The organism is Rhodococcus sp. H-CA8f (assembly GCF_002501585.1).
In the GTDB taxonomy this organism is placed as follows: Bacteria; Actinomycetota; Actinomycetes; order Mycobacteriales; family Mycobacteriaceae; genus Rhodococcus_F; species Rhodococcus_F erythropolis.
On record NZ_CP023720.1, the window covers coordinates 1,653,416 to 1,709,215 of the forward strand.

At 63.3% G+C, this 55,800-nt stretch carries 54 protein-coding genes (2 of these 54 only partly in view); 24 read left to right on the forward strand and 30 right to left on the reverse strand.

Annotated elements, in window-relative coordinates; translation table 11 throughout:
- From CPI83_RS07965 to CPI83_RS07990, 6 genes are all read right to left on the reverse strand, one after another.
- A protein-coding gene (locus tag CPI83_RS07965; RefSeq protein WP_029255945.1) for a DUF427 domain-containing protein crosses the window boundary here: on the reverse strand, positions 1-240 show its beginning. The gene continues 540 nt to the left of window position 1, outside the view; the window shows 240 of its 780 coding nt (coding positions 1-240); its start codon is at positions 238-240; its stop codon lies off the left edge, out of view.
- A gap of 57 nt (positions 241-297) precedes the next feature.
- Positions 298-774, reverse strand: coding sequence for a nitroreductase/quinone reductase family protein (locus CPI83_RS07970; protein ID WP_019744776.1), 477 nt, complete (start codon positions 772-774; stop codon positions 298-300).
- Between the two features lie 255 nt (positions 775-1,029).
- Complete coding sequence (locus CPI83_RS07975; protein ID WP_097387052.1) at positions 1,030-2,808, reverse strand: DEAD/DEAH box helicase family protein; 1,779 nt, start codon at positions 2,806-2,808, stop codon at positions 1,030-1,032.
- The gene (locus CPI83_RS07980) at positions 2,808-3,668 is read right to left on the reverse strand and encodes an SDR family oxidoreductase (protein WP_097387053.1); all 861 of its coding nucleotides are present in this window, start codon (positions 3,666-3,668) and stop codon (positions 2,808-2,810) included. Before CPI83_RS07980 ends, CPI83_RS07975 begins: the two co-directional genes overlap by 1 nt.
- Before the next feature lie 59 nt (positions 3,669-3,727).
- A complete protein-coding gene (locus tag CPI83_RS07985) occupies positions 3,728-4,630 on the reverse strand; it encodes a dihydrodipicolinate synthase family protein (RefSeq protein ID WP_097387054.1) in 903 nt (300 codons plus the stop codon).
- Between the two features lie 33 nt (positions 4,631-4,663).
- The gene (locus CPI83_RS07990; RefSeq protein WP_097387055.1) at positions 4,664-5,449 is read right to left on the reverse strand and encodes an aldolase; all 786 of its coding nucleotides are present in this window, start codon (positions 5,447-5,449) and stop codon (positions 4,664-4,666) included.
- A 165-nt stretch (positions 5,450-5,614) separates the two neighbouring features.
- Between CPI83_RS07990 and CPI83_RS07995 the strand changes: the two genes are divergently transcribed.
- Together CPI83_RS07995 and CPI83_RS08000 are read left to right on the forward strand one after the other, a co-directional pair.
- Complete coding sequence (locus CPI83_RS07995; RefSeq protein ID WP_020908662.1) at positions 5,615-6,205, forward strand: XRE family transcriptional regulator; 591 nt, start codon at positions 5,615-5,617, stop codon at positions 6,203-6,205.
- Positions 6,202-6,627 (forward strand): hypothetical protein, encoded by a 426-nt coding sequence (locus CPI83_RS08000; protein WP_003946354.1) that lies wholly within the window; start codon positions 6,202-6,204, stop codon positions 6,625-6,627. Before CPI83_RS07995 ends, CPI83_RS08000 begins: the two co-directional genes overlap by 4 nt.
- Positions 6,628-6,634: 7 nt before the next feature.
- Here CPI83_RS08000 and CPI83_RS08005 read toward each other — a convergent pair whose 3' ends face one another.
- Genes CPI83_RS08005 through CPI83_RS08015 form a run of 3 tightly spaced genes read right to left on the reverse strand, consistent with a single transcriptional unit; the run spans position 6,635 to position 11,072 of the window.
- Positions 6,635-8,107, reverse strand: coding sequence for a carboxylesterase/lipase family protein (locus tag CPI83_RS08005; protein ID WP_097387056.1), 1,473 nt, complete (start codon positions 8,105-8,107; stop codon positions 6,635-6,637).
- Positions 8,104-9,633: a carboxylesterase/lipase family protein gene (locus CPI83_RS08010; protein ID WP_097387057.1), complete on the reverse strand. Its 1,530-nt coding sequence runs from the start codon at positions 9,631-9,633 to the stop codon at positions 8,104-8,106. Before CPI83_RS08010 ends, CPI83_RS08005 begins: the two co-directional genes overlap by 4 nt.
- 29 nt (positions 9,634-9,662) lie before the next feature.
- Positions 9,663-11,072 carry an NAD(P)/FAD-dependent oxidoreductase gene (locus CPI83_RS08015; RefSeq protein ID WP_097388140.1) on the reverse strand — a complete coding sequence of 470 codons (1,410 nt, stop codon included), beginning with the start codon at positions 11,070-11,072 and terminating at the stop codon, positions 9,663-9,665.
- A gap of 82 nt (positions 11,073-11,154) precedes the next feature.
- Here CPI83_RS08015 and CPI83_RS08020 point away from each other — a divergent pair, with 82 nt between their 5' ends.
- Together CPI83_RS08020 and CPI83_RS08025 are read left to right on the forward strand one after the other, a co-directional pair.
- On the forward strand, positions 11,155-11,907 hold the full coding sequence (locus CPI83_RS08020; protein ID WP_097387058.1) for an SDR family oxidoreductase: 753 nt from the start codon (positions 11,155-11,157) through the stop codon (positions 11,905-11,907).
- The gene (locus CPI83_RS08025; RefSeq protein WP_097387059.1) at positions 11,907-13,229 is read left to right on the forward strand and encodes an NAD(P)/FAD-dependent oxidoreductase; all 1,323 of its coding nucleotides are present in this window, start codon (positions 11,907-11,909) and stop codon (positions 13,227-13,229) included. Before CPI83_RS08020 ends, CPI83_RS08025 begins: the two co-directional genes overlap by 1 nt.
- Positions 13,230-13,232: 3 nt before the next feature.
- Here the strand turns inward: CPI83_RS08025 and CPI83_RS08030 are convergent, their stop codons facing one another.
- The gene (locus CPI83_RS08030) at positions 13,233-13,736 is read right to left on the reverse strand and encodes a hypothetical protein (protein ID WP_019744765.1); all 504 of its coding nucleotides are present in this window, start codon (positions 13,734-13,736) and stop codon (positions 13,233-13,235) included.
- A gap of 124 nt (positions 13,737-13,860) precedes the next feature.
- Between CPI83_RS08030 and CPI83_RS31310 the strand changes: the two genes are divergently transcribed.
- The 3 genes from CPI83_RS31310 to CPI83_RS08045 are packed head-to-tail and all read left to right on the forward strand — an operon-like array spanning position 13,861 to position 15,968.
- Positions 13,861-14,337 (forward strand): MarR family transcriptional regulator, encoded by a 477-nt coding sequence (locus CPI83_RS31310; protein ID WP_020908655.1) that lies wholly within the window; start codon positions 13,861-13,863, stop codon positions 14,335-14,337.
- Position 14,338: 1 nt separating this feature from the next.
- A complete protein-coding gene (locus CPI83_RS08040; protein WP_020908654.1) occupies positions 14,339-15,190 on the forward strand; it encodes an ATP-binding cassette domain-containing protein in 852 nt (283 codons plus the stop codon).
- Positions 15,150-15,968 carry an ABC transporter permease gene (locus CPI83_RS08045; RefSeq protein ID WP_019744762.1) on the forward strand — a complete coding sequence of 273 codons (819 nt, stop codon included), beginning with the start codon at positions 15,150-15,152 and terminating at the stop codon, positions 15,966-15,968. The genes CPI83_RS08040 and CPI83_RS08045 overlap by 41 nt, the downstream gene beginning before the upstream one ends.
- A gap of 13 nt (positions 15,969-15,981) precedes the next feature.
- Here the strand turns inward: CPI83_RS08045 and CPI83_RS08050 are convergent, their stop codons facing one another.
- Positions 15,982-16,425, reverse strand: coding sequence for a helix-turn-helix transcriptional regulator (locus CPI83_RS08050; protein WP_019744761.1), 444 nt, complete (start codon positions 16,423-16,425; stop codon positions 15,982-15,984).
- Positions 16,426-17,327: 902 nt separating this feature from the next.
- On the opposite strand from CPI83_RS08050, the gene CPI83_RS08055 reads away from it, so the two are divergent.
- The gene (locus CPI83_RS08055; protein WP_020970361.1) at positions 17,328-18,140 is read left to right on the forward strand and encodes an FAD:protein FMN transferase; all 813 of its coding nucleotides are present in this window, start codon (positions 17,328-17,330) and stop codon (positions 18,138-18,140) included.
- Position 18,141: 1 nt separating this feature from the next.
- Here the strand turns inward: CPI83_RS08055 and pgi are convergent, their stop codons facing one another.
- Positions 18,142-19,797 carry a glucose-6-phosphate isomerase gene (gene pgi / locus CPI83_RS08060; RefSeq protein WP_021345178.1) on the reverse strand — a complete coding sequence of 552 codons (1,656 nt, stop codon included), beginning with the start codon at positions 19,795-19,797 and terminating at the stop codon, positions 18,142-18,144.
- A 92-nt stretch (positions 19,798-19,889) separates the two neighbouring features.
- Between pgi and CPI83_RS08065 the strand changes: the two genes are divergently transcribed.
- The gene (locus CPI83_RS08065) at positions 19,890-21,344 is read left to right on the forward strand and encodes an NAD-dependent succinate-semialdehyde dehydrogenase (RefSeq protein WP_181447538.1); all 1,455 of its coding nucleotides are present in this window, start codon (positions 19,890-19,892) and stop codon (positions 21,342-21,344) included.
- Positions 21,345-21,418: 74 nt separating this feature from the next.
- Here the strand turns inward: CPI83_RS08065 and CPI83_RS08070 are convergent, their stop codons facing one another.
- Positions 21,419-21,745: a chorismate mutase gene (locus CPI83_RS08070; RefSeq protein ID WP_019744757.1), complete on the reverse strand. Its 327-nt coding sequence runs from the start codon at positions 21,743-21,745 to the stop codon at positions 21,419-21,421.
- A gap of 316 nt (positions 21,746-22,061) precedes the next feature.
- Between CPI83_RS08070 and pcrA the strand changes: the two genes are divergently transcribed.
- Entirely contained in the window at positions 22,062-24,554 is a 2,493-nt protein-coding gene (gene pcrA / locus CPI83_RS08075) for a DNA helicase PcrA (protein ID WP_020970358.1), read from the forward strand.
- Positions 24,555-24,632: 78 nt separating this feature from the next.
- On the opposite strand, the gene CPI83_RS08080 is transcribed toward pcrA, so the two are convergent.
- Positions 24,633-25,655, reverse strand: a complete 1,023-nt coding sequence (locus CPI83_RS08080; RefSeq protein ID WP_020970357.1) for a M23 family metallopeptidase — start codon at positions 25,653-25,655, stop codon at positions 24,633-24,635.
- Positions 25,656-25,887: 232 nt separating this feature from the next.
- Here CPI83_RS08080 and CPI83_RS08085 point away from each other — a divergent pair, with 232 nt between their 5' ends.
- From CPI83_RS08085 to sucD, 3 genes are all read left to right on the forward strand, one after another.
- Complete coding sequence (locus CPI83_RS08085; RefSeq protein ID WP_232816883.1) at positions 25,888-27,729, forward strand: hypothetical protein; 1,842 nt, start codon at positions 25,888-25,890, stop codon at positions 27,727-27,729.
- Between the two features lie 179 nt (positions 27,730-27,908).
- Positions 27,909-29,078 carry an ADP-forming succinate--CoA ligase subunit beta gene (gene sucC / locus CPI83_RS08090; RefSeq protein ID WP_019744753.1) on the forward strand — a complete coding sequence of 390 codons (1,170 nt, stop codon included), beginning with the start codon at positions 27,909-27,911 and terminating at the stop codon, positions 29,076-29,078.
- A gap of 15 nt (positions 29,079-29,093) precedes the next feature.
- Entirely contained in the window at positions 29,094-29,996 is a 903-nt protein-coding gene (gene sucD, locus CPI83_RS08095) for a succinate--CoA ligase subunit alpha (RefSeq protein WP_003946432.1), read from the forward strand.
- Positions 29,997-30,038: 42 nt separating this feature from the next.
- On the opposite strand, the gene CPI83_RS08100 is transcribed toward sucD, so the two are convergent.
- The gene (locus CPI83_RS08100; RefSeq protein WP_020970355.1) at positions 30,039-30,674 is read right to left on the reverse strand and encodes a YigZ family protein; all 636 of its coding nucleotides are present in this window, start codon (positions 30,672-30,674) and stop codon (positions 30,039-30,041) included.
- Positions 30,675-30,760: 86 nt separating this feature from the next.
- Here CPI83_RS08100 and CPI83_RS08105 point away from each other — a divergent pair, with 86 nt between their 5' ends.
- The 4 genes from CPI83_RS08105 (at position 30,761) to purH (ending at position 35,757) form a co-directional block, all read left to right on the forward strand.
- Complete coding sequence (locus CPI83_RS08105) at positions 30,761-31,813, forward strand: DUF5336 domain-containing protein (RefSeq protein WP_021332301.1); 1,053 nt, start codon at positions 30,761-30,763, stop codon at positions 31,811-31,813.
- Positions 31,814-31,934: 121 nt separating this feature from the next.
- Positions 31,935-33,479, forward strand: a complete 1,545-nt coding sequence (locus CPI83_RS08110) for a DUF6350 family protein (protein ID WP_097387061.1) — start codon at positions 31,935-31,937, stop codon at positions 33,477-33,479.
- Between the two features lie 90 nt (positions 33,480-33,569).
- Complete coding sequence (gene purN / locus CPI83_RS08115) at positions 33,570-34,205, forward strand: phosphoribosylglycinamide formyltransferase (protein ID WP_044479389.1); 636 nt, start codon at positions 33,570-33,572, stop codon at positions 34,203-34,205.
- Positions 34,198-35,757, forward strand: coding sequence for a bifunctional phosphoribosylaminoimidazolecarboxamide formyltransferase/IMP cyclohydrolase (purH, locus tag CPI83_RS08120; RefSeq protein ID WP_003946407.1), 1,560 nt, complete (start codon positions 34,198-34,200; stop codon positions 35,755-35,757). Before purN ends, purH begins: the two co-directional genes overlap by 8 nt.
- A 78-nt stretch (positions 35,758-35,835) precedes the next feature.
- Here the strand turns inward: purH and CPI83_RS08125 are convergent, their stop codons facing one another.
- The 3 genes from CPI83_RS08125 to CPI83_RS08135 form a co-directional block, all read right to left on the reverse strand.
- Positions 35,836-36,057, reverse strand: a complete 222-nt coding sequence (locus tag CPI83_RS08125) for a hypothetical protein (protein WP_003946391.1) — start codon at positions 36,055-36,057, stop codon at positions 35,836-35,838.
- A gap of 451 nt (positions 36,058-36,508) precedes the next feature.
- Complete coding sequence (locus CPI83_RS08130) at positions 36,509-37,477, reverse strand: alpha/beta fold hydrolase (protein ID WP_097387062.1); 969 nt, start codon at positions 37,475-37,477, stop codon at positions 36,509-36,511.
- A 27-nt stretch (positions 37,478-37,504) separates the two neighbouring features.
- Complete coding sequence (locus tag CPI83_RS08135; protein ID WP_097387063.1) at positions 37,505-38,077, reverse strand: DUF4126 domain-containing protein; 573 nt, start codon at positions 38,075-38,077, stop codon at positions 37,505-37,507.
- Positions 38,078-38,162: 85 nt separating this feature from the next.
- Between CPI83_RS08135 and CPI83_RS08140 the strand changes: the two genes are divergently transcribed.
- From CPI83_RS08140 to CPI83_RS08150, 3 genes are read left to right on the forward strand one after another with little or no spacing between them, the layout of a single operon-like run.
- On the forward strand, positions 38,163-38,579 hold the full coding sequence (locus tag CPI83_RS08140; RefSeq protein ID WP_019744746.1) for a VOC family protein: 417 nt from the start codon (positions 38,163-38,165) through the stop codon (positions 38,577-38,579).
- 54 nt (positions 38,580-38,633) lie between these two features.
- Positions 38,634-40,010, forward strand: coding sequence for an ATP-binding protein (locus CPI83_RS08145; protein ID WP_097387064.1), 1,377 nt, complete (start codon positions 38,634-38,636; stop codon positions 40,008-40,010).
- A gap of 9 nt (positions 40,011-40,019) precedes the next feature.
- On the forward strand, positions 40,020-41,957 hold the full coding sequence (locus CPI83_RS08150) for a VWA domain-containing protein (protein ID WP_097387065.1): 1,938 nt from the start codon (positions 40,020-40,022) through the stop codon (positions 41,955-41,957).
- Between the two features lie 11 nt (positions 41,958-41,968).
- On the opposite strand, the gene CPI83_RS08155 is transcribed toward CPI83_RS08150, so the two are convergent.
- Both CPI83_RS08155 and CPI83_RS08160 read right to left on the reverse strand, forming a co-directional pair.
- Positions 41,969-42,994 carry an agmatine deiminase family protein gene (locus tag CPI83_RS08155; protein ID WP_097387066.1) on the reverse strand — a complete coding sequence of 342 codons (1,026 nt, stop codon included), beginning with the start codon at positions 42,992-42,994 and terminating at the stop codon, positions 41,969-41,971.
- Positions 42,991-43,938, reverse strand: a complete 948-nt coding sequence (locus tag CPI83_RS08160) for a nitrilase-related carbon-nitrogen hydrolase (RefSeq protein ID WP_097387067.1) — start codon at positions 43,936-43,938, stop codon at positions 42,991-42,993. The genes CPI83_RS08155 and CPI83_RS08160 overlap by 4 nt, the downstream gene beginning before the upstream one ends.
- A 149-nt stretch (positions 43,939-44,087) precedes the next feature.
- Here CPI83_RS08160 and CPI83_RS08165 point away from each other — a divergent pair, with 149 nt between their 5' ends.
- A complete protein-coding gene (locus tag CPI83_RS08165; protein ID WP_019744741.1) occupies positions 44,088-44,705 on the forward strand; it encodes a TetR/AcrR family transcriptional regulator C-terminal domain-containing protein in 618 nt (205 codons plus the stop codon).
- Here CPI83_RS08165 and CPI83_RS08170 read toward each other — a convergent pair.
- The 3 genes from CPI83_RS08170 to CPI83_RS08180 all read right to left on the reverse strand — a co-directional run bounded on the left by CPI83_RS08170 (position 44,702) and on the right by CPI83_RS08180 (position 48,645).
- The gene (locus CPI83_RS08170; protein WP_020970347.1) at positions 44,702-46,228 is read right to left on the reverse strand and encodes an APC family permease; all 1,527 of its coding nucleotides are present in this window, start codon (positions 46,226-46,228) and stop codon (positions 44,702-44,704) included. The genes CPI83_RS08165 and CPI83_RS08170 overlap by 4 nt on opposite strands.
- The gene (locus CPI83_RS08175) at positions 46,225-47,124 is read right to left on the reverse strand and encodes a universal stress protein (protein ID WP_020970346.1); all 900 of its coding nucleotides are present in this window, start codon (positions 47,122-47,124) and stop codon (positions 46,225-46,227) included. Before CPI83_RS08175 ends, CPI83_RS08170 begins: the two co-directional genes overlap by 4 nt.
- A 90-nt stretch (positions 47,125-47,214) precedes the next feature.
- Positions 47,215-48,645, reverse strand: coding sequence for a gamma-aminobutyraldehyde dehydrogenase (locus CPI83_RS08180; RefSeq protein ID WP_042952576.1), 1,431 nt, complete (start codon positions 48,643-48,645; stop codon positions 47,215-47,217).
- A 169-nt stretch (positions 48,646-48,814) separates the two neighbouring features.
- On the opposite strand from CPI83_RS08180, the gene CPI83_RS08185 reads away from it, so the two are divergent.
- The gene (locus CPI83_RS08185) at positions 48,815-50,332 is read left to right on the forward strand and encodes a PucR family transcriptional regulator (RefSeq protein WP_097387068.1); all 1,518 of its coding nucleotides are present in this window, start codon (positions 48,815-48,817) and stop codon (positions 50,330-50,332) included.
- A gap of 36 nt (positions 50,333-50,368) precedes the next feature.
- Here CPI83_RS08185 and CPI83_RS08190 read toward each other — a convergent pair whose 3' ends face one another.
- The 7 genes from CPI83_RS08190 to rpmB all read right to left on the reverse strand — a co-directional run bounded on the left by CPI83_RS08190 (position 50,369) and on the right by rpmB (position 54,412).
- Positions 50,369-51,730, reverse strand: a complete 1,362-nt coding sequence (locus tag CPI83_RS08190) for an NAD(P)/FAD-dependent oxidoreductase (RefSeq protein ID WP_007727552.1) — start codon at positions 51,728-51,730, stop codon at positions 50,369-50,371.
- A gap of 152 nt (positions 51,731-51,882) precedes the next feature.
- A complete protein-coding gene (locus tag CPI83_RS08195) occupies positions 51,883-52,347 on the reverse strand; it encodes a hypothetical protein (RefSeq protein WP_097387069.1) in 465 nt (154 codons plus the stop codon).
- A gap of 19 nt (positions 52,348-52,366) precedes the next feature.
- Positions 52,367-53,302 (reverse strand): AEC family transporter, encoded by a 936-nt coding sequence (locus CPI83_RS08200; protein ID WP_097387070.1) that lies wholly within the window; start codon positions 53,300-53,302, stop codon positions 52,367-52,369.
- Between the two features lie 129 nt (positions 53,303-53,431).
- A complete protein-coding gene (rpsR, locus tag CPI83_RS08205; RefSeq protein WP_003946414.1) occupies positions 53,432-53,689 on the reverse strand; it encodes a 30S ribosomal protein S18 in 258 nt (85 codons plus the stop codon).
- Between the two features lie 9 nt (positions 53,690-53,698).
- A complete protein-coding gene (gene rpsN, locus CPI83_RS08210) occupies positions 53,699-54,004 on the reverse strand; it encodes a 30S ribosomal protein S14 (protein ID WP_019744735.1) in 306 nt (101 codons plus the stop codon).
- 2 nt (positions 54,005-54,006) lie between these two features.
- Positions 54,007-54,171: a 50S ribosomal protein L33 gene (gene rpmG, locus CPI83_RS08215; protein WP_019744734.1), complete on the reverse strand. Its 165-nt coding sequence runs from the start codon at positions 54,169-54,171 to the stop codon at positions 54,007-54,009.
- Between the two features lie 4 nt (positions 54,172-54,175).
- Complete coding sequence (rpmB, locus tag CPI83_RS08220; protein WP_020908631.1) at positions 54,176-54,412, reverse strand: 50S ribosomal protein L28; 237 nt, start codon at positions 54,410-54,412, stop codon at positions 54,176-54,178.
- 104 nt (positions 54,413-54,516) lie between these two features.
- Between rpmB and CPI83_RS08225 the strand changes: the two genes are divergently transcribed.
- Both CPI83_RS08225 and CPI83_RS08230 read left to right on the forward strand, forming a co-directional pair.
- Positions 54,517-55,770: a GTP-binding protein gene (locus CPI83_RS08225; RefSeq protein WP_080945702.1), complete on the forward strand. Its 1,254-nt coding sequence runs from the start codon at positions 54,517-54,519 to the stop codon at positions 55,768-55,770.
- Positions 55,767-55,800: the start of a type B 50S ribosomal protein L31 gene (locus CPI83_RS08230; protein WP_003946367.1), read on the forward strand. The gene runs 221 nt beyond the window's last position; only the first 34 of its 255 coding nucleotides appear in the window; the start codon lies at positions 55,767-55,769; the stop codon falls past the right edge of the window. Before CPI83_RS08225 ends, CPI83_RS08230 begins: the two co-directional genes overlap by 4 nt.

A 55,800-nucleotide genomic window follows, 5' to 3' on the forward strand; every position in this document is an offset into this window, starting at 1 on the left:
TTTCCATGGGCAATGGGTGGTCGTCGACGTCGGGACGAGGAATTCGGTGCGAACGTCCGCGCGAGGGATGTAGTACATCGGCAGGCGGCCGCGTTCGAAAAGGTACACCGAACGAGTGGTGTCCGCGACGGCGTGACCAGCGAAGAATGCTCGAATGCGGCGGGGGTTCGGCTCCAGTGCGATCCGCCCGTTGGAAGCTGTGATCTGTGTGTCTTCTGCGTGAGTCAGTGCTGTGGACATTCGCGAATGCTCCTGAGATCGGCAGGGTGGTCCTTCCCATCCTGCGCCCGGCAGCAGCTATTTGACAGGTTGGAGTCGAAATACGCGGATCTGGCGCCCGAATGCTCGATCGGCGTAGGTTTCGTACGGTGGCCACGTGGTGGTCGCGAGCTTCCACAGCTTCTTACGCGTGGCGCCCTCCGCCAGACTCGCACCGACCGGTATTTCGACGCCCTTCACTGTCACGATTGCGGTGGGGTTTGCCATCAAATTGAGTGTCCACGCTGGATGCGTATCCTGCCCCCAGTTGGATCCGACGACGACAAACGCATCGCCGTCGGGTGCATACAGAAGTGGCGTGGTGCGAGAACGGCCGGTCTTGCGGCCAGTGGTGGTGAGCAGTAGCTGGGTCACGGTGTTTTCGCCGACGAGTGAGAGCTTGCCGCCCGACACTCTCTGCACTGCTCGATCGAGCGGAACCAGATCCTTGCCGAGATCCGAGAACCATTGTGTATGGCCGACATTGCGCATCAATGACCGGTAGATATTGCGCATAGGACCCCTCGGTTTCTCGGCACTGTTTCGAGGCTGGTGCACCTCGACTCGAAAGAGTCTGCCACGTCAGGTCACAGATACCTGAGTCCCAAGGTCCCGAAAGGAATGAAGCGGTCAGCCGAATTCGGTTTTGGTGGAGCGGAATTGGGGCATACCTCCGAAACCGTTCGTGTGCGCGCGTTGGATGGCCATTGGAAGGTCAAGCCTCCGTGGTCAAGCCGCCGAGGTCAAGACTCCGAGGTCAAGACTCCGAGGTCAAGTCTCTGTGGTCAAGACATCGGGCTCTAGCCATTCGACGCCGAGCAGTTCGGACAGCGACCGCAGACCGGATCGATCACCGCCTTTCAGACCTGTGACCGAATTGAGATTGCGCAACATGACCGTGGCGACGTCCTCTTCCTTGGTGCCCACGCCGAAGGGTATGACCCATGGACACGTCTGGTAGTCGCGGTGTGACCGACCGAATGTCTGTTCTGCCGCAATCCCTGAGTATCGCGGTTGATGAAAGATTCCCGTCCGTGGCAACGAGGACGCGTGAGTGCCGTCGGGGAGTGCTTCGTTGGCGTGGAGCGAGATCGAGGTCGTGACATTGAAGACGATGACCGGTGCATCCCCGCGTTGAAACCGCAGACGTTGACCCTCCTTGTCCGGCACCGCGCCGAACAGCTTTGCGACCGAGATCCCGGAGTCTTCGATCATCTCGACCAATGGATCGCCTGCCGTGGAGACGAATTCGACGGCCACCAACACCTGTTTGCCTGCCTTGACCTGCGCCTGCGCCCACTGGGCCGTCGATTCGGCGCGGATCATGCCCGCCTTCTGTCGATAGCGCAGAACAAGCGCACGGCCCCGCGCGATGTTGCGGCTCTTGCGGGCCAATCCCATTTCGTAGGCGTACTCGGCCCACTCGGTCTCGTACTCGGCGCGTTGGGCATGGGTGAGGTCGATCGGCATACCGTCGAGCGGAACGGGTCCCCATGGAGTCGGTCGATGAATCATCAAGGGCGGTTTGCTGTTCGACATCCATCCACGCACGGTCTCGAGCGCCTGGGATTGCAGGGTCGCTGATTCCTTCGCCTCTGCGCTCCACGTCCACTTCCCGTAGGACTTGTCCAGCGGAAGGCCGGACTCGACAAGCCTGGCACCCAGGTCGGACCAGTACTCCGAAGGTTCTGAATGCAGCTGCGCAAAAAGCGGCGCCAGGTAACGCTGATCTGCCGGCGTATGTCCCGGTGTTGCTGTCACGGACAGGACGAACGGCGCTTGCTCGTGTGAATTGGAAAAGCGCGCAACCTTCTCGAAGGCAGCTGTGCGCTGTGTGTCGTTGCTGTACAGCTGGGCCTCGTCCGCGATCACCACACCGAAGGTGTACTTGGGACGGCCGTTTCGCGCGATCAGCTTCTTCAATTGGTCAGGCGACATGATCAGCCAGCGGAATCCGCCGTCGCCCACCGAGGCGATGGAATAGCGCCAATGCGGAATGGTGATCTGTGCGGGTCGATCGACGAGGACGAGGATGTTGGTTTCGCCGCGTTCCTCGGCAATCGTCTTGGCCGACATCACTGCGATCAGCGTCTTACCCAGGCCGGCATTGTCTGCCAACAGAAATCCGCGTTTGCCGGCCCGAGCAGCGTCGACGACGGCCGCAGCCCCCGAAACCTGCTCGGGCCGAGGAATTTTGGGTGCAGCAACCGGGCGTTCGCCGGTGCTGTCATTGATGTCGTCCTCGACCCACTGCTGATACGAGAAGGGGAGTGCCTTGAACGGAGCGAGTTCTACAGGCAACTCCGTGCCGACCCACGCGTAGCTCTTCCATTTCTTGACGAACTGCGCACCAGGCGCCGGCGTCCGAAAGGGTACGTCGAGAAGCCAGACTCGTTCGCCCGGAGCGGCTGTCGGAACGTCGGGCATCACAGCGCGTGATCGTTTCTTTGCGACAGTCTTCTTTGCGGCGGTCTTTTTGGTTGCACTCTTCTTGGGTGCAGCCTTCTTTGCGGCAGCCTTGCGTGCCGTGGTTGCTTTGCGTGGTGGCATCAGGCGGTTTCTGCTGTGAGGAATTCACGCAGCGTGAGCGCGGGCCGGCCGACAAGGTCCTCCACGGTGCTCGTGATCATCGCCAATTCACCCTGCGCGATTGCGGTGTACGTCGACACCCAAGCATCGAGCTCCCAAGCGGGTGCGTTGTACGACGCCCGCGACTCGTAGGCTTCCTCGAGCGTTTCCTCGACGTACGTGGTCCGCTTGCCGGTGATCTCGGTGATGATGCTCGCGGCCTCGGAGAGCGTCAGTGCCTCGCGTCCGGTCAGGTTGTACGTCTGTCCGACATGAGAATCCAGATCCTGCAGAACCGACACGGCGACGGCAGCAATGTCGGACCGCGCTACCGCGCCGACAAGACCGTCACCTGCGGGTCCGCGGATCACACCGTCTTCACCGGCGAGAGCGGGTAGGAAATCGAGGTAGAAGCTGTCGCGCAGGAAGGTGAATGCGAGTCCGGAAGCGCGGATATGTTCCTCGGTGATCCAGTGATCGCGAGCGAGCGTGAACGTCGCGTCCGGAGCGGCACCGAGGAAAGACGTGTAGACGATGTGCCTGACCCCGGCCTCCGCTGCGGCGTCGATGAAGGTGCGGTGCTGATCCAGGCGATCTGCGCTTTCGGCCGCCGAGACCATGAAGAGGTTGTCGATTCCGGCCAGAGCCGCGAGAGCGCTCTCCTGATCCCCGTACGTGGTCTCGGCCGAATCGGCACCGGGGAGCTGCGGCAATCGGTTGACCGAACGCGCGATCAGTCGCTGCGGGACACCGGCGTCGGCCAACGACCGGGCCACCAGTCCGCCGATTTGACCGGTAGCGCCGGTGACGGCGATCCTCGCTGACCGTGAATCTACGGACATGGTGCCCCTCCTTCGGTCGGTGTGCATCCCATCTTGCCGGAACCCACTCCCACGTCAGGTCACGACGCGACGATTACACCGCGAGCCACCGACAGAGCGTCGGACAAAGCTGTCCTGGTGTTGTCGTCTAGGGGCAGCAGGGGCCGGCGGGGAAGGCCGGCGTCGACGCCGAGAAATTCCAACCCGGCTTTGACCGTCGACGGCAGTCCGCGACTGACGAGGACCTTCAGTAGTGGCTCGATCTTGTCGAATACAGCGCCGGCACCCGACCGATCACCGGATTCGAGTAGACGCCAGAAGTGCACCACCTGTTCGGGGACCAGACACGGGGCTGCCGTGCACCATCCGCTTGCACCGGCAGAGAAAGATTGCAGTGCAAGAGGATTGCTGCCGTTGAAGAAGGGAATCGTGCCACCGCTCAGTTCGTTGATGCGGTTCATCCGGGTGATGTCGCCGGTGGATTCCTTGATCATCGTGATGCCGTCGACGGTGGAGACGAGGTCGACGAGAAACTCCGGCGACATGTCGATCCCTGTGGTCGCGGGATTGTTGTAGATCATCGTGGGAATGTCGACGGAATCGGCGACCGCACTGACGTGTTCACGAATCTCCTGCTCACCCAGATGCCAGTACGACGTGGGGAGGATCATCATTGCGTCGGCACCGGCGTCTGCCGCGATCGATGCTCGGCGGAGTGCTCCCGCCGTCGTCAGATCCGACACTCCGACGACGGTGGGGACTCGTCGGTCGACGTAGTCGACAGTTTCCCGGGCGACCGACTCCCATTCGGCGTCGTAGAGATAGGCGCTCTCGCCGGTGCTGCCGAGTGGGGCTATCGCGTCGACACCACTGCTGATCATGCTGTCGAGGAGCGTGTGTAGCGGCTTGGGATCGAATGCTCCGGTGTCCCTGTCGAACGGGGTGATGGGGTAGGCGACGATTCCCTTGATTGTGCTGCTCATGGGGTTCTCTGTTCTGTTGGTGGGAAACGAAATTCAGTTGGTCAGTGCGTCGGGATGATTGCGGAGAGCCCGACGGGCGTAGTACGCGAAGTTCGCCTCGCTGCGCCGAGGGGTCAGCGTCCAATCGTGAGCCTCCTTCGCCAGGCGAGGCGGTAGCGGCTTGATGTCGCCGGCAGCCATTGCCAGCAACTGCAGCCGCGCGGCCCGCTCGATCAGATGCCCGAGGGAGCATGCTTCTTCGACCGTGTTGCCGACGACTAGTTGGCCGTGGTGGGCGAGCAGAATTGCCCGCTTGTCGCCGAGCGCAGCCGAAATGATCTCGCCCTCTTCGTTTCCCACGGGAACTCCGGGCCAGTCGGCGAGAAATGCGCAGTCGTCGTAGAGGGGCGCGATGTCCATTTGGGAGACGACGAGGGGAATCTCGAGCATCGACAACGCCGTCGCGTGCAGTGGGTGTGTGTGGACGATGCAGTTGACGTCGGGTCGGGCGCGGTAGATCCAACTGTGGAACCTGTTGGCGGGGTTCGGCATGCCCTCCCCGTCGAGGACTTCGAGGTCCTCGTTGACGAGCAGGAGGTTGTCCTCGGTGATCTCGTCGAACCCGAGGCCGAGTCGCTGGGTGACAAACGTGCCAGGCTGCTCACCGCGGGCGGAGATCTGGCCGGCGAGACCGGAATCGTGGCCGGCGTCCGACAGTGCGCGGCAGGTCAGTGCGATCTTCTGTCGAAGTGTCCAACTGCCTGTGGTTACTGCGGTGAGCATTTTCGTCTCGGCGGTGGCCATGAGTTCTTGCTTGCTCGCATGCATCGTGTCGGTCATGGGGTGTGCCTTTCTCGGGGCCCGGAATCAATGACATTCAGTCACCTATAGGACACAAAGTGTCATATAGGACGGAAATGTGCAACCCTCAGGACGAGCGTCGGTGATCGTCGCAGGTCAATGTGTTGGTAGGGTGATGACACAAAGTCTCGTGAGGGGAATCGAATGGCAGCGTTTTTGCGAACACATCGGCGTCGCGCCGGTCTGACGCTCGAGGGCCTGGCCGAGCAGACCGGTCTGACGAAGAGCTATCTCTCGAAGGTCGAGCGGGGTATCAGTACCCCGTCGATCGCGGTGGCGCTCAAAATTGCACGGGTGCTCGATGCCGATGTGGGACAACTGTTCTCGGACAGTATGGAGGGCAATGCCATGACGATCGTGCGCGCCAAGGACCGCGTGATCGACCCGGCTTCCTCCGTGCAGTCTTCCGTCTACGATCCGATCGCGCCCTCCATGGTCGGAAAGGCCATGCAGCCGTTCGTGGTTCATCCGGCGTCGGTGATGGGTCCCAAGTTCATGGACCACACCGGAGAGGAGTTCGTGTTCGTGCACTCCGGATCCGTAGAATTCGAAATCCCCGGACAGACGATGCACCTCGACGCCGGCGACAGCCTGTATTTCGACGCGAATACGCCACACCGGATGCGATCGGTGTCGGCAGATCGTGCGGTGGTGCTGGTTGTCGTCTACGACAATCCTTCGACTGGATCACCCAGCGGTGACTCACTGGAAGCGCACTGCGGGGTGAGCAGATGACCCTGGGGATCGACACGACATTGACGCTGCTCGCGGCCGGTCTGATCTTCCTTCTCTCCCTGTGCCTGGGAATCTGGAAGTACCGACAGATGGCCACCTCGGATAATCACCTCGCCCATCCGTATGTCGACATCGCCCACCGCGCAGCCCTGATGTACTCGTTTGCGACGCTGCTGATCGCGGTGTTCGTCGAACTCAGTGCGTGGCCGACGTGGATCAACCTGACCAGTGCCGCAGTGGTCGTGTTCTTCTTTCTCGCAGCGATTTTCAGCTACATCGCTCACGGTGCGATGAAGGACACCGACAATCAGTTCGAGTCCGCCGGTCCGCCCCTTCACCTCGGAATGTTCCTGCTGATTCTCGGTGAGGTGGGCGGATTCGCGGTCCTGCTCGCAGGTTTCGTGAAAGGCCAGTTCTTCTGACCGGGCTTCAGCGTCGGTGCTCGTAGCCGATCCAGGCGCGTCGACGCTCACCCATCGGGTCGTTCTCCACTCTGGACGTCTCGTCGAAGATCATCGTTTGCCGCTCCGGGACGGAGTAGGCGGGCCAATCCTGGTCCGGCACTCCGTGTCGGGCGAAATGGATCCAGTGGCGCTGCACGGTGGAGGTCACCGCGGCCAGTCCGCGACGTCCACCGACCGCGGTCAAGGCCGCGGTGAGTGCATCCGAACGGCCGAAGACCGCAAGCAATTCGGTGGCATGGGTAGCGCCCATGCCGATGAGTCTGAGCAGGCGAGGCGCAAAATCGTAGCGGTAACTGTAGGTAGGAGCTACCTGGCAATGGCCCTGTGCGCACAGTATTGCCGGTTCCCAGAAGGTGATGTCGCCGCCGAGATCGGCGGCAGCGAAACGATGCGGATACGTGGGATACGCCGCGAGCGCACGTGCTTTCACTTCAGGGGTGGTGTGGGAGAACATCTTCTCGATCCGAACCGGGTTGGTAGGCAAGATGTCGAGAACGCGCGGAAAGATCCGCCCCTCATGGAGATTCGAACCGACGAGCAGCGGAACGGGGTGGGCCCGTCCGGCGGCGAACACGTCGAGCGGGTGTTCGGGAAGAATGTCGTCACCCACTACAGGGGCGAATGCCCGTGTTCCGGGTTCTTCGTCCGCGCCGCGTCGCGCAAGTTCTTCGCCGGCGTCGACCAGTTCCTTCACCGAAGCGGAGCGCAGCCACGAGGCAGGATCGGTTTCCGGTGCGTCTGCGATCTCGAGGAACTCGCGCGCCCATCGCTGCGCTCGATCCTTTCCGTATGCCGAAGCAGCCGGCGGACTTTGAGCAATGGCCCGAGCGAACAACCCTCGGGCCGCGGGCGTTGCCATCAGAGTGGTGACAGCGTTGGCGCCGGACGATTCACCGAAGACGGTGACGGCGTTCGGGTCGCCACCGAAGGAGGCGATGTTGCGCTGGACCCACGTCAGCGCGGCGATCTGATCGCGCAATCCGAGGTTCGTGTCGAATGATTGTTCAGCAGTGGAATACTCACTGAAATCGAGGTAGCCCAACGCGCCGAGACGATATTGGATCGAGACGTAGACGATGTCGCCACGTTCGACCAGGCTCGTTCCGCGGTACATGGGCGTCGACGGATTCCCGCCGTTGTACGCGCCGCCGTGAATGAACACCATGACCGGTCGCAACGAATCCGACGGTACCTGCGGGGCCACGACATTGACGAAGAGTGAGTTCTCGTCGAAGTTGCTCTTGCGCTGCGGAGACGGAGAGCCGAATGCTTCCGCCGGGCGGACACCATTCCAAGCCTCGACCGGCTGTGGTGTGCGAAATCTCGAGCGGCCGGTCGGGGCCGCTGCGTAGGGGATTGCTCGCCAGGTGCGCAGTCCTCGATCGAAGCGCCCGCGTACGACCCCGGAATCGAGAGTGATCTCGAGGGGGCTCGTCACGGTAGGGAGATGTCGGTGCCGTGGCTACGGTAACCGCTGTATCCCGACCAGGCCAAGCGTTGTTCACGTCTGGGATCGTTCTCGACGCGGACGATCTCGTCGAAGATCATGGTCCTACGCTCCTGCGCGTCGTAACGCGGCCACGACCCACGCGGCGAGCCGTGCTTGGCGAAGTGAAGCCAGTGTCCCTGAACAGATTCGGTGACTGCGCGCAGTCCGCGCCGACCGCCGGGAAGGGTGAGGCCGCGCCCGACAAGGGTGTCGCCGATACCGAAGACCGCGAACATCTCGAAACCGTGAGTGGCGTCGAGGCCGAGCCAACGCATCATCGTCGGCGCGAAGTCGAATCGGTAGGCGTACGTCGGCGCCGATTGTGCGTGAGCCTGCATCAACTCCACTGAAGGGTGCCAGAACGTGACGTCTCCACCGACGTCGATCGCGGACTGCTCGTCGGGATAGCCGGGATAGGTTGCGAGGATGCGCTTTCCGGCCTCGGGATCGGTGAGAGCGAACATGGTGTCGATGCGCGACGGGTTGGTCGGGAGTGCGTCGAGCACCTTCGGGAAGAGCGTTCCCTCCCGTCTGTTGGTGCCGATGATCAACGGAACCTGGTGTGCCGATCCTTCATTGAATGCGTCCAAGGGGGAGCGCGGCAGGAAGTCGCCGTCGACGACCGGACCGAAGGGATGTAGTCCAGGCGTGTTCGCCAGTACCTCGGCACCGAGTCTGCTGCCTGCTCGGCCCAATTCGACGGCAGTCGCCGAGGTCAAAGCCTTCGCGGGCGGTAGACCGGAATTGAGGATCTCGACGAAACGCGCGCCCCAGGCGTGCGATCGCTGCGTGCTCGAGACCAGATCAGGAGCCGAACTCTCGGCGATCGCACCAGCGAACAGTCCCTTGGCAGCCGGAGTAGCCATCAAGGTGGTGACGGCAGTGGCTCCGGCGGATTCACCGAAGATCGTGACTTTTTCAGGATCCCCACCGAAGGCAGCGATATTGCGCTGCACCCATTGCAGGGCCGCGACCTGATCGCGCAGTCCGAGGTTGGAATCGAATGCCCGCTCGGCCGTGGAGAAGGGTGTGAAATCGAGGTACCCCAGAGCACCGAGGCGGTAGTTGATCGAGACGTAGACGATGTCGCCGCGTTCGACGAGGGACACACCGGAGTACAAGCCGGTAGCCGAGGTCCCGATGGTGTTTGCCCCACCGTGGATGAAGACCATGACCGGAAGCGGGGTGTTACCGGCGTTCGCTGGAGCGAGCACGTTGAGTGTCAGACAGTCCTCGCTGCTCGGCTGGTACTTCCCGGGCGAAAGCAGCAGCCCCTTCTTGTGCTGGACCGAGGCGTCGCCGAACCTGGTCGCGTCGCGTTCTCCGGTCCATGGTGTGACCGGCTGTGGCCGCGTCAGACGCAGTGTTCCGACCGGCGGCCGGGCGTAGGGAATTCCGCGCCAGGCACGAAGTTTTCCCACCCGGCGGCCGCGCAGGGTGCCGTCGGCCGTGGTCACAAGTATGTCGGACGCCATGTCGCGACTATACGTACTTCGGGATCGCGTCAGCGGCGAGCCTCCAGCAATCGAAGCCAGACCTCGCTGACCGTCGGATACGAGGGCACCGCATGCCAGAGAGTTTCGAGTGGGACGGCGCCGACGACCGCGATTGTCGCCGCGTGCACCAGATCGGACACTTCGGGCCCGGCAAAAGTAGCGCCGAGGATCACCTCGGTGGCCTTGTCGATGACCAACTTCGCGCGCCCGGAGTAGTCGTCGCGCAACAGTGAGGATCCTGCGACGGTCAGTTCGATCTCCACGACTTCGACGTCGTAGCCGTCGTCGCGAGCTTTCTTCTCGGTGCGTCCCACCCACGCGATTTCGGGTGAGGTGAACACCACCTGGGGGACCTGTCCGTTGTCCGCCGACGCCGTGTACCGAGGTCCCCTGAGTCCGCGGCTCTCGGCCCGCGCGGCGATGACGTCTCCGCAGACTCTCGCCTGATACTTGCCCATGTGGGTGAGGGGAGAGCGACCGTTGATGTCGCCGACGGCGTAGAGCCACTCACCTTGGGCACAGAGGTGATCGTCAGTGGCGACGTACTTGCCGTCCTCGAGGCCGATGACGGACAAGCCCAGATCGGCAGATGTCGGCCCGCGGCCCGCCGCGACGATGACCTCGTCGACCTCGATCACACCGGAAGAGGTCTCGATGCTGACGGGTCCACCGTGGATGTGGCCCTCACCGGTGTCCTTGGCGTCGGGTCGTGACACCGAGTTGACGGCGGTGCTCAGTCGAACGTCGACGCCGCGGGCGCCGAGTGCTTCGGCAACCATCGTTCCGGCAAACGGTTCTGCCGATTTCAACAGAGCATCGCCTCTCACGAGCAGTGTCACGTGAGCGCCGAACGACGACAACCACGTTGCGCACTCCGTTGCGACGACTCCGCCGCCGATGACCGCCACCCGCGACGGAACCTCGTGGAGATTGGTCGCATCGCGCGACGTCCACGGGAGTGCTTCACGCAACCCCGGCGTCTTCGGGACAGTGGCAGTTGTGCCCGTGGCGAGTACGACGGCTTGGCGGGCGCGGAGCTTACGGGTCCCGTCGACGGTCACAGCGCGCTCGCCGTCGATCACCCCGTGGCCTTTGATCACTGTGATTCCCGCGGAGGTGGCCCAGTCGACCTGGGACGAATCGTCGTGGTTGTGGGTGAACGAGTCGCGGCGTTTAAGGACGGCCTCGACGTCCAGCGGTCCGGCCGGGATCCCGGGCAAGGCGTCGGCCGCCTCGAGGACCTGCCCCGGGCGCAGTAGCGCCTTGCTGGGCATACAGGCCCAATACGAGCATTCACCGCCGACCAGTTCGTGTTCCACGATTGCGGCGGTGCGATTACTTCCGGCGATGGCGTACGCGGCGGCGTTCTCGCCGGCGGGCCCACCGCCGATCACGATGACATCGAATTCGTCGGTCATGCTTCCACGGTATGTCGGATCGGTCCGAGTTCGCTCGGTTACCGCCGGGTACGAGAACTCGAAGATGGTTACAGTTGCACCCATGACGCGGCAGAAGATTTTGATCACCGGTGCCAGTTCGGGTCTGGGTGAGGAGATGGCCAGGAGATTCGCCGCGGCCGGTCGCGACCTCGCGTTGTGTGCCCGGCGGACGGATCGTCTCGACACGCTGCGTGGGGAGCTGGTGGCGCAGTACCCGTCGATCAGCGTCGCAGTGCGCGAACTCGATGTGACCGAACACGATTCCGTCGTCCGGGTTTTCGGTGAGCTGCGCGACGAGTTGGGTGGCCTGGACCGGGTGATCGTGAACGCCGGGCTCGGCAAGGGCGCCAAGATCGGCACCGGAAAAGCGCACGCGAATCTTGCAACAGCGCAGACGAATTTTGTCGGCGCGCTGTCGCAGTGTGAAGCTGCGCTCGAGATCTTCCGCGCGCAGGACGCCGGACACCTGGTTCTCGTGTCCTCGATCAGCGCGGATCGGGGGCTGCCAGGGCCAAAAGCGGCCTATTCGGCAAGCAAGGCCGGGGTAGCGGCTCTGGGTGAGGCGCTCAGTATCGAGTTGGCGCGCACACCTATTCGCGTCACCACCCTGCTGCCGGGCTTCATCAAGACCGACATGTCCGCCGGCGCCGGCGACGACGCAGCGCTCATGGCCAGTTTGTACGAAGGCGTCAGTGCCATGGTCGACGCCATCGAGAAGGAAACCACCCGAGCGGCGCTACCCGGCCTCAAGTGGCAAGGGATAGATGCGGCCCTACGATTCCTGCCCAACTCCGTGACAGCGAGGTTTGTCTGATGAGCATCCACATCTCGAACGGTAAGCCCCGAGTAGTGATCGTCGGTGGCGGCTTCGGTGGACTGTACGCAGCGAGACGACTCAAGAAGGCCGACGTCGAGGTGGTTCTGATCGACCGAGGGACCAGCCACGTCTTCCAGCCCCTGCTCTACCAGTGCGCCACGGGTCTGCTCTCCGAAGGGCAGATCGCAAGTCCGTTGCGTCATCTGCTCGAGGACAACAAGAACACGAACGTCGTTCTGGGCGAGGCCAAGTCGGTGGACGCCGACGCCGGGATACTGACTGCCAGTCGCTTCGACGGGTCGACCTTCGAATTGCCGTACGACTACCTGATCGTGGCGGCTGGAATGCGCCAGTCGTACCACGGTCAGGACGAGTTCATCAAATGGGCGCCCGGCATGAAAACCCTCGACGACGCTTTGGCGATCAGACGCAGTCTCATTGCTGCGTTCGAGATGGCCGAATCGCTCCCGACAGCGGAAGAACGTCGACCGTGGCTGGCATTCGCCGTGGCGGGCGGCGGACCCACCGGCGTCGAATTAGCCGGACAGATCCGCGAATTGGCAATGCACGCGCTCGCAAACGAGTTCAGGTCCATCGACCCGGACGAGGCAAGGGTACTGCTTTTCCACGGCGACGATCGGGTGCTGCCTTCGTTCAGTCGCAAGCTCTCGGCCGCCGCCAAACGTACTCTCGACGGGATCGGCGTCGAGACTCACCTCGGCGTGCACGTCACCGACGTGTGCGAGACCAGCATCGAGACGACGGACAAGAAGACAAAAGAGAAGCGGCAGTACGAGACCCGCACGATTTTGTGGACCGCGGGCGTCGAAGCAGTGCCGTTCGCCGAGGCACTGGCCACGGCGCTGGGTGTGAAGCAGGTCGGCGGAGGCCGCATCGAGGTGGAAGCCGATCTGACCGTTCCCGGCCACCCGAACGTCTACGTGGTGGGCGACCTCATGTCGCGGGACAAACTTGCCGGGGTGGCCGAGGTCGCGATGCAGGGTGGTCGGCACGCCGGTGCCCGGATCGCTGCAACCGTGGAAAACGGAGTGCCCAGCCGAAAACCGTTCAAGTACCGCGATCTTGGAACTGCGGCCTACATTTCGCGACGCCACGCGTTGCTTCAGGCAGGGCCGGTCCAGTTGTCCGGGTTCATCGGATGGGTGTCATGGGGAATCATCCACATCGCGTTCCTCGCGGGTTTCCGCAATCGCGCCAGCACGGTGCTGAACTGGGGCGCAACCCTGGCGTCGAAAACGCGTCGGGAACGGGCAATCACGTACGGCGACCCCGAAACCGCGCGGCAGCCGTACAACTGAGGGTTACTCAGTCTTGAACACGGGGTTTCCGGCGGCGTCGATCATCCACCACAGGCTGCCGACGCTCTGTCCGAGCATGTCTCCGGGAACCTTGTCGTCGAGGTACCGATAGACGGGCTTGCCGTTGACGGTGATCTGGAAAGATCCTTCAGGCCCGTCGACAGTGTCGATGACGGCGTCGATTCCTTCGACGATCGGCGAATCCGTGACCGAGGTGACCGCCGGCCAGTAACGCAGGCACGCTTCGTCGCACGACCCGGCTTGTGAGTTCTCCTCGTCCGGGTTGTAGACGTAGACGGTCATGCCTTCGCCGTCGACGGCGATCGTCCCGAGTGGGGAGTCGGCGGTCTTCAGCAGGGGTGCATCAGCGGCGGCGGGTGGCGACAGCGACGTCGCAATGGCAGTGACGTTGTCTGCGCTGTCCCCGGAATCGAGGGCGTCGGGCGAGCAACCGGTGAGGATCAGGGCGCTACTCGCAACCGTCGCGAACAACCACTGTCTGCGCATGACGTCTCCGTTCTGGGCGGGAGTGCTCGGGACAAGCAATCGGGGATACCCGTTGCGGACGAGCTGAAAACGCCGGGCGTCCGGATTCCTCGACAATAGCTCTGTTACAGAGCTATTGTGAGGTGTGGATGAAATCGGAGCAGATCACAGGCTTTCGGATGATGTCCTGGAGACGCTCGGGCAATTGCGTCGAGGCACGAGGAAGGCATCGGGGCGACCGTTTGCAGAACGACCGCTCGGCGGCGCCCAAATCGAACTCGTCAGGCTGCTACGGCGCAACCCGGGTCTGTCGGTGGCTGAGGCTGCCGGGCGATTGGGTGTCGCGGCAAACACGGTGTCCACCCTGGTTCGGCAGCTCGTCGACGATGGAGTGATCGAACGGGTTGCCGACGAGGCTGATCGACGCGTCGCGCGATTGGTGCTCTCGGACGAGGCGCGCGCCCGCGTCGAAGTGTGGCGTGATCGCCGGAGCGTGATTGTCGGCCAGGCATTGTCGAGTCTGACCGGAGAAGACAGGGCGAGGATCGAGGCTGCGCTACCAGCCCTGTCGCGATTGGCGAGCGCTCTGGCAGCAGCCGGATCAGAAGGTGAGGGGCAGTGAGATGCTGACACAGTGGTGGAAGAGCCGAGCGGCAGGTTCACCCGACCCCGGCGCACACGCGGTCGAGATCGACTCGGTTACATACAAGTTCGGCGACCACCGCGCGGTGGACAACCTGAGTCTGGTCATCAACGCGGGGGAGTGCTTCGGCCTGCTCGGTCCCAACGGTGCAGGAAAGACTACGACGATCAGATTGCTCAACACGTTACTTCCTCTGCAAGACGGTGATATTCGGATTCTCGGTCGCTCAGTTCGTACCGAGGCGATGACCATTCGGCGCTACCTCGGGTACGTGCCACAACAGCTCTCGATCGAAAGCGCATTGACCGCACGCGAGAACGTGACCTGGTTCGCGAGACTGTACGACGTTCCGCGGTCCGAACGACGCGAGCGCGTCGACCAGGCGCTCGAGATGGTGGACCTGCTCGATTCAGGCGATCGCCTGGCGTCGAGTTTCTCCGGCGGTATGGTGCGACGGCTCGAACTTGCACAGGCGCTGGTGAACCGACCGTCGCTGCTGGTACTCGACGAACCGACGGTGGGGCTGGATCCCATTGCCCGCGAATCCGTCTGGCAGCGAGTGGCGGAGATGCAGAAGCAGTACGGCATGACTGTGCTGCTGACGACGCACTACATGGAAGAAGCCGAGGAACTGTGTGATCGTGTTGCGTTGATGCATCACGGTGAACTTCGGGCGGTGGGCGAGCCGAGCGAGTTGGCCGCCGAACTGGGGCCGGAGGCCACTCTCGAAGACGTGTTCCGTCACTACACCGGCGACGATCTCACCGGCGACAAGTCAGGAGGTCTCCGCGATGTCCGCAGTGCCCGTCGCACAGCGCGCCGCTTGGGCTGATCCCACTACCAACGGTTTCGCTCGGTTGCTCTCGAGAATTTACACATTCTGCCTCGTGGAAGTTCAGAAGTTGCGGCACGACCGATCTGAATTGGTCACGCGCGCAATCCAGCCGATCCTCTGGTTGGTGATCTTCGGCCAGACGTTCAGCCATATCCGAGCGATCCCCACTGGCGACGTACCGTATCTCGACTTTCTCGCGCCCGGCATCATTGCGCAGTCCGCTCTTTTTGTTGCGATCTTCTACGGAATCCAGATCATCTGGGAGCGTGACGCGGGAGTCCTCACCAAATTGATGGTCACGCCGACGCCGCGCGCAGCATTGGTGACAGGTAAGGCATTCGCCGCCGGGATCCGCGCAGTCGCCCAGGCAATGGTGGTCGTCATCGTGGCGGCGCTGTTGGGCGTGAGTATGACGTGGAACCCGCTCAAACTGCTCGGGGTCGTATTGGTCGTTGTCCTGGGTTCCGCGTTCTTTGCCTGCTTGTCGGTTGCGATCGCGGGAATCGTGCTCAAACGAGATCGATTGATGGGCATCGGGCAGGCAATCACCATGCCATTGTTCTTTGCGTCCAACGCGCTGTACCCGGTCGAACTCATGCCGACGTGGGTTCAGTGGCTCAGCCGCATCAACCCGCTGAGCTACGAGGTGTCAGCACTGCGCGGTCTACTCATCGGAATGCCGACCAACTATGTCGTCGACTTCGGCGTGCTGATCGGGGCAGCGCTGCTCGGAATCGTCACCGCCTCGGCACTATTGGGCCGCTTGACTCGCTGATCTTCGCGCTGGATCAGTCACGAGTGAACGGTGGGGCGTACGTGCTGCAATCCGGAGGTACGGCCGGGAGTCCTTCGGACGAGCGAAGTTTCTCCGCAATCGACGAGAGTAAGTCCTGCGATTCAGGGGAGAGGTCGACCGCTTTCATAGCCAGAGAACGCAATTCGCTGTCGTGGAACTCTTCGACAACCGAACGGTCTTCTTCGGGAATCAGTTCGGGATCTTGGCGAGGCGTCGGGCCGAAGAAGTACTCTGCTGCTACGCCGAAGTAATCGGCCAATGCCAAAACGACTTGCTCTGACGGATTTGTGCGCACACCGCTCCGGAGCTGAGAGAGGTACGGTGTCGAAATCTTGCATCCGCGTTGTGAAAGGGCTTCCACAACTTGTGCGTTGGTGAGTCTCGGGGCTGTGGCCGGGTACAAGGCGTTCAAGCGGTCCTTGAATGAATCGGTCACAATTCCTCCCTCGAGCGTGACCCAGCGTCACAGCTACTTCGCAGTTTTCACATAGTAGACGACACGGTTATTCTGGACTCCGGTCGAAAGTCCTTTCACCTGCGGATATTTGGCGCGGAGAGATTCCAAAGACTTTGTAAAGTATGTGATTTACGCCGCGTACTGACCGTTCGTTTTGCCAACGGGCGTGCGGGTGGCGTATAAGCAAAATGTCGGTGGTTACGCCGTTGCGCTGCAGGTTCTTTCGGCCGGTCCTATGTAGCTGCGTCGATGCATCGTGGCCCTGTCTGTAACGTGCGAGCACTGCCGCCGGGCGCCGGGCGTCACTCTCTCCGGCGGTTGGCGCGCCGCGTGTTCGGAACTCCTTCTCGGTGCTCTGCTCGACGCTCGCGCGTAGTGATGGGCGCGTATTTTTCTCGGCACTCGAGAGTGAGCGGCAGGTGTGTCGACCTGTCGAAAGTCACGCGCGTCGAAAGCGGCCGATTGGTATGTCATCGACGTTGGAACACAGTGCTTCTCGTCAGTCGCCGCTATCTCCTGCGGTGATACCAGCGTCGCCCGGACGTGTTTTGCGGCAGACCGAGCTCGAGGCGCAGCGTCTCGGCACGACATGTCGAGCGTCGCCTCTGCGTCTTTCGGATCGGAATGGCCCGCTGCGCCGGTAGTAGTCGACGTCCGTCGCAGTCGGGTGCGGTCAGGACCCTTCGAAGGACTACGCGGCTTGCACACGGAGGGCGACAGTCCGGGCGGCAATTCTGTCGCACAGATCTACCATCAGCCCCTGCCGTGCGCTGCTCCTCCTGCAGGATGCGTGCCTCGGCCTCGGAAGCGGCTTATGGCACGGGGCTTGCTGACCGGCGCATACTGGTTACAACGCGGTGTGTTCGAAGGGCAGGACTGACATGGTCAGTGTCGAGAAGTGGGCGATGTGGGATTCCGCCGTGGAGGTGGACGTCACCGAAGGCGCTGCGCTGCCCACTGCGCACGCGTTGATCGCAGCTGCCATCGACGAGACCGAGGCGGTGTGCGACCTTCGCCGGGGCGACGCCGAGATTCACGCCGTCAACCTCGCTCAGGGAACTCCGGTCAAAGTGACTCGGCGTATGTCTGCTCTCTTGCGGTCGGCGCTGTGGGCGGCTCGTATGACCGGCGGCGCAGTCAATCCGCTTGCCGACAACTACTCCGAGGACGAGTCCATCCCTCCGGTCCACCCGACCCCGACGTTCGAGGACGTACAGCTCGACGGCGACGTGGTGTACGCGCCCTGGGGTGCGTCGTTCGACATCACCGGAGTTGCCAAGGCAGACACCGTCGATCGCGCCGCGCAGATCGTGGCTGCCGAACTGCAATGTGGTGTTGCCGTACGGATCGGCGACGTGATCGCCACGGCCGGCCATGCACCGGCCGGTGGCTGGCAGATTCCGGTGCCGGGCAGCGAAGAAGTCGAACTGATCAACGGAACCGCGATGGCGACGGCGCGGGCGGTAGAGCTGCCCTCCTGGGAGCCGAACCAGGAGCGTCCCTCCACGGAATGGGCGCAAGTCTCGGTGATAGCGGACGACGCGGTGTGGGCGTACGCAGCGAGCGAAGCAGCGTTGATCCGGGGTATCAGCGCCATCAAATGGGTTGAACAGCAAGAGCTTCGCGCTCGGCTCGTCGACCGATCCGGACGTGTGTACGCGACGGAGAGTTGGTTCGGCCCTGCTGCCGCGTGAATCAGGCCCGTCCGCGCTCCTTGCGGTACCAGTGCACGAGTGCATCGGTGGACGTGTCGCCGAGGTCGCCGGGTGCCTCTTCGGAGGAGAGTGCAGGTCCCAGTTCCAGTGCCTGCGTCTTGCCGAGTTCGACGCCCCATTGATCGAACGGATTGACACCCCACACAGCACCTTCGACAAATACCTGGTGCTCGTAGAGTGCGATCAACTGACCGACGACCGAGGGCGTCAATTCCTTGGCCAGGATGGTGCTCGAAGGCCGGTTGCCTGGCATCACCTTGTGCGGCACCAACTCCGGTGCAGTGCCCTCTGAAGCGATCTCTTCGGCAGTCTTGCCGAACGCGAGAACCTTTGTCTGAGCGAAGAAGTTACTCATGAGCAGATCGTGCATGGATCCGGTGCCGTCCGCCGTCGGCAGATCGTCGGTGGATTCCGCGAAGCCGATGAAATCGGCGGGCACGAGCCACGTGCCCTGATGCAGGAGCTGATAGAACGCGTGTTGGCCGTTGGTTCCCGGCTCGCCCCAGAAGATTTCACCGGTGGACGTGGTCACCGGTGAGCCGTCGGCGCGAACCGACTTGCCGTTGGACTCCATGGTCAGCTGCTGCAGGTACGCGGGAAAGCGCAACAGGTCGTTCGAGTAGGGCAGCACTGCGCGGGACTGAGCGCCGAAGAAGTTGGAGTACCAGAGCCCGATGAGCCCGAGGAGAACCGGCGCGTTCTGCTCGAGCGGTTGGTTTCGGAAGTGCGTGTCGATCTGGTGGAAACCGTCGAGGAATTCGGCAAAACGAACGGGTCCGACGGCGCACATGACCGACAGTCCGATCGCCGAGTCGACGGAGTAGCGCCCGCCGACCCAATCCCAGAATCCGAACATGTTCGCGGTGTCGATGCCGAACTCCGCCACGCGATCACCATGGGTGGAGACTGCGACGAAATGCTTGGCTACGGCCGAGACGTCTTCGCTGCCCAGACCGGCGAACAGCCAACGCTTTGCCGCCGTCGCGTTGGTGAGCGTCTCGAGGGTGGAAAACGTCTTGGACGCGACGATGAAGAGCGTCGTCTCCGGATCGAGGTCGTCGAGCTGCCCGACCAGGTCGACCGGGTCGATGTTGGAGACGAACCGAACGCTGATCCCAGCGTCCGCGTAGTGCCGTAGCGCGCGATAGACCATCACGGGCCCGAGGTCGGAACCGCCGATGCCGATGTTGACGATGGTGCGGATGCGCTTGCCGGTGGCGCCCGTCCACTCGCCACTGCGCACCCGATCCGCGAAAGCGCCCATCGCGTCCAGAACTTCGTGAACGTCCGCGACGACGTCCTGACCGTCGACGGTCAGAGCAGAATCCTTCGGCAGACGCAGTGCTGTGTGCAGCACGGCTCGGTCTTCCGAGCTGTTGATGTGATCGCCCGCGAACATCGCGTCGCGTCGTGCCTCGACGCCGGCCTCGCGGGCCAGCTCGACGAGTAGCGCGAGAGTCTCGCGGCTGACGCGATGCTTGCTGTAGTCGATGTGAAGATCACCGGCGTCGATCGTCAGCTCTCGTCCGCGGGCTGGATCGTCCTGGAAGAGTTCTCGCAGGTGAACGCCTTCGATGTCGGCGTAATGAGCGCGCAGTTTCTGCCAGGCTGAGGTTCCGGTGATGTCAGTGCTCACGATCATCGACTTTAGTGGCACAAGCTGGAAACTTCCGCGTGAGTCTCGCTGGCGGGCAGACGGACGCGGCTCCGACGAGCATCATGGAACCCATGGACACATTCGAATTCATTCGATCAGTTCCCACCCAGTTGTTCGTCGGCGGCCGGTTCGTGCCCGCGGAGAACAACGCGACCTTCCCGGTGGCGGATCCGGCGACCGGAAAATCGTTGACCGATGTCGCCGATGCGAGCCCCGCGGACGCGCTGCGCGCTCTCGACGAAGCCGTGGCCGTCTCGTCGAAGTGGGCGAGCACACCTGCGCGCGAGCGTGGTGAAATTCTGCGAGCCGTCTTCGAGAAGATCACCGAGCGCGCCGAGGACGTGGCGCTGCTGATGACCCTCGAAATGGGCAAGGCACTCGCCGAGAGCCGTGCCGAGGTCAAATACGGCGCCGAGTTCTTCCGGTGGTTCAGCGAGGAGGCCGTTCGCATCGGCGGGCGCTACACGCCGGCGCCGGCGGGCAACGGCCGGATCCTCGTCACGAAGGCGCCGGTCGGACCGTGTCTGGCCATCACTCCCTGGAATTTTCCGTTGGCGATGGGCACCCGCAAGATCGGACCGGCGTTGGCCGCCGGCTGCACGATCATCGTCAAGCCCGCCTCGGAGACCCCGTTGACGATGCTGCTACTCGCTCAGCTCATGGCCGAAGCAGGGCTGCCCGATGGAGTCCTCTCGGTGTTGCCGACATCGAAATCCGGTGAAGTGACCGGCCCTCTCATCGACGACCCTCGACTGCGCAAGCTCACCTTCACCGGGTCAACCGGCGTCGGCAAGATGCTGGTGGAGAAGTCCGCGAAGCGATTGCTCCGCACGTCGATGGAATTGGGTGGCAACGCACCCTTCGTCGTGTTCGACGACGCGGACGTCGACAAGGCAGTCGAGGGTGCGGTACTGGCCAAGCTTCGCAACGGAGGCGAAGCCTGCACCGCCGCCAACCGGTTCCATGTCGCCAACGCCGTGCGTGAGGAGTTCACGACCAAGCTGACCGAGAAGATGGCGGCGTTCACGATGGGACCGGGTACCGACCCGGAGACGAAGCTCGGCCCGCTGATCAACCAGAACCAGCTCGACACGGTCGCAGAGTTGGTTGCAGATGCGGTGGATGCCGGGGCGAAGGTTCGACTGGGCGGCGAAGCGCCAGGTGGTGAGGGGTACTTCTATCCGGCCACGGTGTTGGCCGACGTTCCGGCGAGCGCGCGGATACTGAAGGAAGAGGTGTTCGGACCCGTTGCCGCGATCACCGGCTTCGACACCGAAGCCGAAGGCATCGCGGCCGCCAACGACACCGAGTTCGGATTGGCTGCGTACATCTTCACGAGGGATCTCGACCGTGCGCTTCGGGTTTCCGACGCACTGGAATCAGGAATGATCGGCGTCAACCGAGGAGTGATCTCGGACGCGGCAGCGCCGTTCGGTGGTGTGAAGGAATCCGGATTCGGCCGCGAGGGCGGGACCGAGGGGATCGAGGAATACCTGAACACGAAGTACATCGCGCTCGAGAACTGATACACACACGAACGGCTACATCGGGACTGCCAGAGGCATCCGATGTAGCCGTTCGCAAGTGATCTGGGTGTGCGCTAGTGGCCCAGGCGTCCGCGGCCCAGGCGCAGGAGCAGCATCGCGAGGGTGTGGCCTTCCTGGCCCAGCTCGTTGAACCGTTCGAGGACCTTCATCTCTCGGCTGTGCACCAGACGCGGACCACCCGATGCCATCCGGGTACGGCCGATGATCTGGGAGACCTCGGAGCGGCGTTTGATGGCCGCGAGGATCTCGGCGTCGAGACGGTCGATTTCTTTCCGTAGTTCGTCGATCTCCGCCTCACTCTGGGGGATCTCGACGTCTGTCGGAGCAGTGTTTACAGTATTTACAGTATTTCCATTGGGGGCTGCAGCCTGGGTGCTCATTGCTATTCGTCTCCTCTTCCTACTGCGTGGATCGTGGTCTCGGCTCGGGTCGTTACCGATCCAGGCACACTGACGAAAATGCCCCGGATCCGATTCGGACCAGGGGCGGGTGAGCTGTTCAGATCACGTGCACCGAGGTCCGGGGCACGTAAAGTAACGCCACAGCGGGCCGACGAGGTCGGCCGTGTTGTCGCGAACGGAAATGCTGAACATAGCGTCCAGTTTGCCATGCTCGACACAGGTAATCCAAGTGCCTCTACCAGCAGGTGGACGCACTGACGACCGTGTCGGTGGACGCCGGTAGCGTGGACAGGCGATGAACACGTACCCAGCACTCGGTGAGCACGACGGACATTCCCAGCACGACGGGGGCGGCGCGCGGGGACATGGCGCGGGTTCGGACGCCCTCCTCGAGGGTCTCAACCCGCAACAGCGCGAGGCCGTGGTCCATGCCGGTTCGCCGTTGCTGATCGTCGCGGGCGCCGGCTCGGGCAAGACGGCAGTACTGACGCGTCGCATCGCCTATCTGCTGGCCGAACGGGGTGTCACCCCCGGTCAGATCCTGGCCATCACGTTCACCAACAAGGCTGCGGCCGAGATGCGCGAGCGTGTGGCAGCCCTTGTCGGACCGCGTGCCAACGCCATGTGGGTATCGACGTTCCACTCCAGTTGCGTGCGCATCCTGCGAGCACAGGCGGCGCTCCTGCCCGGTTTGAACTCGAATTTCTCGATCTACGATTCCGACGATTCGCGTCGACTGCTGACGATGATCTCCAAGGACCTCGAGCTCGACACCAAACGATTCTCCGCGCGGCTTCTCGCCACTCACATCTCCAACCTGAAGAACGAACTCGTCGGACCGGAAGAGGCGGTTGTCGCAGCCGATCAGGATCCGGCCGAACTGCCGCGACTGATCGCCAAGGTCTACGGCCATTACCAACAGCGGTTGCGTGCGGCGAACGCACTCGACTTCGACGATCTCATCGGTGAGACCGTTGCGCTTCTCCAGGCGTTTCCCCAGATCGCCGAGTACTACCGCCGCCGCTTCCGTCACGTGCTCGTCGACGAGTACCAGGACACCAACCACGCGCAGTACATGCTGGTGCGTGAACTGGTCGGCGGTGCCGGAGAGTCCGACCATGCCGTTGCCCCGGCCGAATTATGCGTCGTCGGTGACGCCGATCAGTCGATCTACGCATTTCGCGGAGCCACTATCCGCAACATCGAAGAGTTCGAACGCGACTACCCGGACGCTCGGACCATCCTTCTCGAACAGAACTACCGTTCGACGCAGAACATTCTGTCTGCGGCCAACTCCGTGATTTCCAAGAACACCGGCCGACGTGAAAAGCGTCTGTGGACCGATTCGGGTGAAGGCGAACTGATCGTCGGCTACGTTGCAGACAACGAGCACGACGAAGCATCGTTTGTCGCCTCGGAGATCGATCGGCTGGTGGACCAGGGCGAGACCAAGTTCGCCGACATCGCGGTGTTCTACCGGACCAACAACTCCTCACGCGCGCTCGAGGAGATCTTCATTCGACTCGGTGTGCCGTACAAGGTGGTCGGCGGCGTTCGCTTCTACGAGCGCAAGGAAGTTCGGGACATCGTCGCGTATCTGCGCGTCCTCGCCAACGAAGACGACACCGTGAGCCTGCGACGCATTCTCAACACGCCACGACGCGGTATCGGTGATCGAGCCGAAGCCTGTGTCGCCGTGCACTCCGAGCATCGCAACATCAGCTTCGCCGCCGCTCTCCGTGACGGCGCGGAAGGCAAAGTGGCGCTGCTCAATACGCGGTCACAGAAGGCCATCGCGTCGTTCCTCGAGATGATGGACGGGCTGCGGGCCCTGCTGCCGACAGCAGCCGCCGACGAGGACGAACCCTTCGAACTCGGTGACATCGGTGAGGTCGCCGAGGCAGTGCTCGAGCGAACCGGCTACCGCGCCGAGCTTGCGGCCAGCAGCGATCCACAGGACGGCGCGCGACTCGACAACTTGAATGAACTTGTCAGCGTGGCAAGAGAATTCAGCTCCGACGCACGAAACGCGGCCGGGCTGATCGATCCGGACGACGAGGAAACCGCAGCAATGCGTGAAGGCGAACCCGATCCGGGTTCGCTTGCCGCCTTCCTCGAACGGGTATCGCTTGTCGCCGACGCCGATCAACTGCCGGACTCCGACGACGGCGTCGTGACGATGATGACGCTTCACACCGCCAAGGGCCTCGAGTTCCCGGTCGTCTTCGTCACCGGTTGGGAGGACGGGCAGTTCCCGCACATGCGCGCCCTCGGTGATCCGGCAGAGCTGTCCGAAGAGCGTCGACTCGCTTACGTCGGCATCACCCGCGCCAGGCAGCGCCTGTACCTGACGCGCGCGATCATGCGTTCGGCTTGGGGACAACCGATCCAGAACCCGGCGTCGCGGTTCATCCAGGAGATCCCGGAGGACCTGATCAATTGGCGCCGTGAGGATCCGGGCACCGGTGGTGGATTCGGAAGCGGCAGGCCGGGTTACGGCAGCGGAAGCCGATACGGCAGCCAGGGCGGCCAGGGATACGGTGGCGGGCAGAACTACGGGGGAGGGTCCGGCAAGGCTGCGTCGACTCCCAGTTTCGGTGCCGCGCGTGGCCGCAACAACGTTCTGGTCCTTGCCACGGGTGACCGCGTCAGTCACGACAAGTACGGTCTGGGCACCGTGTTGGAAACCAAGGGCACTGGACCCACCGCGACGGTCACCATCGACTTCGGTAGCGCGGGCAAGGTGCGGTTGATGCTCATCGGCGGTGTGCCGATGGTCAAGCTGTAGAAGACAGACAAAAAACTTCCGGCCCGTACCTGGAAAGGTGCGGGCCGGAAGTTTTTGTCAGAAGCGTTGGGCTTGCGGTCAGTCCTGCTCGATACCGAGGCTGATGCCGCGTGATGCGAGCCAAGGGAGGGGGTCGATCTTGTTCTCGCCGGCGAGGTGAACCTCGAAGTGAAGGTGCGGGCCGGTGGAGAAGCCGCGGTTGCCGACAGTGGCGATCTGGTCGCCGGCCATGACCTGCTGACCGACGGTGACGGTGGACGTGTCGATGTGGCCGTAGACGGTGATCGTTCCGTCTGCGTGCTGTAGGCGTACCCACATGCCGAATCCGGAAGCCGGACCTGAATCGATGACCTTGCCGTCGGCGACTGCGACGATGGGCGTCCCGATCGGGGCGGCGATGTCGACGCCGGCGTGCAGGGTGCCCCAGCGGGTGCCGAAGTTGGACGTGAACGTGCCGACTGCCGGCAGGACGAACAGCGGGCGACGGGCAGCTGCTTCGCGTGCTGCGCGCTCGTCACTGAAACGCTGGCCCTTGGCAAGCAGGTTGCTGAACTGGGAGAGGTCGGTCGGTGCTGCGACGTTGAGGACCTGGGGAGCGTCGGCCTCGGTGGTGGCTGCCGTGGAGGTGGCCGGAGCGAACTGAGCGGCCTGCGGTTCTGCGGTGGTGCCGATCGCGGAGGACTCGTTGGCGAGTGCAACTTCCGAGTGGTCGGCGGCGGAAGAGGAACCGTCGTTGACAACTGCCTGGCCCGCGGCGACAACTGCGCCGGCTGCAACTGCCAGAACGGCGGCGCGGCCCTTGAGAGCAGAGGGAGGGGTGGGGAGTCGGTGAGCACCGCTGCGGCGAACCGGAGATTCGACATCGACTGTCGGTGCGGAAGAGGCGTAAGTGGGGGTGCTGATGACGTCGGACTCGACGAACTCGTGAGAGTCGGAATCTGACGACGTGGAGGATGAATTTCGAGTGAACATATCGGTAGAGATCTCAGAACTTTTGGTCTCGGTGTAACGCCTGGCCGAGTGCGTTGGATAAGTGGTCGTGACCTCGTCTGGAGCTGAGTTCGAGAACCTACTAGCGGTGAACTGGCTGCGGTGATGCATATGCCGGTTCTCTCCTCGAGTTCGTGATCAGCCCGTGACTTAGACCGACTGACGGTAACGAAATGATTGCGATGGGCGCAAGCCGTAGCGGAAACCTGTCCGATTATGTGACGTGCCTCACAGCTTGACCTGGGAATATGTCGATACGGGCAAAACGGACGAATCATCTCGTTTCGTGATCACGCGTGTCACAACCGGATCACCGGTCCATTCAGGCACTACCGTCGATCGAGTGTCCACAACACCTGGAACTACGTCGCAGGCGCGTTTCGACGACCCCGGAGTGAAGTCCGGGGCGCCACTAGCGGCGGTAATCGGACTGCTCGGTGCCGTCGGAGTGGCGGCCAGTCCCGTCGTCGGAGTCGGGAGTGGCCGCGGGGTCGACACGACGGGGGCTCTTGCTTCTGCCGCTCTCTTCGCGGCCGTCTGCACGATCATCGTGCCGTTGGTTGCAGTGCTCACCTCGGGCCGCAGGCCCGCCTTGGCCGGTGGACTCCTGGCCGGTATCGGGGCGGTGTCGCTCGGAGCGGCAATTCTCGACGTCCAGTTGTTCGTCGACGCAATCGATGCAAACCGCTTGGACCTTTTCCGTCCGATTTCGGCGGGTTCGATCGATGCGGGTCCTGGCGCTTATCTTGCGCTCGCGGGACACTGCATTCTTGTCCTGTCCGGGGTGCTCGGACTTGTCGCCGTCCATCGTGAATCGGAACGGGACGGATACGGCAGCGCTCGCGCCGCGGAATTCGACGGGCGATCGGTTGGCGGACGGATCGGCGCGTGGCCGACAGCGCTGCTGATTCTGGCCGCAGTGGTTTTCGTGCTCTCCCTGTTCGGTCCTTCCTTCAGTTCGCAGGATCCGATCTTTCTGGTCAAACCGCTCGTCGACTCTGCGTCGGCCACTGCCGTCGGTACAGGATTGGTCGGCGTCGCGGTGCTCGTTGCGGTCGCGGCGGCATTGACGTCCATCTCCCTACCGGTGGGCTGCGGCGCCCTGATCGGTGTCGGTCTCGGCGCACTCGCAGTCAGTGGAACCAGGGTGATGGCTGGGTTCGCGGCCGGCGATCGGATCGGCGTCGGTTCGGGATCCGTGGTCGGGGCACTGGCCGCCGTGGTCATCGTCGTGATCGGAGTTTCAGCGCCTTACCTCGCATCCAGGCGTGAAACGGATGCGATTCCCGCTGAAAGTGTGGTCCGCGCGCCTGCGAAGACAACAAAGGGTGCGCTCAAAGCAGCGATGGTGGCTCAGTCCCGGGCGGCGCAAGCGCGGGTCGACAGACTTCACCGCGTCGCCGGTACCGCCGCAATCATCACTGCGGCTGTTGCGGGCGTCGGCTCGGCTTTGCCTGTCCTGTCGTTGCCGGACGGAATCCCGGAGCCGTCGATGCTGTCGTCTCGAGTTGTCCTGCTCGCGGCTGCCGTATTGCTCCTCGCCGCGCTGGGCCTGTTTGCCCCGGGCCGCGCCGCCGTGGTGCGTCCGGCCGTCGGAGTGCTGTGGACCACCGTCGTGATGGGCGTCGCGGCTGTCATGCAGTCGGCGGTCATCGCGACGGACGTACCAGGCGTCGGGTTAGGTGCCGGCGCCTTCGTGCTTTGTGGCGCGGCTTTCCTCGCTGCGGCGACGGGACTGCTCGTCTGGCTGGCGGGAAGCGCAGAACGTGAAGACGTCGACACGTCGGTAGACGGCGGTTCGAGAGGGCTGGTGCTTCTCGTCGGTGGGATCGGCGCAGTCGCTGTCCTGATCGGGACCGCGCTTCCCCTCTATCGGGGTGACGCCTACACAGCGGCGTCAGTTCTGGAGTGGCCGTGGGGAATTGACGTCTGGGGGCAACTGCTCGTCGGCGTGACCGTCGTGATTGCCGCGGTGATCGCAGCGTCTGCGCGGCCGGCTCGAGGCGCGGCATTGCTGATCGGATCTGCCGTGGCAGCTCTGGTGTACGTCAGTGAGTGGCCGCTCACCTCATCGCGCATATCGGACGCAACCGTGGGGGTGGGTGCGATCACAGCGGCCACGGGCATAGTGTTGCTTCTCGTTGCAGCGTTCTCGAGCGCAAGAATCAGTGAGACTGATGCTTGACAAATTCGGTGTGGCCACCTTGCTCGATCGGTGAGGCGTGCCTCATTGCGCATTTGCGCGTGACTTGGGCCACATAGCATCAGTGCGGGCGCAAACCGAACGCGGCAACTGGTTAAAGTCCAGAACAGACCCGCTCCTACCCCTCGAGCGGGTGACAACGCAGACGAGACGGTGAGCAGATGGATCTCTTCGAATACCAGGCGAAGGAACTCTTCGCCAAGCACGGAGTGCCGACTTCGGCTGGACGTGTTACAGACACAGTCGCCGGCGCACGCGAGATTGCCGAAGAAATCGGTAAGCCCGTGATGGTGAAGGCACAGGTCAAGGTAGGCGGCCGCGGCAAGGCCGGTGGCGTCAAGTACTCGCCCGACGTGGATGCCGCAGTGGCAAACGCCGAGGCAATCCTGGGCCTGGACATCAAGGGCCATGTCGTCAAGAAGCTGCTGGTCGCAGAGGCAAGTGACATTGCCGAGGAGTACTACATCTCCTTCCTGCTCGACCGCACCAACCGCACCTACCTGGCCATGTGCTCGGTAGAGGGTGGCGTCGAGATCGAGGTCACCGCCGAGGAGAACCCCGACGCTCTCGCCAAGATCCCCGTCGACGCAGTCAAGGGCGTCGACCTCGCGTTCGCGCGCAGCATCGCCGAGGCAGGAAAGCTGCCCGCAGAGGTGCTCGACGCAGCGGCCGTCACGATCCAGAAGCTGTGGGAGGTCTTCATCAACGAGGACGCACTCCTCGTCGAGGTCAACCCCCTCGTTCGCACGCCTGACGATCAGATCCTCGCCCTCGACGGCAAGGTCACCCTCGATGAGAACGCAGCGTTCCGTCAGCCCGGCCACGAGGCATTCGAGGATCGCGACGCTACCGATCCCCTCGAGCTCAAGGCCAAGGAAAACGACCTCAACTACGTCAAGCTCGACGGTGAGGTCGGAATCATCGGCAACGGCGCAGGCCTGGTCATGTCCACCCTGGACGTCGTCGCATACGCCGGCGAGAACCACGGTGGCGTCAAGCCCGCCAACTTCCTCGACATCGGCGGCGGAGCTTCCGCTGCAGTCATGGCTGCCGGCCTCGACGTCATCCTGAACGACGCACAGGTCAAGAGCGTGTTCGTCAACGTCTTCGGCGGCATCACCGCGTGTGACGCAGTTGCCAACGGCATCGTCGGCGCACTGAAGACCCTGGGCGACGAGGCCAACAAGCCGCTCGTCGTTCGCCTGGACGGAAACAACGTCGAAGAGGGTCGTCGCATCCTCGCCGAGGCCAACCACCCGCTGGTCACGGTCGTCGCAACCATGGACGAGGCCGCCGACAAGGCCGCCGAACTCGCTCACGCAGCGAAGTAAGGGACTCACAGAACAATGGCAATCTTCCTCACCAAGGATTCAAAGGTCATCGTCCAGGGCATCACCGGCGGCGAGGGCACCAAGCACACCGCTCTGATGCTCAAGGCCGGCACCCAGGTCGTCGGCGGCGTCAACGCTCGCAAGGCCGGCACCACGGTCTCGCACGTTGCTGCTGACGGTTCCCCTGTCGAGCTCCCCGTCTTCGCGACGGTCGAAGAGGCAATCAAGGAGACCGGCGCAGACGTCTCCATCGCATTCGTTCCCCCGGCCTTCTCGAAGGACGCCATCGTCGAGGCCATCGACGCGGAGATCCCGCTCCTCGTGGTCATCACCGAGGGCATCCCGGTTCAGGACTCCGCTTACGCTTGGGCGTACAACGAGTCCAAGGGCAAGAAGACGCGCATCATCGGACCGAACTGCCCCGGCATCATCACCCCGGGTGAGGCCCTCGTCGGCATCACGCCCGCCAACATTGCAGGCACCGGCCCCATCGGCCTGGTCTCCAAGTCGGGCACCCTGACCTACCAGATGATGTACGAACTCCGTGACTTCGGCTTCTCCACCGCCATCGGCATCGGCGGCGACCCGGTCATCGGAACCACCCACATCGACGCCATCGAGGCGTTCGAGAAGGATCCCGAGACCAAGGTCATCGTGATGATCGGTGAAATCGGTGGCGACGCGGAAGAGCGTGCAGCCGATTACATCAAGGCCAACGTCACCAAGCCGGTCGTCGGCTACGTGGCTGGCTTCACCGCTCCCGAAGGCAAGACCATGGGCCACGCAGGCGCCATCGTCTCCGGTTCCTCGGGAACGGCTCAGGCAAAGCAGGAAGCTCTCGAAGCTGCAGGCGTGAAGGTCGGCAAGACGCCGTCCGCCACTGCTGCTCTCGCTCGCGAGATTCTTCAGTCCCTGTAAGGGGCTTCGCCCCCGTGCGTGGTTAGGGAGTCTCCGGACTCCTTAACCACGCACAGTGGTATCGACCCACATCGACCCGGCAGGTTCCAACTGCCCGGCACCGGATGTGATGGATGCGACGATCGAGTCGAGATCGTCGGCGTCACCGGCGGCGAGCGTCATCACCGCCTTCGATCCGTACGTAGTTCCGAGCACCGAGACGCCCCGCGCTCTCAGTTCCGCTTCCACCCGACCTGCCTCTGAGTGCCGGATCGCCAAAGTGCGCAGGATCTTCCTCTCCCTGGCCACAAGCTCGGCCGAATCGAGAGCAACCGAGACGGCTCCCGAATACGCGCGGACCAATCCACCGGCGCCGAGCTTGATTCCGCCGAAGTAGCGCGTGACGACAACAATCACATCGACCAGATCTCGAGACTTGAGAACCTGAAGCATCGGCACCCCGGCAGTCCCGCCTGGTTCGCCGTCGTCGTGTGCACGCTCGACGCGTGAGTTCGCTTCGTATCCGATCACGAAAGCCGAACAATGATGGCGCGCATCGGGATACAGCGACTTCTGCTCCGCGACGAACTCCGTGGCGGCTTCGGCGTCGTCGATCCGGCGAAGCGCGGCGATGAATCGTGAGTGCTTCACCTCGGTTTCGACGACATGGTCGGCGCCGGGCGCGAGGGTGAAGGGCATCTGCCCATTGTCTCCTGTCGGTGTTAGCGTGCGAAGTCGAGACACATACGCTGGTAACCATCGAAGACCGTCTACGAGGAGAAGTCATGACGTTCACGCCGCAAGGGCCCAGCTTCGGGCCACCGAATCAGCCGGCAGCGGGCGGTGGAACCAAGAATCTCGGATTCATCCTGCTCATCGCCGTCGCGGCACTCGGCCTGATCAATTTCCTACTCGGTTTTGCGCCTTTCACGTCGATCAGTGGAAGCAGCAGCGGCATCGGTAGCGGTCTGGACACCAGTTCGAGCTTCTTCGAGTCGAGCATCTACGGCCTCGGATTCGTTTTCGCCGGCGGTGTGGTCGCAGGCGTATCGCTCCTCCCGAAGCAGTCGTATGCAGGCATTGCCGCAGCGCTCACCCTCACGGGTTTCTTCGCTTTGGTGTTCGCCGCGTTCTCCGTAGGTACCAGCGACTACGTCGACATCAGCCTCGGTTGGGGTCTGATCATCGTGCTGATCCTCTCGTTCGTGCAGACGGTCGTCGCAGTCGCCGCGTTGTTGTTCGAGATCGGAATCCTGAAGGCTCCCGCGCCGCGTCCGGTAGCTCAGCAGTACGGTCAGCCGCAGGGCTATGGCCAGCCCCAGGGCCAGGCGCCGGGCCAGGCGCCAGGTCAGCCACAGGGATACGGACAGGCTCAGTACGGCCAGCCGCAGCAGGCTCAGCAGCCGGGCCAGTACCAGCAGAACCCGCAGTACGGGCAGGCGCAGCAGCAGGGATACGGGGGAGCGCACGCCGCCCCCGCCGACCCGACTGCTTCGCAGCCGCCTTACGGCCAGACTGCGTCTCCCTACGGTCAGAACCCGGTGCAGAATCCCGCACAGACCGACTCGGCCGCGACGACGTCGTCTTACTATCCGCTGACCTCGCAGCCCGCGAGTCAGCCGAACCCGAGTTACTCGTCGGATCAGTTCACCGCTCCGCGCGGTTACGGCCAGCCGTACAACCAGCAGCAGACTGGCTCGACCGAGCAGCCGACGGGCTTCGAGCCGCCCACTTTCGAAGCGCCGACGCCGTCTGCTGAGCCTGACCAGGGCAGCAGCGATTCCGCGGCCGAGACCAAGGTCTTCGGGTCGCAGAACCCCGACGAGCGTCAGCAGTAGTACTACTTCGTTTCACGAACATGAATGTGGCCTCCGACCCGCTGCGGGTGGAGGCCACATTCCGTGAGCCCGACGGCGCGCCTGAGTGCGCGGCGCACTATCGAGTGAAACCCTCGAGGGGATGAGTTCTTTGATTGATGGCACCCGGTCCCGTCCCGCGTCCTCACGACCCGGACGTGGTCGTACTGGCGGCGGCCGCGTCGGCGGCGGTCGCCCGGCACCGAACCCGGACCTGGCGCGCAAGCTGCTGACGGTCGCCTTCCGGCCGTCGGGTCTGACGATGCTGCTGATCGCGGCTGTCGTTGTGGTCACCTTGGTATCGGCGAGCAGCGACCTGACCGGAACCTTCGGCGCCATTGCCACCACATGGTTGGTCATCCACCAGGTGCCGGCGACTATCAGCGGCGTCCAACTCGGTGTACTGCCGTTGCTTCCGACGGCCGTCATGATGTGGGTGGTTGCACGCCGATGCGCGTCGACTGCGGTGCACACCGACTCCCGTGACGACACCCTCCGCCTGGTGGGGGCCGCGGTGGCCGGACCGTTGACTATCACGGCAATCGCTCTCGCCGTGGTCGCCGACGCCTCCGCAGCCATTCCGCTGTCGAGCCCCAACACGTTGGCAGCTTTCGGCTGGGTCGCCGGGATTCACCTGATCGCCGCGTCCGTCGGTGTTGCTGCTGCGCACTGGGATCGCGTCGTCGCCGAGATTCCGCCGTGGGCATCTGCCGCTCTTCGACCGGCAACGGCTGCGTCGGCAGCGCTGTTGGCTGCGGGCGCCGTGGCCGTCGTGGTGTCACTACTCGTGTCGTGGTCGACGGTCGGTGACCTACTCGCGCGCGGCAACGGGTTTGTCGGCGTACTTGGATTAACGGTGTTGTCGCTGCTCTACCTGCCGAACCTCGTGGTCGGCGCAGCCGCGGTGATGACGGGATCGACGGCCGATTTCGGCAATGTCTCCATCAGCGTGTTCGGCAACATCGGCGGTGACCTGCCACCCTTGCCCCTTCTCGGAGCGATTCCGGAAGGCGTCGCCGGTGGAATCTGGCCCGTGTTGTTGATCGTTCCGGCAGCGGTGGGCATGATGCTCGGCCGTGATTGCGCTCGACGCATCGCCGGGCAGGACAGCGTGCTCGCAGTGCTGACGGCAGCTGCCGGTGCCGGCTTCGTCATGGCGCTGCTCGCTCTTGCTGCCGGGGGAGACCTCGGGCAGTTCGGCACCGTGGAGGTCCTGTGGTGGGGCTTCGGTCTTCTGACTTTTGCGTGGCTGGGATTGTTCGGAACGGTCTCGGCGCTGTTCGCGATGTGGTTCTCACACCGCGGACACATGAAGGACGAGGTTGCGCCCCCGACGGCTGAACCGGCTCGAACAGTCGAGCCCGAACTTGCGATCACGGCTGCGGCCACACCGGAAGACGAGGACGACGAGAACACGGGCGAAGTGCTGGCCCAGGAATCTGCGGTCGTTGTCACCAAGGTCGTCGAAGCGGAAATCGTCGAGGAATCAGGCGAACCCGTGCAGGTAGTGACAGAGGAAACCGTCGAGATCGAAGTAGTCGACGCCGAGGTTGTCGCGGCACCCGAGGCGGACCCCACAGCCGACTCCCCAGCCGGGGCCGAGCCGGAGACCGACCTGCCCTCGAAGCCGCAGAAGTCCAGCGACTAGGCTGTCATGCGGCCGATACTCCGGCCGCATCATCTTCCAGTTCTCAGGAGTAGTGCGCTGACTGCCTCGGCCGACAATCCGCAGCCGACAATGCCCGATGGGGTCCAATTTCGCGACTCGATCGCGCGGGTAGTCGTACTCGCTTCCGGCGCGGGAACCCTGCTGACTTCGCTGATCGACGCTTCGCACGCCGAGGGATACCCCGCCGAGATCGTTGCCGTCGGTGTAGATCGTGACTGCCTCGCCGCCGAGCACGCTGCGGATTCGAAGATCCCGTCCTTCAAGGTCTCGATCAAGACTTATGAAAATCGTGCCGCCTGGGACGAGGCGCTGACAGCAGCGGTGGCCGAGCACGAACCCGATCTCGTGGTCAGTGCAGGCTTCATGAAAATCCTCGGCCCCAGCTTTCTCGCGCGTTTCGGCGGCCGAATCATCAACACTCATCCCGCGTTGCTGCCTGCCTTTCCCGGCGCGCACGCGGTTCCCGACGCTCTGGCGTACGGCGTGAAGGTCACCGGTTCCACGGTGCATCTCGTCGACGGCGGAGTTGATACCGGGCCGATCTTGGCGCAGGAAGCTGTGCCGGTGCATGACGACGACACCGAGTCTTCGTTGCATGAACGCATCAAAATTGTGGAGCGACGGTTGTTGGCGGACGTCATCGCCGCTGTTGCTACGCGCGGAGTGGTTTCCGATGGACGAAAGGCCGTGATCCCCAGTGAGTGAACGCAAGGCTGTGCGCCGTGCACTTGTCAGCGTCTACGACAAGAGTGGTCTGATCGAGCTGGCCACGGGCCTGCACGAGGCCGGTGTCGAGTTGGTCTCGACCGGTTCGACCGCGTCGAAGATTGCCGACGCCGGAATCCCCGTGACGCCGGTCGAGGCGCTGACCGGATTCCCGGAATGCCTCGAAGGCCGTGTGAAGACGCTGCATCCGCGCGTCCACGCCGGCGTCCTCGCTGATACCCGCAAGCCGGATCACCTCGCTCAGCTCGAGGAACTCGGCATCGCGACCTTCGAATTGGTCGTCGTGAACCTGTACCCCTTCACCGAGACGGTTGCCTCGGGCGCTAGCCCGGACGAGTGCGTCGAGCAGATCGACATCGGCGGCCCGTCGATGGTGCGTGCTGCAGCCAAGAACCATCCGTCGGTTGCCGTCGTGGTCGATCCGGCTCGTTACGCCGATGTCCTGACTGCCGTTGCCGGTGGCGGATTCACCTTGCGTGAGCGCACTGTGCTTGCGGCGCAGGCGTTCCAGCACACTGCGTCGTACGACGTCGCTGTTGCAAGCTGGATGACGAGCACGATCGCAGCTGACGAGGACGGTTCGCTGTTCCCCGCCTGGGTCGGTGCTACCTGGAACCGCAGCGCTGTCCTTCGCTACGGCGAGAACCCGCACCAGGACGCCGCGCTGTACGAAAACCCGGCTGCGCCTGCAGGTTTGGCTCAGGCAGAGCAGTTGCACGGCAAGGAGATGTCGTACAACAACTACACGGACTCCGACGCAGCGTGGCGCGCAGCGTACGACTTCACTGATCCGGCCGTCGCAATCATCAAGCACGCCAACCCGTGTGGCATCGCCATCGGGACCGACATTGCCGACGCCCACCGCAAGGCGCATGCATGCGATCCGGTCAGTGCATTCGGTGGTGTCATCGCAGCCAACCGTGAGGTCACCGTCGAACTGGCAGAGCAGATCGCCGATATCTTCACCGAGGTTGTCATCGCGCCCTCGTACGAAGACGGGGCTGTCGAGGTTCTGCAGCGTAAGAAGAACATTCGTGTTCTGAAGGCTGCGGCTCCGACCGCTACCGGAATCGAACTGCGTCCGATCTCTGGCGGTACCTTGCTCCAGCAGCGCGACGTTCTGGACGCTGACGGCGACAACCCGGCCAACTGGACTCTCGCCAACGGTGAGGCTGCAGATGCCGAGACTCTCGCAGACCTCGAATTTGCTTGGCGCGCCAGCCGATCGGTGAAGTCAAACGCGATCCTGCTGGCCTCCGGCGGCGCGTCCGTCGGCGTCGGTATGGGCCAGGTCAACCGCGTCGATGCAGCGCATCTTGCTGTTCAGCGAGCCGGTGACCGCGTCGTAGGGTCGGTTGCGGCCTCGGACGCGTTCTTCCCGTTCCCCGACGGTTTGCAGGTTCTTCTCAACGCCGGCGTCAAGGCTGTTGTGCAGCCGGGTGGTTCGGTTCGCGACAACGAGGTGATTGCCGCAGCCAAGGAAGCCGGTGTCACTCTTTATCTGACCGGTGCGCGCCACTTCGCGCACTGATTCCCTGCTTCGGTAGCGGGCCTCGACTCCTCAACGGGAGTTCGGGGCCCGTTCTGCATTCAGGCCGGCCCGGTTCTTTCAGGCTGCGCTGCTGTGGGTGCCCTGGAGTTCGCGGGGTGAGCCGGTGATGACCACGCGTGAGGCTCCGCGACTGCGGATCTCGCTGATCAGTGCGCCGAGGGTGGCTTCGTGGGCAGCATCGGAGTGCGAAAGATCCAGGGTGACGGCGTATCCGGTGAGGTCACCGGGCAGATCGACATACGGCGGCGCGATGGACAGTTGGTTGACTCGAAGTTTCATGTGGTGCTCCTGCGTGTGAAAGGTAAAAGAAAAGGCACCCGAGGCGTTTGCCCTGGGTGCCCGAGAACGAATCCGGTGAAACTGGGGATCATTCTCGGGGTACACCGCGCTTGTTGCCCATGTGCTTGGCCGACATTGCGGCCGAAAAAATGTGCTTGCCTGCGGTGCAGCTGCGCCACGAAGGTACGGATGCAAAGTTCGGGTGTAGCGACATGACGTCCGTTCCTTTCTGTGTGGCGTTGCTGGTTAATGGATGACCGTACAGCACGGATCGAGGGTTCGCACCAATAAAAAGCGCCGCGAACGTAAACTCCGGGTGACTTCTGTCCCCGGGTTCGCTGGATTGAGAGAGCCTTCGTTGCAGGTCAGGCGTAGAAAGCAGAAGTCCCTCCGCGATGGTTCGCGGAGGGAACTTTCTACCCGGAAAAGAGGACGTTCGGTCTGTACGTGATCAGGAGAACGAGCGGACCCACGCTGTGAAGGGCTCCGCGAACTCTGCCGAGTACGGAAGCGGAGCGACGTAGTCGGCCCCGGTGGACTGTTCTTCGCCGATGTCCTTGAGTACGAAGTTGGCGTTGCGCATCCGCACTGAAGTCAGCGCGGTATGTGAGAGCGCGGCGTCGAGTGCCGCGACGTCGGAGGGAATCACTTGGATGTCCTTGTCCGAGCAGCTGGTGAGAACGGGCATGCCTGCCGGCAGTGCCGCTACGAGCGCAACCGGGTCCAGTGCGTCTTCCTCGGCGAGTGCCTTGGCATTGGCGTGAACGAGTCCCGCGTTCTGCAGCGGTTCGGGTAGATCATCCGGAACTGTGCCCTCGGATCGAAGAGACTCGACGGCGTCGGCGAGCGCTACGCGCAGTTCGTCAGCCAGTTCGACCGGCAACTGACCGACACCGACGACGGCGTCGAGCTGGCGGTGAATCTGCGTCGTGAGTAGATCGAGAAGCCGGACACTCAGCGGCTCGAGCAGTGCGAGGGCGCTGACTCTTGTGCCCTCTTTCGCCGTGGCAAGTGCCAGCGCGACGACGGCGCCGTCGCTGTGTCCGACGACGAACAGTCGCTCGGGATCGACGCCGGGTTGTCCGGCGAGGTAGTCAAGTCCGTCGGAGGCGGCGTCGACGAATGTGTTGAAGCCGAGATCGGCGATGTCCTCGATCTCGTAGTCGCCGAGGGCGGTTTCGCCGCTGCCGAGCTTGTCGTAACGCAGGCTTGAAATGCCTTGATTTTCAAGAAGATCCGCGATGAACCGCAGAGTTCCGATGTCGCCTTCGAGGAGTGCGCTGTCGCCGTTTCGGTCGGTGGGGCCGCTGCCGGCCAGAATCAGCGCGGCCGGCGCCGGGGAGTCGGGTGAGGCTGCCAGGCGAAGACTCCCGTACAGGGTGACGTTGCCGGATTGGAACGAGATCTCGGTGTCGGACATGACGACTTGTCTACCAGGTCCACAGATTCAGGCGGTGCGCAGACTCCGGACACGTCGCCATCCGCGCCAACTGAACCACAAGAGTGCGGCGAGCAGCGGAATGATCAGGAGCGGCAAGATCATCGCGATCAACGAGGTGAAGAAAGTCAGCACATCCTCGATGACGGAGACGACGGGATTCGCCAGTCCACCGGTAGTGGCCGTACTGACCGCGCGAGTGCCGGTCTGGGCGGCGCTGAACGTCAGCGCCGTCGGCGCTCCGACGATGATGCCCGCCAACGCGGCCATCGCAGGGTCGAGATGGCTGAAGGCCGCCCAGGCCGCGATCACTCCGGCGATGGGCCCGGTGACGTTCCCGATCACCGAGAGTGCGTTGTCCACGAAGGGAATGAGGTCGGCACCCAGTTCGACCACCGCGGCTATTGCCAATGCCGCCAGCGCGCCGGTGGATCCGATCCACCGCATCGACTCGCCGACGGTGATCCCGAACAGTTCGAAGTGGACGGCAGCGCTGAGCATCAGCAGCGGCAGGAAGGTTCGCATTCCGGACGCTGCGGCGAGTCCGAGACCGAGCATGGCGGGCAACACCCAGGTATCCATGGGTGGAGTTTAGGTCTACTGTGCGCCTTTATTAACCGCCGGCGGTTAATAAAGGCGCACAGCAAAGTCTCGGAAAGGACCTTTCATGGCGACAAACCCGCAGCCGATGTTCTTCCTCAACCTGCCCGTCAAGGACCTCGGCAAGGCCACCACCTTCTACGAGGGCCTCGGATACTCCAAGAACACGCAGTTCTCCGACGAGAATGCGTCGTCGATGGTCATCAGTGACACCATCGTCGTGATGCTGTTGGCCGAGCCCTTCTTCAAGACCTTCACCACCAAGGGCATTGCCGACACCTCGACGTCGACGGAAGCGCTGCTCGGTCTCTCGGCCGAGACCCGTGAGGCCGTCGACACCCTCGTCGACAAGGCGCTCGCGACCGGCGGTTCCGAAGGTAACGCGACGCAGGATCACGGCTTCATGTACAGCCGCAGCTTCCAGGATCCCGACGGCCACATCTGGGAAATCATCTGGATGAATCCCGAGAACATCGAGGGCTGAGCGACCGAACTTCCTCGGCGAGAGGCGAAATCCCGCAAACACTCGTAGCGTGGAGTGGTGACTGTCGCAAAAACCCTCGGAGAGCTACGCGCCTCCGGACACGTACAGCGAAGTGTCAAGGAAGAACTACGAGAGAACCTTCTCGCCGCGTTGCGGGACGGCCGTGACCCCTGGCCCGGGATAGTCGGGTTTGAGGACACGGTCGCCCCGCAACTCGAGCGGGCGCTGATCGCCGGCCACGACGTGGTTCTGCTCGGCGAACGAGGTCAAGGAAAGACGAGGTTGCTTCGCACTCTCGGGCTCCTGCTCGACGAGTGGACGCCCGTCATCGAAGGCTCGGAACTGGGGGAGCACCCGTACGAGCCGATCACACCGGCTTCGATACGTCGAGCCAAGGAACTGGGTGACGACCTCCCGATCGCCTGGCGACACCGCAGCGAGCGGTACTCCGAGAAACTGGCAACGCCGGACACCTCGGTCGCCGACCTGATCGGAGATGTCGACCCGGTCAAGGTGGCCGAGGGTAGGAGCCTCGGCGATCCGGAGACCATTCACTTCGGTCTCGTGCCCCGCGCGCATCGCGGAATCGTGGCGATCAACGAGCTTCCCGACCTCGCCGAGCGCATCCAGGTCTCGTTGCTCAACGTGATGGAAGAGCGGGACATCCAGGTCCGCGGGTACACGCTTCGGCTTCCGTTGGACGTCCTTCTGGTCGCGAGCGCAAATCCTGAGGACTACACCAACCGCGGGCGCATCATCACACCGCTCAAGGACCGCTTCGGCGCCGAAATCCGCACTCACTACCCCGTCGAGTTGGCGGGTGAGATCGCGGTGATCGAGCAGGAGGCGCACCTGGCCGCGGAGGTGCCTGACTACCTTCTCGAAATTCTTGCCAGGTTCACGCGCTCGCTACGCGAATCCACCTCGGTGGATCAGCGATCGGGTGTCTCGGCACGATTTGCCGTCGCCGGCGCGGAAACCGTCAGTGCAGCGGCGGTACGACGCGCGGCGGTGCTCGGCGAGGCCGATCCTGTTGCACGGCCCGTCGATCTCGAGTCCGTGGTCGAGGTTCTTCGCGGCAAGGTCGAGTTCGAATCCGGTGAAGAGGGACGGGAACTGGAGGTGCTCGAGCACCTGCTGCGTCGCGCGACCGCCGATACGGTTCGGGTACGACTCGGCGGAATCGACCTCGGGATGTTGGTTGCTGCTGTGGAGACGGGCAATACGATCGTCACCGGTGAATCTGTCACGGCCAAGGCGTTTCTCGACGAGCTTCCGGATCTCGAGGTCCTGGATGAAGTAGCCGAACGCCTCGGCGCGCAATCCGACGGCGAGCGTGCCGCCGGTGCCGAACTTGCCCTCGAAGGGCTTTACCTCGCGCGCCGGATCTCCAAAGATCAAGGCCCGGGCGGCCGCTCGGTGTATTCGTAAGGGGCAGTGATGATCCACAATCCGCGGTACGGGCCGTACGACGGTGGTCCCGATCCGCTGGCGCCTCCGGTAGATCTGCGCGAGGCCTTGGCAGCAATCGGCGACGACGTGTTGTCAGGCACGTCGCCGCGCCATGCCCTCCGGGAGCTCCTGCGCCGCGGAAACCGAGACATGCGCGGGCTCGACGACCTTGCTGCCCAGGCGAACCGGCGTCGACGTGAGTTGCTGCGCCGCAACAATCTCGACGGAACGCTCGACGAGGTTCGTAAGCTTCTCGACAAGGCGGTGCTCGAAGAGCGCAAAGAACTGGCACGTGCTCTCGACGACGACGCACGATTCAACGAAATGCGGATCGAGGAGTTGCCACCGTCGACAGCTCAGGCCGTGCAAGATCTGGCCGACTACAACTGGCGCAGCGAACAGGCTCGCGCGGATTACGAGAAGATTCGTGATCTGCTCGGACGTGAGGTCCTCGATCAACGCTTCTCGGGAATGAAGCAGGCACTCGAGGACGCTACCGACGAGGATCGTGAGCAGATTCGCCAGATGCTGGCAGATCTGAATCAACTGCTCGATGCGCACTCTCGGGGCGTCGACACTCCTGAGCAGTTTGCGGAGTTCATGGACAAGCACGGGCAGTATTTCCCGGACAACCCGCGCAACGTCGACGAACTTCTGGATTCGTTGGCGCAGCGCGCGGCGGCCGCACAACGATTGCGTAACTCGCTCTCGCAGGAGCAGCGTGACGAGTTGGATGCGTTGGCGCAGCAGGCGTTCGGTGATCCGAGTCTGATGAGTGAGCTGAGTCAACTCGACCAGTTCCTTCAGGCGGCTCGGCCGGGTGAGGACTGGGAAGGTTCGCAACAGTTCCGCGGCGACAACGGAATGGGGTTGGGTGAGGGGACCGGTGCCCTGCAGGATATCGCCGAGCTGGAATCGCTGGCAGATCAACTGTCGCAGCAGTATGCAGGCGCAGCGCTCGACGACATCGACCCCGAGCTACTCGCGCGGCAACTCGGCGACGAAGCGGCCGCTGATGCTCGCACCCTGGCCGATCTCGAAAAGGCTTTGCAGGAACAGGGTTTCTTCGATCGCGCACCAGACGGTCAATGGCGCTTGTCGCCCAAAGCCATGCGACAGCTCGGACAGACCGCTCTGCGTGACGTCGCCGGGCAACTGTCGTCGCGAACCGGTCAACGCGATACGCGTCGGGCAGGTGCGATGGGCGAACCGACCGGAGCTTCCCGCGAATGGGAGTTCGGGGACACCGAACCCTGGGACGTCACGAGAACCATCACCAACGCCGTCCTACGTGACCCTGGCCGAATGCCGGTGCGGCTGAGCGTCGTCGATGTCGAGGTGGCCGAAACCGAGCAGCGTAGTCAGGCTGCGGTGGCTCTGTTGGTGGACACGTCGTTCTCGATGGTGATGGAGGATCGCTGGGTGCCGATGAAGCGCACCGCTCTGGCACTCAATCATCTGGTGAGCACGAGGTTTCGCAGCGACGAGCTGCAGTTGATCGCCTTCGGACGCCACGCGCACGTACTGAGCCCGTCGGAGCTCGCCGGTTTGGACGGCGCGTGGGACCAGGGAACCAACCTGCACCACGCACTGTTGTTGGCGGCCAGACACCTTCGACGCCATTCCAATGCGCAGCCGGTGGTGTTGATCGTCACCGACGGTGAGCCGACGGCTCATCTCGAAGCGGACGGAGAAGCCAGGTTCGACTACCCGCCGAGTGCGCGAACCCTCGGTTTGACGGTTCGAGCACTCGACGCCGTGGCCAGGCTGGGCGCCAAGGTCACGTTCTTCCGCCTCGGTGAGGATCCAGGTCTGGCCAGGGTGGTCGACCGGATGGCGCACCGGGTGGGTGGACGCGTCATCGCACCGGACCTGGACGGCCTCGGCGCAGCCGTCGTGAGTGACTACATGCGAGGTCGCCGCTAATTCTGCCGCCGTCAGTCTTGTTCAGCGGGCTGGTGCTGGGTGATGCAGTGGATGCCGCCGCCACGTTCGAACAGCGGTCTGGCGTCGACGGTGACGACAGTGCGTCCGGGGTAAGCGGCTGCCAGGATCCGGGCCGCTTCGGCGTCGGCCGGGTCGTCGAAGCTGCAGGCGATCACTCCACGATTGACCACGAGGTGGTTGATGTAGCTGTAGTCGACGAATCCCTCGTCGTCGCGCAGGATTTCGGGAGCGGGTACCCGAATGATCTTCCACGGCCGGCCGCCGACGTCAGTCGAGCTTTCGAACAACTCGATGATCGTCTTGCTGACGGCGTAGTCGGGGTGCACCGGATTGCGTTGGTCATGGACGAGTACCACTCCGGGGGAAGAGATGGCAGCGACGATGTCGACGTGTCCGCGCGTTCCGTAGGTCTCCTGATCGCGAGTCAACCCGCGGGGAAGCCAGATCACGTGCTTGGCGCCGATGGTGCGGGCGAGTTCGGCCTCGATGTCGGCCTTCGTCAGGTCGGGATTGCGCCCCGGATCGAGTTGGACGGTTTCGGTGACCAAGACGGTGCCGAGACCGTCGACCTGAATACCGCCGCCCTCGTTGACGATTGGTGAGTCGATCAACTGGGCACCGCATTGTTCGACGACAAATGCGCCGATCTTCGAGTCCTTGTCCCACTGCGCCCACCCCTGTGCGCCCCAGCCGTTGAACACCCAGTCGACTCCGCCGAGACGGCCTTCGTCGGACAGGACGAATGTCGGCCCGATGTCGCGCATCCACGCGTCGTTGAGAGGCGCCTCGACGATGTCGACCTTCTCGGACAGATACTTTCGTGCTTCTTCGACTTCGGCGGGATCGACGACGACGGTGACCGGCTCGAATTCGGCGACGGCGTGGGCGACGGCCGCCCACGTCGAGCGCGCTTCGTGCTGTTCCTCGGCGGTGTCGCCGAGGGAGTATCCGGCGCTGGGGTACGCCATCCAAGTGCGTTCGTGCGGTTCACTTTCCGCGGGCATTCGCCAGGTCATTGGTTGGCTCCCACAGTGTTCACCGGTGCGGTCAGAGCCGAGTAGGTGTCGGGTCGGCGAGTGGCCAGGAACGGGAACAGTGCAAGCCAGTCTTCGCGTTGCCGAAGATCGAGATCGGCGACCAGCACTGCTGATTCGTCGCGGGGAGCCTGAACGAGGATGCGTCCGTACGGATCCGAGATGAAGGAAGAACCGTAGAAGGTGATGAGACCTTCACTGCCGTGGCGATTGGGAACAACCATGAAGGTGCCGTTGGCGATACCGTTTCCGACGATCACCTGCTGCCACAGCGGTTGGGTGTCGAAGTTCGGGTGATCGGGCTCGGAGCCGATCGCCGTCGGGTACACCAGAACCTGGGCGCCGGCGAGGGAGTAAGCACGTGCGACCTCCGGGAACCACTCGTCCCAGCATGTCGGGAGGCCGAACTTCGCGCCGAGTGCTTCGTGGACGGGGTATGCGTCCTGCGCCGGACCGCCGCGGAAGTACGTGTCCTCGTAGTATCCGGCCGTCACCGGAATGTGGAGCTTGCGGGTTCTGGCGAGAAGCTCACCTTCGGGCGAGACGAGGATCGCGGTGTTGAATCCCAGTCCGTCCTCGGCCTCACTGCGCTCGTACAGCGATGCGTGGACGAGGACCTGGTTCTCGGCGGCGGCTTTGGCGGCGAAGGCGAGAGTGGGTCCGGTGAGCAGGTCTTCCGCTTCGCGTCCGGGATTGTCGCCGGCCGGGGTGGAGGCGGGGTAGCGGCTGAGCGTCAGCTCCGGAAGAAAGACCACGGAAGCGCCCAGCTTCGCTGCGGACGCAATGCCCTCGCTCAATTCGGTGTAGAGGTCGTCTTGGTCCTCGTGCCAGCGATGTTGCACGAGACCTACACGCAGAGGTGTGGACGTGGACGGCGTAGTCGCGGCCAGAGACTCGGGTGGGGTGAGGGCGGTGATCGTCAGCATGGGGTTTCCTCGGTGCTCGGGTATTCGACGTTCAACGTAAAACGAATATGATTCGTTAAGTATGGTGGGTGAGCGCTGATTGATCAAGGACTTTCGAGGAATTGTTTTTTGCGGCGCCCCGAACGGTGTGGATCACTACAGGAGGACATATGCCGCGGCCATCGCAACGACTGCTCTCACCGGCGATCATCACCGAGGCAGCGATCGAGTCGGTGGACGAATCCGGCGACTTCACCATGCCGGGACTCGCCGCACGACTGAAGGTGCGACCGTCGTCGCTCTACAACCACGTTTCCGGACGAGCCGAGATCGTCGAACTGATGAGGGCGCAGCTGATGGCGGGAATCGACGTGGAGTCGGCCTCGGGATCCTGGAGCGAGACCGTCTCTGCGCTGGCAGCCGAGTACCGGCGAAGCTACGCAGCACATCCTCGCCTGATTCCGCTCTTCACCGCCCAGACGGTGCAGGCCGGTGTGGCGTTCACCCTGTACAACGCGTTGGCGCAGGCATTCGCCGATGGTGGCTTCGACCCGGCTCAAACGCTGCACGCAATCACAACCGTCGACAGTTTTGTTCTCGGTTCGGCGTTAGATCTGGCGGCGCCGGATGTCCAGTGGGCGTCGGGGCCCGAGGCTAACGACGCGATGAAGGCGGCGTTGGCAACATCCGGGAAAAATCCCGAACGTGCCGACGCCGCCTTCGAATTCGGCTTGCGCGTATTGATGGCGGGCCTGATCGCGCAGGCCCCCGAACCTACTGTCTCCTAAGGCACGCTGAGGTCGTTCTCGTCGCGCAGAGCCTCCGTGTCGCGGTTGAGGGTCTTGCCCTCGAAGAACTCGGGATTGCGCACTCGCATGACCATCATCAGTACCGCGCCGAGGATGAGGATTCCGAAGCCGAGGAAGAAGACCAGGCCGATGCCGCCGATGGATGCTCCGCTGGCGTTGTCCGGATTCATACTCTCCTGGACCGAAATGACGAACACCGCAAGCAGCATGAGACCACCGATGAGTGGGAACGCGAGCCGGAAGACGAAGTTTCGTACGCTCTCGAAAAGCGTCTTGCGGAAGTACCACACGCACGCGAATGCCGTGATGCCGTAGTACCAGCAGATCATGATGCCGAGGGCGGCGATCGTGTCGAGCAGCGCACTTTCGGAGAGGAACGTGACGACGCTGTAGAACACTGCGGTTACCGCGCCGGCCACGACGGTGGCGTACGACGGCACCAGGAATCGAGGCGAGACCTCGGCGAGCTTCTTGGGGAAAGCTCCGTATGCGCCCATGGCGAGCATGGTTCGTGCGGCGGGCAGGAACGTGGTCTGCAGGCTCGCAACGGAAGAGACGAAGACTGCGAGGAAGAGAAGCATTCCGCCCCAGTTGCCCAGGACCGGGTCGGCCAGAGCGCCGAAGACGTTCTCGGAGTTGTCGGGATTGCCGAGACCGAGGCCTTCCTCGCCGACGCCGGCGTACATCATCGCGGCAACGGCGACCAACAGGTAGGTCAGGAGAATGGTTGCGACACAGAGCAAACCGGCGCGGCCCGGGGTCTTCTTGGGGTTCTTCGACTCCTCGCCCAGCGTGAGACAGGTATCCCAGCCCCAGAACGCGAAGATCGATCCGGTGAGTCCGATGACAAACGCACCGATGGCGAGTCCGCTGAACGGGTTGAACCAACTCAGGTCGAAGGACAAGCCGGCCGGGGCATCGCCGGCGCCAACGTGAACCAGTGCAACGACGGCGAAGACGACCAGCAGCACCATCTGGAAGCCGACGAGTGCGAACTGCACGCGCTCGCTGGTAGTGATTCCTCTACTCGCTATCCACGTGGCCAGGGCGATGAAGACGAGTGTGGTGCCGACATTGACAAATTTGTTGCCCGGCAGATCGGCGATCGACGGATTGTCGACCACCCGCGCGATGAACAGATAGAAGAAGTCGACGGCAATGGCAGCAAGGTTCGAGAGCACGATGATGGTGGCGATGACCATGCCCCAGCCGCACATCCAACCGACGTACGGCCCGAATGCCTTGGTGGACCACGTGAATGACGCGCCGCAGTCAGGTGTGTCGGAGTTCAATTCGCGGTACGCGTACGCGGTGAGGAACATCGGGATGAAGCCGGCGATGAAGATGGCGGGCATCTTGAGGCCGACCGCGGCGACGATCAATCCGATACTGGCGGTCAGGGTGTAACCCGGTGCCACGGAGGAGATTCCGAGTACTGCGCCTGAGATCATGCCGATCTTGCCGGTGGCGAGGCCTTTGGAACTCAGTTCGGTGCTGGTCATGACAGTGCCTCCGGCTGGGTGAATTCGTGCTTGGGCACTACGACCATGGGAACGGGCAGCACGCGCAGCATCTTGGCGGCGGTGGAGCCCAGGAAGAGTTTTCGGGGCTGCGCGAGACGGCTGGAACCGACCATCACGAGGTCGCCGTCCTGCCAGTCCAGTTGACGCACTGCCGATTCCACTGTTGAACCGTCGGCGATGATGACCTCGATGGGGAACTCGGCGGGGAGCGCCGCTCTTGCGATGTCAAGCGTGTCCTGAGCGTGATTTCGTGCACGCTCCCTGGCGGACTCGGCGGTGTCGCGGTGATCGCGCAGATCGTTCTGGGGGTCGAGTGCCACGAGCGAGACCAGTCGCAGCGGAACCTGCATCAGTTCACTGGTACGTACGGCGGTGTTCAAGACGACGTCGGCGCCGACGCGGGTACCGAGCGCGCAGGTGACCTCTCGTATTGCGGTAGCCGCCGAATGCCGCGTTCCCCGAGGCGCCAGTGCTACCGGGACGTGGGCGGAGTGCAGCAGTTCGGTCGAGACCGAACCTATCGCGTGACGGCCGAGCAGACCGTCGCCGGAAGCTCCCACCACGATCGCCAGCGCGCTCAGTCGGTCAACCTCGTCGAGCAGGCCCTGAGCAAACGACTCGTGGAAGCTCAGGTGTACTTCCACCTGGATGTCCTCGGGCACCGATGCTTTCGCCTCGGCGAGCCAGTCGTGTGCACGTGCGGCGAGAATGTCGTCGTAGCCGGCTTCCGAGGGAACCTTGGCCGGCAGTGTCCGATCCGGTGGGAGGACCATGCAGATGTCGAGTTGCGCGCCGAGACTGCGCGCGAGCTGGGCCCCGAGGACCAGCCCGTCTTTACCGCTGGGTGTGGCGAGGTATCCGACGATAAGGCGCATGGTGGCTCTTTTCCGGATTGGAGGAATCTGCTGTGCGCCTTTATTAACCGCGGGGGGTTAATAAAGGCGCACAGCAGGAGGGGCGGCGACTCAGTCGTGCGAGCTCATGACGTGCTTGAGACGGGTGTAGTCCTCGACTCCGTATGCCGAGAGATCTTTGCCGTAGCCGGAGTACTTGAAGCCGCCGTGCGGCATCTCGGCAACGAGCGGGATGTGGCAGTTGATCCACACCGCACCGAAGTCGAGAGCGGCGGAGACGCGTTGCGTGACACCGTGATCCTTGGTCCAGATGCTCGAGGCCAGGCCGAACCGAACGTCGTTGGCAAGCGTGATCGCCTCCTTCTCGTCGGAGAAGCTCTGGACTGTGAGGATGGGACCGAAAGTCTCTTCCTGCACGATGTCGTCCGATTGCGCGACGCCGGTGATGACGGTCGGCTCGAAGAAGAATCCGGTTTCGCCCGAACGCTTTCCGCCGGTAACGATCTTGGCCGACGCCGGCAGGTTCGCGATCTTGTCGCTCACGGCGTTGAAGTGGTTGATGTTGTTGAGCGGGCCGTAGAAGGCATCAGGATCGGAAGGCGCGCCGGGGCGCAGCTTCTCGGCGTTCCGGACGAGGGCTTCGACGAGCTGATCGTGGACGGACTCGTGGACGAGCACGCGAGTGGCCGCGGTGCAATCCTGGCCACCGTTGAAGAACGCTGCCTCGGCGATGCCGGTGGCGGTCTTCTCGATGTCGACGTCGCCGAAGACGATCGCCGGCGCTTTGCCGCCCAGTTCGAGGTGCGCGCGCTTGAGTTGCTGCGCTGCGGACACGGCGACAGCGATGCCCGCCCGCACCGAACCGGTGATCGAGACGAGACCGAGGGCCGGGTTCTCCACCAACGTCGCGCCGGTTCCGCCGTTGCCGAGCACGACGTTGAACACGCCGTCCGGCAGGATGCCCTTCGAGAGCTTCGCCAGGACCAGCGTGCTGCCTGGTGTGGTGTCGCTGGGCTTGAGGACGATCGTGTTGCCGGCCGCGAGGGCGGGCCCGATCTTCCACAGCGCCATCATGAACGGGTAGTTCCAGGGAGTGACCTGGCCGACTACGCCGATCGGCTCACGACGGACGTAGGAGGTGAAACCCTCCATGTACTCTCCGGCCGCCTTGCCCTCGAGAAGTCGTGCGGCTCCGGCGAAGAACCGCATCTGATCGGCTCCGACCTTGACCTCTTCGTCGGCGATCATCTGGTGGGCCTGGCCGGTGTTGGCGCTTTCGGCTGCGACGATTTCGTCGCTGTGCGCTTCGATGGCGTCGGCGAGTTTGAGGAGTGCGGCCTGCCGCACGCTTGGTGTCGTCTTACCCCAGGTCTCGAATGCGCGTTGTGCTGCTTCGACGGCGGCGTCGACGTCTTCCTTGGTGGAGACCGGCGTACGCCCGACCACACTCTCGTCCACGGGGTTGATCAGGTCGAGTGTTTCCGTCGCGGCCGAGGCGACGAATTCACCGTTGATGTAGTTCTCGAGTACGACGATCGACATCGGTACCGGTTCCTCTCGAGGTCGAACGAGTTCCGGCCGAGGTGATCAACACGGAACTCGCACTTTGTGGGGCGTGTGTGAGCAAGTGTGCGCTGACTCACAAGTAAAGGCAGCTGCCAAAAAGGTGAAATCTTTGATCCCCGACGCGCCGAGTTGTACAGTCCTGCCCATGACGATCGCTGTGCGGTGGATGTTGGCGCAGCCGGATCTCGCGCTGGAACTCAAAGGTGGGGCGCAGGGTGTCGGTCGCGAGATCACATTTGCGCACGCCACGGAGCTGCTCGACCCGTTTCGATGGTTGACCGGCGGCGAATTCATCCTCACCACCGGCATCCGATTGCCGTCCACTCAGCAAAAGCGCGGCCGCTATCTCCGGATGCTCGATGCGGCGGGTGTGGCGGCGGTGGGATTCGGAACCGGGCTGTCGTACCCCGAGGTCCCGGCCGATCTGGTGGCCGTCGCCGACGAGATCGGACTCCCGCTGATCGAGGTGCCGCTGCCGACGCCGTTTGCTGCCGTCGTCAAGCGTGTGATGAGCCGGTTGGCAGAGCAGGAATATGAAGCTGTCCTCCGGGCGTCGCGGGCGCAACCGCGGATGACGCGTGCCGTCATTTCCGGCGGAACTGCCGCAACCGTGCGTGAACTGGCGATCGCAACCTCGGCGACGGTGCTTCTTCTCGACGTCGCCGGACGAGTTCTCGAGAGCTCACCTCAACTGCCGACGGACGACGTGATCGACGAACTGCGAGCAACTCTCGGGGGCGGCGCATCCAGCAGCGTGACGCTTGCAAGGTCTGGAGCGTCGATCGCGGTGCAGCAGATCAGCGTCGGGCGAATGACGTACGGATACCTGGCGGTGATCAGTGCTTCGGCGCTCAGCTACGTCGATCAGATACTGCTCGGTCACGCGAACTCGTTGCTGGCGTTGGACTTCGAGAAACCTGCGCGCTTGCGCGCCACTCAGGATCAGTTGAATTCGCACGCCCTCGGGCTGCTGCTCACCGAAGACCGCGACCCGGCACCGGCGTGGCAACAGATCCGGCAGGCCGCCGACGGCGAGGGAATGATCCGAGGGTTGACAGTTCTTGCCGACACGTCCGACGTAGCGGGACGCGTCGGAGTCGAGATTGCCGAGTTCATGAACAAGGCAGGGCGGCAGTTGTTCTCGCGGATCAACGACACTCGCGTCACGGTGCTGCTGCGTGGAACCGACGACGTCCAGTTCGCCCGAGAGCTACTGGGTGGGGTATCGAGGTCGGATCTTCGCGCGCTTCGAGTCGGCTTGAGCGCGCGACGGGTGGTCGCTGCGCTGGCGGTCGCCGTCGAGCAGTCCCAGCTGTGTGCGTCTGCGGCGGAAATCGGTGGCGAGCCTTTGGAATTCGCGGCGCTGACCGGAAGTGTGCTGCTGTCTTTCGATTCGACGCGTGAAGTGCTCAACACGCTGGCGGAAACGATGATCACGCCGATCGAGGACTACGACCGTGACAACGGCACCGAACTGCTGGCGTCGTTGCGGGCATTTCTCGAGGCCAACGGGCACTGGGAAGCGGCAGCCATCACGATGGGCGTCCACCGGCACACGCTGCGAAGCCGAATGGCGAAGGTGGAGAGCTTGATCGACTGTCGACTCGAGGTAGCGAGAGTTCGTGCGGAACTGCTGCTCTCGATCATTGCCCGGCAGTCGTGACTGCCGGGCAATGATCGAGACTTGGCAAAGTGGCCGTCAGGCCTTGCTGCGGGCGATGATGTCGGCGGCGGTTCGCTGCCCCATCCGAACAGCACCGTCGACGTGCTGGTACCCCTCGGCCGCGATGTCGGAGCACGAGAAGTGGATCGGGCCGACGGGTGTGCGGGAATCCGCGCCGTATCGGTGCAGGCCACCGAGGTCGAAGCTGGCCGCGTACGCACCGCGGGTCCATTCCTCCGAGCCCCAGTCGGATTCGTAGTACACAACCGGTTCTTCGGCCTTCGGGCCCAGGTAGCGGGCAAGTGAGGCCAGAATCGTGGCCTTACGCTCCTCGACGGAAAGCTCGAACATCGCGTCGGCCTTCTCGTCGGAGACGAAAGCGACCAGGGTGCCGCGATCGTCCTCGTGGTTGGTGTTGTCGTACACCTCCTGCACTACCTCGGACGCGCCGAAGCCGGTGCCGGAGAGGCCGTCTTCGCGCCAGAAAGGCGTCTCGTACACCGCGTGCACCTTGATGACGAGGCCGAGGGACTGGTGCTGGTGCATCTGGTGCTGACGACGCGGCAGCGGGGGATCGTACGAGATCCGGGAGTAGAGGTTGGGCGGTACGGCCAGGATCACTCGGCTTGCCTCGACGCGAACATCGCCGTCCGCCAACACCGTTGCACCGGATTCGTTCCACTTCACCGTTCGCACGGGTGCGTTGAGGAAGACGTCGTCACCGAGAGCCTCCGCCATGCGGATCGATACCTGCTGCATTCCGCCGATCACTCGCTTGTCGAGGATGAAGTCCTCGTCGACGAGGTGGGAGAACGAGCCTGCCGAGGCGGCCATGAGTACGGCCTGCAGGGCAGAGAACGAGTGGGCGGGCTTGGTGAGCATGCCACCGGCGATGAAGAGGCCGATGTTGTCACGTGCCTCGGCGTCGTCGGACTGATTGATCAGCCACTGCTTGAAGGAGACTGTGTCGAGATCGCGGGCGAGGGGATGTGCCCACGGTTCCTCGGCGCCGATCTGTGCTGCGAGATCGTCCATCTCGTCGATGAGACGGTCCATCTCCTTCTTCGTGGTGTCGTTCGTGGGGAAGGAATCACCCGTGTACTGCGTCCGCTCACCTGCCGACGAGATGTAGACGGACTCGCCCTCGCGGTAGCGCTCGAAAGTTTTCAGGCCGAGTTCGTCGAGCAAGGAGATCAGCGCGGTCTGGTCGGGGGAGACCCACTGGCCGCCGATTTCCAGAACTGCTCCGTCGATGGTGTCGGTCCACGTGCGGCCGCCGACGCGGTCGCGCGCTTCGATCACAGCGACGGTCAAACCGGCCTTGCGCAGCGCGGTTGCAGCTGCCAGGCCAGAGGGGCCGGCGCCGACGATTGCAACGTCTCTCTGGAGAGTAGGCACTTGCGAGCTCCTTCATGTTGAGCACCGCTCGAGTCGAAAGCTGCCGACGAGCGAGTGCACGGGTGTCGGTTTTCAGTCTGTCCCGACGAGACGCACACCACACCTGACGAAACGGAGTGTTCGATCGTTGATCTTGTGCCGTTTAGGCGCGGCTAGCCGTTGATGACGTGGCGATCGCCGAGCGGTCGGCTCAGCGGAACGTCCAGGCTGCCGAACACGGCAACCAAGATGCACATCTTGTCCGCGGCCTCAGGCAATGCTCCGGTTCGGAGCGTGACGATCACCGTCGTATCAGTTTCTTCGACGGTTGCGTACGCGCCGTAGCACTCCGGAGTGCCGGTCACGAAGTGGACTGCCACCGTGTGATCGTCGACCTCGGACCACGATTCGAACATGGTGGCCGTCGCACCCACGATGTCGGTGCGGCTGTCGAACTCCGTGCCCATCTCGCTGTCGTCGACCTCGTCGGGAACGGGGGTTCCGAGCGACCAGTCGGCGGGACTTGCTTCGTTGGCCGCCATCGGATTCGGCGCAGCAACCGGCCCCGTTGTCTGGGCCCCGACGGAGCATCCGGCCACAGTAAGGCAGGCCAGAACGGCGAGGGTTAGTACACGCATGAATCCACCGTAACCCTGCTCAAGCGAGTAGCGCCGTGACCAGCGCAATCGCCGGTATCGACGCCAAAGTGGTGACAAAGGCGCTGTCTCGGGCGAGGACCATCCCGCGCCGATATCGGCTTGCATAGATGAAGACGTTCTGTGCCGTCGGCAACGTCGAGACGACCACGATGGCGAACAACTGATGGCCGTCGATGCCGAGGAGGAAGTGCGCCATCAGGTAAGCCAGCACTGGTTGGACGACGATCTTGAGGGTCGATGCAAGCGCGACGTCGCGGCGCGGACTGGAGCCCTTCTCGAGCACTCGTACGCCGTACAACGAGAGCCCGAATGCCAGCAGTGCGCCGGGGACCGACGTGGCGCCGATCAATTCGAAAGGCTGCATCAGCGGCCTCGGCGGTACCCAACCGATCAACGCCACGATCAACCCCGCAGCGCCCGCGAGCACGATCGGATTCTTGAACGGAGCGGTGACAGTGTCGATCAGTGACAGTTTTTCGGCTTCGCCCCGCAATGCCGTGAGATCGAGGATCGTCAAGGCGATCGGGGAGTACACGACGATCTGGAAGAGCAGGAGCGGCGCGACGAACGTGGCATCGCCGAGCACGAACACCGCGATCGGGATTCCGAGGTTGGCCGAATTCACGTACGACGCCGACAGCGCGCCGATAGTCAGTTCGGGCAGCGGCCGGTTGAGCCAGATCTTTGCAACGACGACGTACAGAGCGCCGACGGCAAAGGCAGTAGCCGACGCGACCGCGAGCGTCGGGGAGAAGATCACCGACAGATCGGACGACGCGAGGGTGGTGAACAGTAGGGCAGGCGTCGCGACGAAGAAGACGAGTCGACCGAGAACGAACTGTCCTTGGCTACCGAGGGTGCCGAGACGGCCGAGCAGATACCCGACCGCGATGACAACAAAAATGACGGTGAAACCCGCAACAACTCCCCACACGCTGCGGGCACCTCTCGACTGGAATGAATAACTTCGGGAAATCTTAGTCTGGGCAACAAAAAGGCCGCGCAGTCGAGTGACTGCGCGGCCTCTTCGGTACTTCTACGTGTGACTACCGAGCACGTATGACTACCGTGCGGCGGTGAAGGGGAGCAACGCCATTTCGCGTGCGTTCTTCACTGCAACGGCGACCTGACGCTGCTGCTGCGGGGTCAGGCCCGTGACGCGACGGCTGCGGATCTTGCCGCGGTCCGAGATGAACGTGCGAAGCAAGTTGATGTCCTTGTAATCGACATGCGTGATCTTCGCTGCGAACAACGGGTTCTTCTTGGGCTTACGACCCTCTACGGGGCGTGGCTTCTTCGACGGTGAACGCTTGACTGCCATCCGACTTCCTTACCAGCTCGACTTGTGTACGCCAGGCAGTTCCCCACGGTGCGCCATTTCTCGCACGCGAATCCGGGAGAGCCCGAACTTCCGCAGGTGGCCGCGCGGACGTCCATCCGCAGCGTCTCGATTGCGCAATCGTACCGGACTGGCATCGCGTGGTAGACGTTGCAGGGTCGCTTGGGCCTTCGCGCGCTCCTCGGGTGAGCTTTTCGGGGAGCGGATTGCCTCCTTGAGCGCCGATCGCTGCTCCGCGTATCGCTCGACGATGACCCGTCGCTGGTTGTTCTTGGCGATCTTGGACTTCTTGGCCATGCCTACTTCTCTTCTCGGAAATCGACGTGCTTGCGCACCACGGGGTCGTACTTCTTCAGTACGAGTCGATCGGGGTCGTTGCGACGGTTCTTGCGGGTCACGTACGTGTACCCGGTGCCCGCGGTGGACTTGAGTTTCACGATCGGGCGGATCTCGTTGCGTGCCATCTGCTCAGACCTTCTCGCCGCGCGCGCGGATCCGGGCGACGACGGATTCGATGCCGTCGCGGTCGATCGTCTTGATGCCCTTGGTCGAGAGGGTGAGCGTGATTCGACGACCCTCGCTGGGCAATACGTATGTCTTGCGCTGGATGTTCGGGTTCCAGCGACGATTCGAACGCTTGTGGGAGTGCGAGACGGATTTTCCGAACCCCGGCACACGTCCGGTCACTTGGCAGTGAGCCGACATGGGTGTTCCTTTCAACTTGCAGATGACAATCGTTTTCGACAATGCGGTGAGATCAATGTAGCGTTCAACCTCGGTAATGACAATCATTCCCAGAAAGGTCCGCTGTGAACACGATCCTGGACGGCAGGACTCCGCTGGTCCTGGTCGCCGGCATGAGCGAATCCACTCCACACACCGCACGAGCGTTGCTGCGAACCGGAACTGTTCTGGTTCACCACGACCTGAGCCACGTCCGTGAAGGGGTGGTCCGGCGGACGGTCACCTCGATGACCGGGGGCACCGGGTCTGCCGGCACGGTGTCCGAACGCGAGACGATCCTCGAGCTCGCGCACGGCTGCGTCTCCTGCACCCTGCGCGAAGACCTGCTGCCGCTGCTGCGTCGCCTTCACTCGCACAGTTCGGTCCAGCGGATCGTCTTGCTGCTCGACCGCCAACTCGAACCCGAAGCGCTGTGCTGGGCGATCGAGCATGTCGTCGTGACGGGCGTCGTCGGCCAAGTGGACGGACCGGCGCAGCGTGACGTCCGCGTCGACGCCGTCGTGACATGCATCGACGCCCAGACCTGGCTTGCCGACGCCACCGGCGACGAAGCTCTCGACGACGACCGCACCCTGGCTCAAGTCGTCGTCGGGCAGGTCGACTTCGCCGACGCTCTGGTACTGCGCGGGTCCGATGGACTCGACGGCTGGCAGCGGTCCCGCTTGAACGCGGTTCTCGCGCGCATTGCTCCGCGCGTACCCGTCTTCGATGAGGGAGACGACATCGAGGCACTGCTCCTCGAGGTGCCTGCGGATGCGCGACGCGGTGAGCTGGCCGACGCTCACTCACCGCTGTTGCGTCGTCAGCCGCCGCTCGACGATGACGGCGGAGTGATGCTCGTCGAGTTCACCGCGAACCGGCCGTTCCACCCCGAGCGTCTGCACGAGGCGATCGACGTCCTGCTCGAAGGTGTCGTCTATTCCCGGGGGCGCGTCTGGGTGGCGACTCAACCGGGCGAAGCGCTCTGGCTCGAATCGGCGGGCGGTGGCCTGCGAGTTGCCAGCGCGGACACCTGGCTGGCCGCGATGACGCCGCAGCAACGCGAGCGCGTTCCAGCCGAGCGCCGTGCGCTCGCGGCCCTGAAATGGGACGAGCGTTTCGGCGACCGTGATACCTCGATGGTGGTTCTGACTTGCGGAGCCAATCCGCTCGAGATCGACCGAACGCTGCAGCACGCCTTGGTCACCGACGAGGAGTTGGCCGACGAAGCGTCGTGGACCACCTGGGAAGACCCGTTCGGAGAGTTCCACGAAGACCCGTGCGACGAATCCGAATCACCTTATGCCGAAACCGAATCAACGCGAGAGGGAAACGAATGAAGAAGCAGATGCACCCCGACTACCACCCCG

Bases quoted from the DNA above. Each gene is read 5' to 3' on its own strand.
- CPI83_RS08015 (WP_097388140.1), bottom strand. From the start codon at position 11,072: ATGACCGACGAATTCGATGTCATCGTGATCGGCGGTGGGCCCGCCGGC.
- CPI83_RS08020 (WP_097387058.1), top strand. From the start codon at position 11,155: ATGACGCGGCAGAAGATTTTGATCACCGGTGCCAGTTCGGGTCTGGGT.
- sucD (WP_003946432.1), top strand. From the start codon at position 29,094: ATGGCAATCTTCCTCACCAAGGATTCAAAGGTCATCGTCCAGGGCATC.
- CPI83_RS08160 (WP_097387067.1), bottom strand. From the start codon at position 43,938: ATGCTGACGATCACCGCCCTCACCCCACCCGAGTCTCTGGCCGCGACT.
- rpsR (WP_003946414.1), bottom strand. From the start codon at position 53,689: ATGGCAGTCAAGCGTTCACCGTCGAAGAAGCCACGCCCCGTAGAGGGT.
- CPI83_RS08110 (WP_097387061.1), top strand. From the start codon at position 31,935: ATGAGTTCTTTGATTGATGGCACCCGGTCCCGTCCCGCGTCCTCACGA.
- pcrA (WP_020970358.1), top strand. From the start codon at position 22,062: ATGAACACGTACCCAGCACTCGGTGAGCACGACGGACATTCCCAGCAC.
- CPI83_RS08065 (WP_181447538.1), top strand. From the start codon at position 19,890: ATGGACACATTCGAATTCATTCGATCAGTTCCCACCCAGTTGTTCGTC.
- CPI83_RS08105 (WP_021332301.1), top strand. From the start codon at position 30,761: ATGACGTTCACGCCGCAAGGGCCCAGCTTCGGGCCACCGAATCAGCCG.
- CPI83_RS08170 (WP_020970347.1), bottom strand. From the start codon at position 46,228: ATGACCAGCACCGAACTGAGTTCCAAAGGCCTCGCCACCGGCAAGATC.
- CPI83_RS07970 (WP_019744776.1), bottom strand. From the start codon at position 774: ATGCGCAATATCTACCGGTCATTGATGCGCAATGTCGGCCATACACAA.
- CPI83_RS08185 (WP_097387068.1), top strand. From the start codon at position 48,815: ATGACGATCGCTGTGCGGTGGATGTTGGCGCAGCCGGATCTCGCGCTG.
- CPI83_RS08025 (WP_097387059.1), top strand. From the start codon at position 11,907: ATGAGCATCCACATCTCGAACGGTAAGCCCCGAGTAGTGATCGTCGGT.
- rpmG (WP_019744734.1), bottom strand. From the start codon at position 54,171: ATGGCACGCAACGAGATCCGCCCGATCGTGAAACTCAAGTCCACCGCG.
- rpsN (WP_019744735.1), bottom strand. From the start codon at position 54,004: ATGGCCAAGAAGTCCAAGATCGCCAAGAACAACCAGCGACGGGTCATC.
- CPI83_RS07995 (WP_020908662.1), top strand. From the start codon at position 5,615: ATGGCAGCGTTTTTGCGAACACATCGGCGTCGCGCCGGTCTGACGCTC.
- purN (WP_044479389.1), top strand. From the start codon at position 33,570: ATGCCCGATGGGGTCCAATTTCGCGACTCGATCGCGCGGGTAGTCGTA.
- CPI83_RS08150 (WP_097387065.1), top strand. From the start codon at position 40,020: ATGATCCACAATCCGCGGTACGGGCCGTACGACGGTGGTCCCGATCCG.
- CPI83_RS08165 (WP_019744741.1), top strand. From the start codon at position 44,088: ATGCCGCGGCCATCGCAACGACTGCTCTCACCGGCGATCATCACCGAG.
- CPI83_RS08140 (WP_019744746.1), top strand. From the start codon at position 38,163: ATGGCGACAAACCCGCAGCCGATGTTCTTCCTCAACCTGCCCGTCAAG.
- sucC (WP_019744753.1), top strand. From the start codon at position 27,909: ATGGATCTCTTCGAATACCAGGCGAAGGAACTCTTCGCCAAGCACGGA.
- CPI83_RS08000 (WP_003946354.1), top strand. From the start codon at position 6,202: ATGACCCTGGGGATCGACACGACATTGACGCTGCTCGCGGCCGGTCTG.
- CPI83_RS08130 (WP_097387062.1), bottom strand. From the start codon at position 37,477: ATGTCCGACACCGAGATCTCGTTCCAATCCGGCAACGTCACCCTGTAC.
- CPI83_RS08125 (WP_003946391.1), bottom strand. From the start codon at position 36,057: ATGAAACTTCGAGTCAACCAACTGTCCATCGCGCCGCCGTATGTCGAT.
- CPI83_RS08010 (WP_097387057.1), bottom strand. From the start codon at position 9,633: ATGGCGTCCGACATACTTGTGACCACGGCCGACGGCACCCTGCGCGGC.
- CPI83_RS08135 (WP_097387063.1), bottom strand. From the start codon at position 38,077: ATGGATACCTGGGTGTTGCCCGCCATGCTCGGTCTCGGACTCGCCGCA.
- rpmB (WP_020908631.1), bottom strand. From the start codon at position 54,412: ATGTCGGCTCACTGCCAAGTGACCGGACGTGTGCCGGGGTTCGGAAAA.
- CPI83_RS08175 (WP_020970346.1), bottom strand. From the start codon at position 47,124: ATGCGCCTTATCGTCGGATACCTCGCCACACCCAGCGGTAAAGACGGG.
- CPI83_RS08195 (WP_097387069.1), bottom strand. From the start codon at position 52,347: ATGCGTGTACTAACCCTCGCCGTTCTGGCCTGCCTTACTGTGGCCGGA.
- CPI83_RS08180 (WP_042952576.1), bottom strand. From the start codon at position 48,645: ATGTCGATCGTCGTACTCGAGAACTACATCAACGGTGAATTCGTCGCC.
- CPI83_RS07975 (WP_097387052.1), bottom strand. From the start codon at position 2,808: ATGCCACCACGCAAAGCAACCACGGCACGCAAGGCTGCCGCAAAGAAG.
- CPI83_RS08070 (WP_019744757.1), bottom strand. From the start codon at position 21,745: ATGAGCACCCAGGCTGCAGCCCCCAATGGAAATACTGTAAATACTGTA.
- CPI83_RS07985 (WP_097387054.1), bottom strand. From the start codon at position 4,630: ATGAGCAGCACAATCAAGGGAATCGTCGCCTACCCCATCACCCCGTTC.
- CPI83_RS08155 (WP_097387066.1), bottom strand. From the start codon at position 42,994: ATGACCTGGCGAATGCCCGCGGAAAGTGAACCGCACGAACGCACTTGG.
- CPI83_RS08100 (WP_020970355.1), bottom strand. From the start codon at position 30,674: ATGCCCTTCACCCTCGCGCCCGGCGCCGACCATGTCGTCGAAACCGAG.
- CPI83_RS08055 (WP_020970361.1), top strand. From the start codon at position 17,328: ATGGTCAGTGTCGAGAAGTGGGCGATGTGGGATTCCGCCGTGGAGGTG.
- CPI83_RS08080 (WP_020970357.1), bottom strand. From the start codon at position 25,655: ATGCATCACCGCAGCCAGTTCACCGCTAGTAGGTTCTCGAACTCAGCT.
- CPI83_RS08040 (WP_020908654.1), top strand. From the start codon at position 14,339: ATGCTGACACAGTGGTGGAAGAGCCGAGCGGCAGGTTCACCCGACCCC.
- CPI83_RS08045 (WP_019744762.1), top strand. From the start codon at position 15,150: ATGTCCGCAGTGCCCGTCGCACAGCGCGCCGCTTGGGCTGATCCCACT.
- CPI83_RS07980 (WP_097387053.1), bottom strand. From the start codon at position 3,668: ATGTCCGTAGATTCACGGTCAGCGAGGATCGCCGTCACCGGCGCTACC.
- CPI83_RS08030 (WP_019744765.1), bottom strand. From the start codon at position 13,736: ATGCGCAGACAGTGGTTGTTCGCGACGGTTGCGAGTAGCGCCCTGATC.
- CPI83_RS07990 (WP_097387055.1), bottom strand. From the start codon at position 5,449: ATGACCGACACGATGCATGCGAGCAAGCAAGAACTCATGGCCACCGCC.